The organism is Tenericutes bacterium MZ-XQ (assembly GCA_002838205.1).
Taxonomy (GTDB): Bacteria; Bacillota_I; Bacilli_A; order Acholeplasmatales; family Acholeplasmataceae; genus Mariniplasma.
In genome coordinates this window covers 115,343-173,013 of record CP017950.1, presented here as the reverse complement: position 1 = coordinate 173,013, position 57,671 = coordinate 115,343, and the positions used below count along the sequence as shown (strand labels likewise).

General features: G+C 32.6%; 52 protein-coding genes (1 of these 52 cut by a window edge). 24 read left to right on the top strand and 28 right to left on the bottom strand.

The window, feature by feature from the left end; genetic code table 11:
* From BK011_00800 to BK011_00780, 5 genes are all read right to left on the bottom strand, one after another.
* On the bottom strand, positions 1-635 hold the start of the coding sequence (locus BK011_00800) for a hypothetical protein (GenBank protein AUD64296.1). 1,693 nt of this gene lie to the left of the window's left edge; the window shows 635 of its 2,328 coding nt (coding positions 1-635); its start codon is at positions 633-635; its stop codon lies off the left edge, out of view.
* Positions 632-2,998 (bottom strand): hypothetical protein, encoded by a 2,367-nt coding sequence (locus BK011_00795; GenBank protein AUD64295.1) that lies wholly within the window; start codon positions 2,996-2,998, stop codon positions 632-634. The genes BK011_00800 and BK011_00795 overlap by 4 nt, the downstream gene beginning before the upstream one ends.
* A gap of 5 nt (positions 2,999-3,003) precedes the next feature.
* Positions 3,004-5,334, bottom strand: coding sequence for a hypothetical protein (locus BK011_00790; protein AUD66105.1), 2,331 nt, complete (start codon positions 5,332-5,334; stop codon positions 3,004-3,006).
* 2 nt (positions 5,335-5,336) lie between these two features.
* Positions 5,337-6,929, bottom strand: coding sequence for a glucohydrolase (locus BK011_00785; protein AUD64294.1), 1,593 nt, complete (start codon positions 6,927-6,929; stop codon positions 5,337-5,339).
* A gap of 95 nt (positions 6,930-7,024) precedes the next feature.
* Positions 7,025-7,579: a septum formation protein Maf gene (locus BK011_00780; protein AUD64293.1), complete on the bottom strand. Its 555-nt coding sequence runs from the start codon at positions 7,577-7,579 to the stop codon at positions 7,025-7,027.
* A gap of 153 nt (positions 7,580-7,732) precedes the next feature.
* On the opposite strand from BK011_00780, the gene BK011_00775 reads away from it, so the two are divergent.
* The 14 genes from BK011_00775 to BK011_00710 all read left to right on the top strand — a co-directional run bounded on the left by BK011_00775 (position 7,733) and on the right by BK011_00710 (position 22,884).
* Positions 7,733-9,022, top strand: a complete 1,290-nt coding sequence (locus BK011_00775) for a tRNA lysidine(34) synthetase TilS (protein AUD64292.1) — start codon at positions 7,733-7,735, stop codon at positions 9,020-9,022.
* On the top strand, positions 9,015-9,566 hold the full coding sequence (locus BK011_00770; GenBank protein AUD64291.1) for a hypoxanthine phosphoribosyltransferase: 552 nt from the start codon (positions 9,015-9,017) through the stop codon (positions 9,564-9,566). The genes BK011_00775 and BK011_00770 overlap by 8 nt, the downstream gene beginning before the upstream one ends.
* Before the next feature lie 12 nt (positions 9,567-9,578).
* Positions 9,579-11,495 carry a cell division protein FtsH gene (locus BK011_00765; GenBank protein AUD64290.1) on the top strand — a complete coding sequence of 639 codons (1,917 nt, stop codon included), beginning with the start codon at positions 9,579-9,581 and terminating at the stop codon, positions 11,493-11,495.
* On the top strand, positions 11,485-11,730 hold the full coding sequence (locus tag BK011_00760) for an RNA-binding protein (protein AUD64289.1): 246 nt from the start codon (positions 11,485-11,487) through the stop codon (positions 11,728-11,730). Before BK011_00765 ends, BK011_00760 begins: the two co-directional genes overlap by 11 nt.
* 55 nt (positions 11,731-11,785) lie before the next feature.
* The gene (locus tag BK011_00755; GenBank protein AUD64288.1) at positions 11,786-13,270 is read left to right on the top strand and encodes a lysine--tRNA ligase; all 1,485 of its coding nucleotides are present in this window, start codon (positions 11,786-11,788) and stop codon (positions 13,268-13,270) included.
* 244 nt (positions 13,271-13,514) lie between these two features.
* On the top strand, positions 13,515-13,922 hold the full coding sequence (locus BK011_00750; GenBank protein AUD64287.1) for a methylaspartate mutase subunit S: 408 nt from the start codon (positions 13,515-13,517) through the stop codon (positions 13,920-13,922).
* On the top strand, positions 13,922-15,304 hold the full coding sequence (locus tag BK011_00745; GenBank protein AUD64286.1) for a MutL protein: 1,383 nt from the start codon (positions 13,922-13,924) through the stop codon (positions 15,302-15,304). Before BK011_00750 ends, BK011_00745 begins: the two co-directional genes overlap by 1 nt.
* A 9-nt stretch (positions 15,305-15,313) precedes the next feature.
* A complete protein-coding gene (locus BK011_00740) occupies positions 15,314-16,768 on the top strand; it encodes a methylaspartate mutase subunit E (GenBank protein AUD64285.1) in 1,455 nt (484 codons plus the stop codon).
* The gene (locus BK011_00735; GenBank protein AUD64284.1) at positions 16,765-18,009 is read left to right on the top strand and encodes a methylaspartate ammonia-lyase; all 1,245 of its coding nucleotides are present in this window, start codon (positions 16,765-16,767) and stop codon (positions 18,007-18,009) included. The genes BK011_00740 and BK011_00735 overlap by 4 nt, the downstream gene beginning before the upstream one ends.
* A 3-nt stretch (positions 18,010-18,012) precedes the next feature.
* Positions 18,013-18,273 carry a citrate lyase acyl carrier protein gene (locus tag BK011_00730; GenBank protein ID AUD66103.1) on the top strand — a complete coding sequence of 87 codons (261 nt, stop codon included), beginning with the start codon at positions 18,013-18,015 and terminating at the stop codon, positions 18,271-18,273.
* Between the two features lies 1 nt (position 18,274).
* A complete protein-coding gene (locus BK011_00725) occupies positions 18,275-19,102 on the top strand; it encodes a hypothetical protein (protein AUD64283.1) in 828 nt (275 codons plus the stop codon).
* A gap of 8 nt (positions 19,103-19,110) precedes the next feature.
* Positions 19,111-20,628, top strand: coding sequence for a citrate lyase subunit alpha (locus tag BK011_00720; GenBank protein ID AUD66104.1), 1,518 nt, complete (start codon positions 19,111-19,113; stop codon positions 20,626-20,628).
* Entirely contained in the window at positions 20,625-21,623 is a 999-nt protein-coding gene (locus BK011_00715; protein ID AUD64282.1) for a hypothetical protein, read from the top strand. Before BK011_00720 ends, BK011_00715 begins: the two co-directional genes overlap by 4 nt.
* On the top strand, positions 21,616-22,884 hold the full coding sequence (locus BK011_00710) for a holo-ACP synthase CitX (protein ID AUD64281.1): 1,269 nt from the start codon (positions 21,616-21,618) through the stop codon (positions 22,882-22,884). The genes BK011_00715 and BK011_00710 overlap by 8 nt, the downstream gene beginning before the upstream one ends.
* Positions 22,885-22,914: 30 nt before the next feature.
* On the opposite strand, the gene BK011_00705 is transcribed toward BK011_00710, so the two are convergent.
* Both BK011_00705 and BK011_00700 read right to left on the bottom strand, forming a co-directional pair.
* Complete coding sequence (locus tag BK011_00705; protein AUD64280.1) at positions 22,915-23,466, bottom strand: fumarate hydratase; 552 nt, start codon at positions 23,464-23,466, stop codon at positions 22,915-22,917.
* Positions 23,466-24,305: a fumarate hydratase gene (locus BK011_00700; protein ID AUD64279.1), complete on the bottom strand. Its 840-nt coding sequence runs from the start codon at positions 24,303-24,305 to the stop codon at positions 23,466-23,468. The genes BK011_00705 and BK011_00700 overlap by 1 nt, the downstream gene beginning before the upstream one ends.
* A gap of 141 nt (positions 24,306-24,446) precedes the next feature.
* Here BK011_00700 and BK011_00695 point away from each other — a divergent pair, with 141 nt between their 5' ends.
* The 5 genes from BK011_00695 to BK011_00675 are packed head-to-tail and all read left to right on the top strand — an operon-like array spanning position 24,447 to position 30,831.
* Positions 24,447-25,976, top strand: a complete 1,530-nt coding sequence (locus BK011_00695) for a histidine ammonia-lyase (GenBank protein ID AUD64278.1) — start codon at positions 24,447-24,449, stop codon at positions 25,974-25,976.
* Positions 25,960-27,972: a urocanate hydratase gene (locus BK011_00690; GenBank protein ID AUD66102.1), complete on the top strand. Its 2,013-nt coding sequence runs from the start codon at positions 25,960-25,962 to the stop codon at positions 27,970-27,972. Before BK011_00695 ends, BK011_00690 begins: the two co-directional genes overlap by 17 nt.
* Positions 27,973-27,974: 2 nt before the next feature.
* Positions 27,975-28,949, top strand: coding sequence for a glutamate formimidoyltransferase (locus BK011_00685; protein ID AUD64277.1), 975 nt, complete (start codon positions 27,975-27,977; stop codon positions 28,947-28,949).
* A complete protein-coding gene (locus tag BK011_00680; GenBank protein AUD64276.1) occupies positions 28,946-30,208 on the top strand; it encodes an imidazolonepropionase in 1,263 nt (420 codons plus the stop codon). Before BK011_00685 ends, BK011_00680 begins: the two co-directional genes overlap by 4 nt.
* The gene (locus BK011_00675; GenBank protein AUD64275.1) at positions 30,205-30,831 is read left to right on the top strand and encodes a formimidoyltetrahydrofolate cyclodeaminase; all 627 of its coding nucleotides are present in this window, start codon (positions 30,205-30,207) and stop codon (positions 30,829-30,831) included. The genes BK011_00680 and BK011_00675 overlap by 4 nt, the downstream gene beginning before the upstream one ends.
* A 60-nt stretch (positions 30,832-30,891) precedes the next feature.
* Here the strand turns inward: BK011_00675 and BK011_00670 are convergent, their stop codons facing one another.
* Positions 30,892-32,289 (bottom strand): hypothetical protein, encoded by a 1,398-nt coding sequence (locus BK011_00670; protein ID AUD64274.1) that lies wholly within the window; start codon positions 32,287-32,289, stop codon positions 30,892-30,894.
* Positions 32,290-32,417: 128 nt separating this feature from the next.
* On the opposite strand from BK011_00670, the gene BK011_00665 reads away from it, so the two are divergent.
* Positions 32,418-33,239: a hypothetical protein gene (locus BK011_00665; protein ID AUD64273.1), complete on the top strand. Its 822-nt coding sequence runs from the start codon at positions 32,418-32,420 to the stop codon at positions 33,237-33,239.
* A 44-nt stretch (positions 33,240-33,283) separates the two neighbouring features.
* On the opposite strand, the gene BK011_00660 is transcribed toward BK011_00665, so the two are convergent.
* From BK011_00660 to BK011_00625, 8 genes are read right to left on the bottom strand one after another with little or no spacing between them, the layout of a single operon-like run.
* Positions 33,284-34,027, bottom strand: a complete 744-nt coding sequence (locus BK011_00660) for a hypothetical protein (GenBank protein ID AUD64272.1) — start codon at positions 34,025-34,027, stop codon at positions 33,284-33,286.
* A complete protein-coding gene (locus tag BK011_00655) occupies positions 34,028-35,584 on the bottom strand; it encodes a D-lysine 5,6-aminomutase subunit alpha (protein AUD64271.1) in 1,557 nt (518 codons plus the stop codon).
* 1 nt (position 35,585) lies between these two features.
* Positions 35,586-36,551 (bottom strand): hypothetical protein, encoded by a 966-nt coding sequence (locus tag BK011_00650; GenBank protein ID AUD64270.1) that lies wholly within the window; start codon positions 36,549-36,551, stop codon positions 35,586-35,588.
* A complete protein-coding gene (locus BK011_00645; protein AUD64269.1) occupies positions 36,532-37,800 on the bottom strand; it encodes a lysine 2,3-aminomutase in 1,269 nt (422 codons plus the stop codon). The genes BK011_00650 and BK011_00645 overlap by 20 nt, the downstream gene beginning before the upstream one ends.
* Before the next feature lie 21 nt (positions 37,801-37,821).
* Positions 37,822-38,853 carry an L-erythro-3,5-diaminohexanoate dehydrogenase gene (locus BK011_00640; GenBank protein AUD64268.1) on the bottom strand — a complete coding sequence of 344 codons (1,032 nt, stop codon included), beginning with the start codon at positions 38,851-38,853 and terminating at the stop codon, positions 37,822-37,824.
* Entirely contained in the window at positions 38,840-39,682 is an 843-nt protein-coding gene (locus tag BK011_00635) for a 3-keto-5-aminohexanoate cleavage protein (GenBank protein AUD66101.1), read from the bottom strand. Before BK011_00635 ends, BK011_00640 begins: the two co-directional genes overlap by 14 nt.
* A gap of 4 nt (positions 39,683-39,686) precedes the next feature.
* Positions 39,687-40,067 carry a 3-aminobutyryl-CoA ammonia lyase gene (locus BK011_00630; protein AUD64267.1) on the bottom strand — a complete coding sequence of 127 codons (381 nt, stop codon included), beginning with the start codon at positions 40,065-40,067 and terminating at the stop codon, positions 39,687-39,689.
* Positions 40,068-40,078: 11 nt separating this feature from the next.
* Positions 40,079-40,489, bottom strand: coding sequence for a hypothetical protein (locus tag BK011_00625; GenBank protein ID AUD64266.1), 411 nt, complete (start codon positions 40,487-40,489; stop codon positions 40,079-40,081).
* A gap of 436 nt (positions 40,490-40,925) precedes the next feature.
* Between BK011_00625 and BK011_00620 the strand changes: the two genes are divergently transcribed.
* Positions 40,926-41,546, top strand: coding sequence for a hypothetical protein (locus tag BK011_00620; protein ID AUD64265.1), 621 nt, complete (start codon positions 40,926-40,928; stop codon positions 41,544-41,546).
* Between the two features lie 103 nt (positions 41,547-41,649).
* On the opposite strand, the gene BK011_00615 is transcribed toward BK011_00620, so the two are convergent.
* From BK011_00615 to BK011_00570, 10 genes are all read right to left on the bottom strand, one after another.
* On the bottom strand, positions 41,650-42,393 hold the full coding sequence (locus BK011_00615) for a hypothetical protein (GenBank protein AUD64264.1): 744 nt from the start codon (positions 42,391-42,393) through the stop codon (positions 41,650-41,652).
* Complete coding sequence (locus BK011_00610) at positions 42,390-44,732, bottom strand: hypothetical protein (GenBank protein AUD64263.1); 2,343 nt, start codon at positions 44,730-44,732, stop codon at positions 42,390-42,392. The genes BK011_00615 and BK011_00610 overlap by 4 nt, the downstream gene beginning before the upstream one ends.
* Positions 44,722-46,008: a hypothetical protein gene (locus BK011_00605; protein ID AUD64262.1), complete on the bottom strand. Its 1,287-nt coding sequence runs from the start codon at positions 46,006-46,008 to the stop codon at positions 44,722-44,724. Before BK011_00605 ends, BK011_00610 begins: the two co-directional genes overlap by 11 nt.
* Positions 46,001-46,579: a hypothetical protein gene (locus BK011_00600; GenBank protein ID AUD64261.1), complete on the bottom strand. Its 579-nt coding sequence runs from the start codon at positions 46,577-46,579 to the stop codon at positions 46,001-46,003. The genes BK011_00605 and BK011_00600 overlap by 8 nt, the downstream gene beginning before the upstream one ends.
* 125 nt (positions 46,580-46,704) lie before the next feature.
* Positions 46,705-47,358: a hypothetical protein gene (locus tag BK011_00595; protein AUD64260.1), complete on the bottom strand. Its 654-nt coding sequence runs from the start codon at positions 47,356-47,358 to the stop codon at positions 46,705-46,707.
* A gap of 146 nt (positions 47,359-47,504) precedes the next feature.
* Positions 47,505-48,416: a hypothetical protein gene (locus BK011_00590; GenBank protein AUD64259.1), complete on the bottom strand. Its 912-nt coding sequence runs from the start codon at positions 48,414-48,416 to the stop codon at positions 47,505-47,507.
* Positions 48,417-48,437: 21 nt separating this feature from the next.
* A complete protein-coding gene (locus tag BK011_00585; GenBank protein AUD66100.1) occupies positions 48,438-49,334 on the bottom strand; it encodes a glycosyl hydrolase in 897 nt (298 codons plus the stop codon).
* Positions 49,335-49,424: 90 nt separating this feature from the next.
* Positions 49,425-50,111: a DUF4956 domain-containing protein gene (locus BK011_00580; GenBank protein ID AUD64258.1), complete on the bottom strand. Its 687-nt coding sequence runs from the start codon at positions 50,109-50,111 to the stop codon at positions 49,425-49,427.
* Positions 50,086-50,829 carry a hypothetical protein gene (locus tag BK011_00575; protein ID AUD64257.1) on the bottom strand — a complete coding sequence of 248 codons (744 nt, stop codon included), beginning with the start codon at positions 50,827-50,829 and terminating at the stop codon, positions 50,086-50,088. The genes BK011_00580 and BK011_00575 overlap by 26 nt, the downstream gene beginning before the upstream one ends.
* Positions 50,830-50,963: 134 nt before the next feature.
* Positions 50,964-52,505, bottom strand: coding sequence for a hypothetical protein (locus tag BK011_00570; GenBank protein AUD64256.1), 1,542 nt, complete (start codon positions 52,503-52,505; stop codon positions 50,964-50,966).
* A 203-nt stretch (positions 52,506-52,708) separates the two neighbouring features.
* Here BK011_00570 and BK011_00565 point away from each other — a divergent pair, with 203 nt between their 5' ends.
* Positions 52,709-52,996: a hypothetical protein gene (locus BK011_00565; protein AUD64255.1), complete on the top strand. Its 288-nt coding sequence runs from the start codon at positions 52,709-52,711 to the stop codon at positions 52,994-52,996.
* 33 nt (positions 52,997-53,029) lie between these two features.
* Here BK011_00565 and BK011_00560 read toward each other — a convergent pair whose 3' ends face one another.
* On the bottom strand, positions 53,030-54,556 hold the full coding sequence (locus tag BK011_00560; GenBank protein ID AUD64254.1) for a hypothetical protein: 1,527 nt from the start codon (positions 54,554-54,556) through the stop codon (positions 53,030-53,032).
* A gap of 144 nt (positions 54,557-54,700) precedes the next feature.
* Here BK011_00560 and BK011_00555 point away from each other — a divergent pair, with 144 nt between their 5' ends.
* On the top strand, positions 54,701-55,207 hold the full coding sequence (locus BK011_00555) for a protease (GenBank protein AUD64253.1): 507 nt from the start codon (positions 54,701-54,703) through the stop codon (positions 55,205-55,207).
* A 124-nt stretch (positions 55,208-55,331) separates the two neighbouring features.
* On the top strand, positions 55,332-56,075 hold the full coding sequence (locus BK011_00550; GenBank protein ID AUD64252.1) for a hypothetical protein: 744 nt from the start codon (positions 55,332-55,334) through the stop codon (positions 56,073-56,075).
* On the opposite strand, the gene BK011_00545 is transcribed toward BK011_00550, so the two are convergent.
* Entirely contained in the window at positions 56,067-57,641 is a 1,575-nt protein-coding gene (locus BK011_00545) for an ABC transporter permease (protein ID AUD64251.1), read from the bottom strand. The genes BK011_00550 and BK011_00545 overlap by 9 nt on opposite strands.
* Positions 57,642-57,671: the final 30 nt, after the last annotated feature.

The following is a 57,671-nucleotide window of genomic DNA, read 5'->3' as shown; positions in this document are numbered from 1 at the left end:
TGATATTTCCACTCTTTTCTTACCAAATCTTTTAACATCGGATGTTCAGTCATATAAGTACCATTTAGTTTATTATAACTTGCCATCATACTTGCTGGATTTTCTTTTAAAACGCGTTGAAAACCTTTATAATAAATTTCATTTAATGCTCGATCATCAACAATACTATCGATAGTAAATCTATTTTTTTCTTGATTATTGCAGATAAAATGTTTAACTGATGTTCCTACATTCATATCTTCAACGCCACGTACGTATGCTGCACCAAGTTCTCCTGATACTAGTGGGTCTTCTGAAAAGTACTCGAAATTTCTACCACATAATGGTGTGCGTTTGATGTTTATACCGGGTCCCAATACCATTTGAACACCAAAATGAAGTGCTTCTTTAGCAATATTTTCTCCAAGTTTTTTTAATAAATTCCTATCAAAAGAGCATGCGGTTAAACTAGCAGTTGGATAGCATGTGGTTTTAACACTACCTTTTGCACCAATCGTATCATTCATGTCCACTTGAAGTCTAATACCATGTGGCCCATCAGTCATAAGTAAACTATCAAGTTCACCTAAAGGTTTTGTATGCCATACATCTAATCCATCTAATAATTTAATTTTTTCATCAAATGATAAATTCATTTCACAGTCACCTCTGTTTCCATGATTTGATTTCTAACTTTTATTTTAATTTTTCCTTGCCCTTTGCTCTTAGATTTTATCCAAAATGCTAACTGTCCAGATATCAATGTTTGCATGCTTGGACCAATAAGTTCTATTGCTCCACTCACGTGAATTTCAACTGGATCAAATGCATACTCTTTGATTTGTTTGAAATTGTCATGTGCTACAAGTTCATATCTTAATGTGTCATATGTTTCTTCAATAGCCATATAATTTCTTGAACTAGATAATGTTATGTTAAACGACTCGTCATGGGTTTTAATCACTTCTTTAACTTTAACATCTTCTTTGTATCCTTCAAACTTGTATGATACGTTCTTATTTCCCCATCCACTTGTGTACTTATAAAATAATTGTACACCATCATCAAAGCTCATGCGATATTTTTTTAAAAGTAACCCCATTTGAACTTTATATTTTAAAGGTAATTTAGGCCCGTTTTGTGTGACATACTTAATAATTTTTTTGACTTTATTCGCATCTTTTATCGCCATGTTTTCTTGTTCAGAGATTAAATCTCCTATAAAATCATTAATAATCATTGGTGGATGTTTTAAATGAGGATAGATATCATGACTTGGATAATAAGTGCCTACATATTGATCATTCTTATAAAGCTTAAGATAATCTAGATTTGTAAATACATAAACCTCATCCAGGTATCCTCCAGGATATTCTCCAATCTTCATCGATGAAGAAATCTCTAATACAAACGGATGGTCTTTTTGTGATAAATAGCTATATGATGCCATTTTAGGCATTCTATGGATATCTGTTACACCATGATAACATATACCATCGATGCTTCCAAATGCTGGATGTGTTTGATAGTCACTCATCACCCATCCAATTGCACCTGATATACCATTATTTTCTTCTCTTGCATCATTAATGACTTTTAAATGTCTTTTAGCTTGTGCTAGTCTGATCATTTCAGAGTCAAAAGGTTTTGTTGGAAACATGTGTCCATTATGTTCAGTGATTAGGTAAGGCGCATCACTTTTGGTAATTGATTTTTTATCTTGAATTGATTTGACTTCGTTATATTTAGTAAAGTCATTAAACGTATAGACATCTTCTAATAACTCACTATGTTCAAAATTTCTTATACCCCCAGTTTGTCTATATGGATCTAATGATTTTGCAATCTCATTGGTTTGTACATAAAAGTCATGATCATCTTGTGACTCATTGATTCTTACTCCCCACATACATATAGATGGATGGTTTCTATCTCTAAGAATCATTTCTTTAAGTGAGTTATACGTTATTCTTTTAAACTCATCATCCCCAATGAACTGCCATCCTGGAATTTCTTCTAAGACAAGAAGTCCAATTTCATCAGCACGATCTAAAAAATGCTTTGAACATGGGTAATGTGATGATCTTACGATATCAACACCTAGTTTTCTCTTTAAGATATCAGCGTCATCCTTTTGTGCACCTTTTGGCATTGCATATCCTTGATACGGGTAAGATTGATGCCTATTTAATCCCATAAGTTTACGTTTCTCTCCATTGATATAAAATCCGTCAGGATTAAAAACCAAACTTCTAAATCCAAACTTATGCTTATATACATCATATACATGATCATTTATTTTATATGTTAAAACAACCTCATATAAATAAGGATTATCTATGTGCCAAAGTTTCTTTTGATCCAATTCTATTTCAATCATTGACGATTCATGCTTGATGTGAAATGTTTCTGATTTGACTTTCTTTTTTTCAACATCATATATATCAACAAATATCTCACCTTCCTGATGAGAAGTTGTTACTTCTATGGTTAGTTGATTGTTTAATAATGGTTGTTCTGCATACATAAATGCATCTTTGATATGATATTGATCAATAAGATCTAAATAGACTTCTCGGTATATCCCAACATATCCTAAATAATCAACAACACCACCAAATGGTGGTACATGAGCTCTCTCAATCCCTGATACAATGACCATAACATCTTGAATGTCCTTACTCATATCTACATAAGGTGTTATATCTAAACGATATGGGGTATACCCACTCATATGATGCCCAACTTTTTTTTGATTAATATATATATCACTTTCGATGGCTACACCATCAAATTGCAAGATATATTGATCGTGATTTTTTAAGTGATCTGATTTCAAAGGATAGTAATATGTAAACTTTTGCTCAATATTTTCAATTTTAAAGTAATTATTATAAAGATCAATCGGTTGATGTGGGATATCAACTTCTTGATAAGTTTTTATATCGATTTGTTTTAAATCACTTGCATCAAATGGTTTAACATACCAAGAAAAATTAATTGGAAGTTTTTGTCTCATAAATATCAACTACTTTCTTTAATGATATATATTTGGGATCCAAAGTCTCCCATGATTCTTGTTTGATCATTATAATATGTGCCCATAAACTGTTGTTTAAGCTTATATCCATGCATCAGTGCTTGTCCAGATAAAACAACATCTTCTGTTGCATTATCCAATTGTTTAAATCTTGAGATTAATCTAAACAATGCTTTATTCGGATTAAGCTTAATCGGAAGCGCGTGGGAGATTAGATGTCCAAATTTATCTAAAGTCATTTTTTGATTCATTGACTTTAATGCATACATTTCATTATCTTTTAAATTTTTGATTCTAACTTGTTCTAGATTAGGATTTGGAAGTGCAAGTATTTGATAATTTCCTAAAATATGAACATTATCTTTACTCACTTGATACATCATCTGATAGGGTGAATCTTCATTAAATCTATAAAATTTTCCATACTGCAAAATTTTTCGATATGACTTATAAAGGTTGATATGTTCTTTAATTGTTTTTATTTCAAAGGCGCTTAAATACTTAAAATCTAATTCATATCCTAAAACTCCAAACATTGCTACATTAAATCTAGTGTGTAGTGGTGTTTTTCTAAGTGTTTGTTCGTGTGGGGATAATGACACATGATTGCTTAACGTAGATAATGGATAAAAATAACTCATACCTTTTTGAATACTTAGTCTCGAAATTGGATCTGTGTTATCCGATGTCCATATTTGTGGCCCAAACGATAGCATGCCTAAATCAAACCTGTTTCCCCCGCTTGCGCATGTTTCAATTAGGATATGTGGATACTTTTTTCTTAACTGTCCCAAAATGTTATACAAACCCAACATATATGTATGGTAAAACATACCTTGTTGAGGTACGTAAGCTGAAAACATATCTGTCATATATCTATTCATATCCCATTTAATATAATCAAGTTTGGTTTCATCGATGATCTTACTCATCTCATTCATGATATAAGCTCTAACTTCAGGATTGCATAAATCTAGCAATAACTGATTTCTACCTAATGATGGATTCCTACCTTCTATCTTAACAGCATATTCTGGACGCTTATCATATAATTTGGATACTGGATTTATCATTTCTGGTTCAAACCAGAGTCCAAACTTAAGTCCCAAATTTCTTATTTTGCTCGCTAATCCAACCAATCCATGCTTTAGTTTTTTAAGATTAACATCGTAATCTCCTAATCCAGATTGATCATTATTTCTAGTGGAAAACCATCCATCATCTAAAACAAATAACTCTATCCCTAAATCTTTCGCTTTCTTGGCTAGAGTTAATAATTTTCTTTCGTTAAAATCAAAATAAAATCCTTCCCAGCTATTAATAACAATAGGTCTTTCTACGTTTTTGAATTGCCTGGGAATCATATGATGATTGATAAAATGATGCATGTGATGGCTTAATTGATTAAATCCTTTATCAGAAAAAGTAAGTACAGTTGTTGGTGTTTCAAAGGTTTCATTTTGATGCAAGTCCCACTCAAAACACGAAGGGTTAATGCCTTGCATAACTCTTAGTATACCGTGACTTGACTGATCGATTGCTGTATAATGATTCCCACTATAGATTAAATTAAATCCATAACACATGCCATAGTCCTCATGCGTCCCTTTTTTAAGTAAAATGACTCCTGGATTATGCTTGTAACTGCTTATACCTGTCATGGAACTGTTAATATAAGTGCCATAACTTACAGGTGTTATGTGTTTTTGACCTTCTTTAATTGCTCCGCCATCAAGGGTTAACATCTCATAATCATTACCATAAAGATCAAACATCATACTCATGATTTTTCTTATGGATATACTGTGTTTTTCTTCATTTCGCAAAATAGTTCTTCTTGTAATAACATTTGACTCAAAAAATGTTGTATACACTAAATCTAAATAAATATTGAACTTAGTATCTTTAAGAGTAACTATGATGGTCTTGGTTTGACTCTCATCATCATATCCAGTTGGAAGTTCTTTTGATGCATAAATACCTTCAATGATTTCATGCTTATGATATACAAAATCTGAGACAAATGTTGAATCCGGCATTTTAATCTCTAAAGGTGCAAGTTTAAAATCCCCTTTCCCAAACGAAGAATATTCAAGGGGCGTCAAATCAAGGGGTATATCTTTGTTCTCACTATTGTCATAATCAATAACGCCTCTTGCTTTAGCGGTAAGTTTTGTATGTAGTTGATTAAGATCGCTATCTAAAATTTTAGCACCAAAATGAAGGTGCTCCAAATGATTGGTTGACAAAATTTTGAAAACATAGGATAAATCTTTTGTTTCTAAGATAAAAAAGGGTTCTTTATACCTAATCATCATCAAATCTCCTTAATATACATTCTAGCTTCATACGGTGATAATATATGATTATAATCTTTTTTGTTGATGTTGGAGATGAGTAACTCACCACCAACTTCTATTTTTATTTTTTTAGATTTTTTTGAAAAATTACACATAACATAAACTTCATGTTCATCATCGAATCTTCTAAAAATGTATACAGACTTGCCTTCGTATAAAGACTCAAATGTTCCATATCTTAGTACATGATGTTTTTTTCTAAGTTGAATGAGTTTTCTATAATAATTCAAAATAGAATATGCTGTAGTTTCTTGATCTAAAACATTAATTTTATCACAATTAGGATTCATTTTTAACCATGGTGTCCCAGTTGTAAACCCACATTTATTACTCCATTGCATGGGTGTTCTAGCGTTGTCTCTAGATGTCTTTAACATCATGTTAAATCGCATTTTTCTAGGGATTCCAATTTTTTTAGCAATTTCATAAATACGATGTGTTTCAACATCCTTAAATTCACTCATGTCATTAAATGGACAGTTTGTCATTCCGATTTCTTGTCCTTGATAAATGTATGGAGTCCCTTTTAAACCAAAAAGTAGAGTCCCTAACATTTTTGAACTTTCATCGTGGAACTCTTTGTCATTTCCAAATCTTGATACACTTCTTGGTTGATCATGATTTTCGAAATAATTAGCATTCCAATAAACTTCATTTTGCCATTTGGTAAGAGTTCTCACGAGCTTAATTGGTTTAAATTTTCTCTTAAACCATTTATTATTGATTTGATCAACTTCCATATGTGCAAAACTAAACACCATATCCAACTCTTCTCTTACTGGCATAATTAAATCATTGGCTTGTTTAGGTGTAACCATAACTGTTTCACCAACAGTAAACGTTTCATAATGGTTTAATATATCTTTTCTAAGTTTTTTAAGGATAACATGCATACCATCTTGTTGATGGTAATGTTCTTTTCCTATAAGCACAAGTCTTTTCTTCCCATTTTTTAAACTCGACTTAAAAATAATGTTTATCACATCACATCTAAATCCATAAATCCCTTTATCTAGCCAAAACTTCATAACATCTTTAATTTCGTCCATAACATCAGGATTTTTCCAGTTTAAATCGGGCTGTTTTTTGCTAAACAAATGAAGATAATAACTATCGTCTACTTTAGTCCAAGCTTTTCCACCAAAAAAACTCGTCCAATTATTGGGCTTATCTTTCCAAATATAATAATCCCTATACTTTGGATCTTTTGCTTTGCTTTTAATAAACCATTCATGCTCATCTGATGTATGATTGATTACTAAATCCATGATAATCTTGATACCACGTAATCCCGCTTCAATGATGAGTTTATGCATATCCATCATTGTGCCATATTCAGGATTAATGTTTTTATAATCGCTGATGTCATATCCATTATCATCATTTGGTGATTGATAAACAGGCGATAACCACAAAACATCAACGCCTAGAGACTTGATATAATCTAGCTTTGAAATAATACCTTGTATATCACCAATACCATCCCCATTGCTATCTTTAAAACTTCTTGGGTAAATTTGATAAACGACAACATCTTGGTTGAGTGCCATGAAATCACCTCTTAATGTAAGGTTTTGTTAATCTTATTATAAGCCTATTTCCCAAAAATAAAAAGCCTTTATACATGATTGTACAAAAGCTTCATTTATATTTCGAACTTTTTTAACTTATTTAAAACTTCTTTTAAGGGCAAACCCATAATTGTAAAGAAATCACCTTCGTACTTCTCAACTAATGCTCCACCATCTCCTTGGATACCGTATGCACCAGCCTTATCCATTGGTTCTCCTGTTTTTATATATGCTTCGATTTCAAGTTTACTCAGTGGTCTCATACAAACCTTGGTTTGACTAAAAAATGTTTCTACATGATTCCCTTTAATCATCGACACTCCAGTATAGACATCATGGCATTGATTGGATAACATCGATAGTATTCTCATCGCATCATTTTCATCTTGTGGCTTGCCTAATATTTCTCCATTGTAAACAACGATTGTGTCTGCACCTAAAACAACATCACTTGAATACTTTTTAGCAACATGTTTAGCTTTTAACTCAGCTAAATACATTGCAATTTCTTTCGGTTCTAACTTTTCATCATAGATTTCTTCAATATCACTAGAAACAACTTTAAATGTTAATCCAGCATCTTTTAATAGTTTTGATCGTCTTGGAGAACTACTTGCTAAAATAATCATAGAAATTTAATACATTTTTAATATGTATTTTCTCCTTTCGTAGCGTCTTTTTAAAACTCAAAACTTATTATATCATATCTTTAGTTTCTTATCACCTGAAAATGTCCAATCAAACAAACCATGATATAATGTAATTATATTGGAGGTGCCATCATGACTGATATAATTGATTTATTACAAATCGAGTTGAAAATCCAAAAAAAATCCAAGTTAATCATATCTGTAAGCGGTGGTGCAGATTCAATGATGTTACTATCGATATTCAAAGATAGTCCATACATGATTGAAGTTGTCCACTTTAACCATATGAAAAGACAACAATCAAAAATTGAAGCTGATTTGGTAAGATCCTACTGTGAAACTCATGATATTCCTTTCCATTACTATTTAGTCGAAGTTGATGAGGGGAATTTTCATCATCAAGCACATATGCTTAGATTACATTATTTAAAGGATGTTGCTAAAGTTGCTAAAGCAAGATATATACTAACAGCTCATCATCTTGATGATCTTCTTGAAAACATATTGATAAAGTTAACCAGAGGATCAAATTTATTGGGTTATGCAGGTATGCAATTATCACATACAAAAAAAGGTATTACTTATGTAAAACCTTTGTTGTATATTTCTAAAAATGAGATTTTAGATTATGTTTCAAAACATAATATCCCTTACTTAAATGATGAGTCAAATGAAGAAAATTATTATTTAAGAAATAGATATAGACACGCAATTATTCCAATCATGAAACAAGAAAATTTAAACTTATTATCGCAAGCAAAGAACTATCATCACCAAGTAACAAAAGCTTTTCAATTTATTAGAAATACCACACTCGGTTTATTAGACAAAAAAGACGAGATTGAGGTTTCTAAGTTTAAAAACTATGACCCTGCAATACAAGAAGATATGATTGCTTACTTACTTGAAAACAAGCAAATTAACACCTCTTATGAGATCATTATATCCATTAAAAAAATGATTTTAAATGAGAAACCAAATCAAGTCATTGATTTATCTCATCAATACCAGTTTGTAAAAGCATATGATAAATCATATGTAAAACTAAAAAAAATTGAGAAAAATGTGAAATTTGAAGTGAAACTAGGGGAAACAAAACTAACAAATAACGTAATTTTCACATTTTTAGATAATTCAAACACTCCTACTGAAGATTTAGAAAAATTATGTTATAATAAATTAGCGTTTCCGTTATGGATTAGACATCGTCAAAACGGTGATAAACTAGCCTATAGTTTTGGACATAAAAAGTTAAAGGATTTACTCATTGATAAAAAAATACCCATGGATAAACGCCATCAATTATGGGTATTAACAGATAATGAAGATAACATACTTTGGGTTCAAGATTTATATATGAACCAAACGCTAGGAAATGAAAAAATTGTTTACTTAAAACTAAAGGAGACTAAGCATGCATAATGACATTTCAGAAATTTTAGTATCTGAACAAGAAATCGATAAAATTTGTACCAACTTAGGTCAAACTTTAACACATGACTATAAAGATAAAAATCCAATTTTGATTGGACTTTTAAAAGGGTGTGTTCCTTTTATGTCTGATCTATCTAAAAAAATAGAATTAAAAGTTGATATGGCTTACATGTCAGTAAGTAGTTATCATGGTGGTATTAGTTCATCTGGTGACGTAAAAATTAAAATGGATTTAGATATCTCCGTAAAAGATCGTCATGTACTTATCGTTGAAGATATCGTAGATACAGGAAACACAATTGTGACTATTGTAGAATTATTAAAACATAGAGGTGCGCTTTCAGTTGAAATCGTAACCCTATTAGATAAACCAGAAGGTAGAGTGAAACCTTACGTGCCTAAGTATGTGGGTAAAACGATTCCAAAATTATTCGTTGTAGGCTATGGATTAGACTACAATGAGTATTATAGAAATCTACCTTTTGTTGGTGTATTAAAACCAGAAGTTTATACATCTGAAGAAAGCGAGTAAAGGGGTGGCTATATGAACCAAAATCCAAAAAGACCTACAAGAAAACCAGATATGAGAAAAAAACCAGATTATATCATTATGATATTTACATTAATTATTGTGATTGGTATTTTCTTATTTTTAAGAGATGCTTTTACCGGCCAAGTTAATGATTTAACAGCGAGTGAAATTGAAGCTGCAGCAAATGCAGGACATATCGAATCCATAGAGTATGAACTCATCGGTGGAGATAATTACGACTTGGTAATCGTTCGAGGTATCATTTACGAACAATATGTGACAAGCTATGACAACATTCTTATGTTCGAACGCGTCATGCGTATCGATCAAGCTCAAGGTATATTAGAAATCGTTGAAGCCTATGGTGGAGACACACAAATCGTTGAGAAATCAGGTATCACCTTCTGGAGTATACTGATTAACTTAGCTCCACTGATCTTATTTGTAGTCGTATTATTTATCATTTTTAGAAATGCAAACAATCAAAACAATAGAGCATTTGATTTTGCTAAAAATAGAGCTAAATTAAATCGTGAAAAAACAGTCACATTTAAAGATGTCGCTGGTGTTGAAGAAGAAAAAGAAGAGATGGAAGAACTTATTGACTTCCTTAAAACTCCTAAAAAATATGTGGATATGGGTGCTAGAATACCTAAAGGTGTACTTCTTGTCGGTGCCCCAGGCACAGGTAAAACACTACTTGCTAAAGCAGTAGCTGGGGAAGCAAATGTTCCTTTCTTCTCAATTTCTGGTTCTGACTTTGTTGAAATGTTTGTTGGTGTTGGTGCATCTCGTGTACGTGACTTATTCAAAGTTGCAAAAGAAAACTCACCATGTATCATCTTTATCGACGAAATCGATGCAGTTGGTCGTCAACGTGGCGCTGGACTTGGTGGTGGACATGACGAAAGAGAGCAAACACTTAACCAATTATTAGTCGAAATGGATGGATTTACTGGAAACATGGGTATCATTATCATGGCAGCAACCAACCGTCCAGATGTATTAGACCCAGCACTTCTTCGTCCAGGTCGTTTCGATCGTCAAATCACGATCTCACTTCCTGACATGAGAGGACGCGCAGCAATTTTAAAAGTACATGCTAGAAATAAAAAAATGGATCCAAAGATTAATTTAGATGAATTTGCAAATCGTATTCCAGGATTCTCTGGAGCAGATATTGAAAACTTACTGAATGAGGCAGCGCTACTTGCAGCACGCGACAATAGAACTTTAATATCTGAACAAGATTTAGATGAAGCGATTGACCGTGTGATGATGGGACCTGCTAAAAAGAGCAGAAAATACTCTGTATCCGAAAAGAAAACAGTTGCTTATCATGAAGCTGGACATGCAATTATTGGGTTAAAGCTTGAAGATGCCAATGTTGTTCAAAAAGTGACCATTATTCCTAGAGGTCAAGCTGGTGGGTATAATTTAATGACACCAGCTGAAGAAAAATTCTTAGAAACCAAGAAATCGTTGCTTGCAAAAATAACAAGTTATCTCGGTGGTAGAGTTGCTGAAGAAATCGTATTTGATACAGTAACCACTGGTGCTTATAACGACTTCCAAATCGCAACAAAAATCGCTAGAGCGATGGTTACAGAATATGGTATGAGTGACTTAGGTCCAGTACAATATGAAACTGGTAGTGGTAATGTCTTCTTAGGTAGAGATTACTTTAAGGAAAAAAACTTCTCTGATCAAGTCGCACACGAAATTGATTCAGAGGTAAGACATATCATCACATCATGCTTTAACAAAGCTACAGAAATTATCACTGAAAACCGTGAATTATTAGATAAAATTGCCCATTATTTGATTGAAGTTGAAACATTGACTAAAGCTGATATTGAAGAAATAGTGAGTACAGGCGAACTTTCATGGTGGAAAGAAAAAAACGGTAACTCAGAAAATGCGTCTTGATAAGTATTTAAAAGTTGCTAGACTCATTAAACGCAGAACTGTAGCTAAAGAAGCTGCAACTAAAGATAAAGTAGAAATAAACGATAAAATCGCAAAACCTTCTTCTACAGTTAAAGAAAATGACATCATAACACTTCACTTAGGATTAAAAATAATCAAAGTTAAAATAACAAGTTTAACACCTAAAAAGGATGAATTGATGTATGAACTTTTAAGTGAAGAAAAAAGGCCATAATATTTAATTATGGCTTTTTCTATGATATAATATCAAGGATTAGGAGGATTAGAATATGTATCCAGATGATATCAATGAACAACAACTTGTGCGTAGACAAAAAGCACAAGAATTAAAAGACATGGGGGTTGAGCCCTTTGGTCAAAAATATATAAGAACACATGATGCAAAAACGATTCATGACACATATGAACCATTTGATCATGATCAACTAGAAGAAAAACATATAGAAGTATCTATAGCAGGTCGTATTATCCTTAAAAGAGGTCAAGGCAAAGCAGGATTTATGCACCTTAAAGACCGTGATGGACAAATCCAAGTCTACGTACGACAAGATCAAATTGGTGAAGAAAGCTACAAGCTTTTTAAACAAGCTGATTTAGGAGACATTGTTGGTATCAAAGGTGTTCTTTTTAGAACAAAAACCAATGAACTCACTGTTAAAGCTTCAGAATACACACACTTAACAAAAGCTTTACGCCCACTTCCTGATAAATTCCATGGTCTTCAAGACAAAGAGGAATCAAGACGTAGACGTTATGTGGATTTAATCGTTAATGAAGATGCAAGAAAAGTTGCAATGACTCGTCCAAAAATTATTAGAGCGATTCAAAACTATTTTGATTCAAGAGGGTTTATCGAAGTTGAAACTCCAGTGCTTCAGTCCATTTTAGGTGGTGCTGCTGCACGTCCATTTGTGACTCACCATAATGCATTAGATATGGATTTCTATTTAAGAATTGCAACAGAACTTCCGCTTAAACGCTTAATCGTTGGTGGTCTTGAAGCAGTTTATGAAATCGGTAGATTATTTAGAAATGAAGGTATGGATGCTAAGCATAATCCAGAATTCACAACGATTGAAGCATATCTTGCTTATGCAGATATGGAAGATATGATGGACTTAGTTGAAGGTTGTCTATCAACAGTAACTAAAGAAATTTTAGGATCATATGATATTTCTTATCAAGATGAAATCATTCATATGCAAGCACCTTGGAAACGTTGGCATATGGTTGATGCAGTTAAAGAAATTTCTGGTGTTGACTTCTGGCAACAAATGACTTTAGATGAAGCAAAAGCAGTTGCAAAAGAGCATGGCATCCACGTTGAAAAGCATTTTAGTTATGGTCATATTGTTGAAGCTTTCTTTGAACATTACGTAGAAGACAAGATCATTCAACCAACAATTGTTTATGGTCATCCAATTGAAATTTCTCCACTCGCGAAAAAGAATGCTGAAGATCCAAGATTTACTGATCGTTTTGAATTATTCATCATGAGAAGTGAATATGCAAATGCATTTAGTGAACTCAATGATCCAATCGATCAAAAAGAAAGATTTGAAAACCAATTAAAAGAAAAAGATTTAGGAAATGATGAAGCGACAGAAATGGATATTGATTTTGTTGAAGCATTAGAATATGGTATGCCTCCTACTGGTGGTATCGGTATTGGTATCGATCGATTCATTATGTTATTAACAAACACACCAAACATCAGAGATGTCATCTTATTCCCACATTTAAAACACAGATAATTTACTTAAAAATGACTTTTTTAAAGTCATTTTTTTTATAATGAAAACAAATGAAAGACTACAGTTTTTCTTACATTCTTGATATTTCTTTTCATATTTATTAAATTGACATATTTTTATGAAAAAAATATGAAAAAAGGCTTTTTACTGTTGTTTTTTCGTATAAAATGTTTTAGAATACAAGTGTATGTAAGCGTTTTTATATATTATAAAAATTTTCTATAAATCCATACCGGAGGAAGTAATGAAAACTATCGTAATCGGAGTTATCGGAGCTGATGTTCACGCTGTAGGCAATAAGATCATTGAGTACACACTTACAAAAGAGGGTTTTAATGTTGTAAATGTAGGTGTATTGTCATCTCAAGAAGATTTTATAAACGCAGCTATAGAGACATCGGCTTCTTTAATTTTAGTATCGTCTTTATATGGTCATGGCGAACTAGATTGTCGTGGCATGAGAGAAAAATGTGAAGAAGCTGGGTTAGATCATATTTTGCTTTATGTTGGCGGGAATATTGTCGTTGGAAAACAAGATTTTGATGAGGTTGAAAGCAGATTCAAAAACATGGGTTTCAATAGAGTCTATCCACCTGGTGTAAAAATTGATGACGTACTAGATACAATCAAATTAGACTTAGGGGGCATTTGATGAAAACATATTTGCTTGTCGATTTTGGTTCTACCTTTACCAAGCTAACAGCTGTTGATTTAGATAAGGAAGAAATCATCGCGACTGCAAAAGCAATTACTACTGTTGAAAAGGATATCATTATTGGATATCAAAAAGCTTTAGAAAGACTTCATGCAAAAATCGGTTATGAAATTAAGTTTGATAAAATCACAGCATGTTCTTCTGCTGCTGGTGGACTTAAGATGGTTGCTATAGGTCTTGTTGAAGAGTTAACTACTGAAGCAGCAAGAAGAGTATGTCTTGGTGCTGGCGCAAAAGTTGAACTCATTTTATCACACAACATTAACCTTCACGAAGTTGAAGAAATTAAGAATAAAAATATCGATATTATCCTACTTGCTGGCGGAGCAAATGGTGGCAATAAAGAATGTGTCATTCACAATGCTAAGCAACTAGCTAAATCAGACATTAAGGCACCTATTGTTTTTGCTGGAAACAAAGATGCTACTGATGAGATTGAAGAAATTCTTAAAAAAGCAAATAAAGAGTTTTATATTTGTGAAAATGTCATGCCTAGACTTAATGTCTTAAACATCAATAGTGCAAAGGACACAATCAAAGATATATTCGTTAAAAATATTATTGAAGCTAAAGGTATAAAAAAAGTCGAAAAACTCGTTGGTGAAGTTGTACTTCCTACACCAAATGCTGTTTTAATGGCTGCAGAGTTATTATCAACCGGTTTCGGAGATGAACCTGGTTTAGGTGATTTGATGCTTGCAGATGTTGGGGGAGCTACGACTGATATTTACTCAATGAGTTCTGGTTTACCTACACAAATGAATGCAATTTTATCTGGTTTAGAAGAGCCCTATGCTAAACGTACGGTTGAAGGTGATTTAGGCATGAGATACTCATCACTAGGTATCCTTCAATCTTTTACTGCGTCTGAAATAAGCCATTGGAAATCTCGAAATGTGGACATTGAGGCTGAAGCTCATAAACGTCATGATGATATTGAATTTATATCGTCTACCGATGAAGATTATATTGCAGATGATATTTTTGCAGGTAAATGCATCGATGTAGCGACATCAAGACATGTTGGTACCTTAAAAGGTGTTTATACACCGATGGGTGTTATGTACTACCAAGTTGGAAAAGATTTAACTCAAACAAACTATTTTATTGGGACCGGTGGCGTAGTAATTAGCAGTAAAGATCCGGTCGCAATCTTAAAAAATGGCGTAAAAATGGCTAGCAAACCGATGGAGCTACGTCCACAGAATCCAGAATATTTACTTGATAAAACCTATATCTTATCTGCTATGGGTTTATTATCTATGGACCATCCAGAAATTGCACTTAGAATTATGAAAAAATACATGGTTAAACTATAGGAGCCTATCATGCAAGTTAGAAATAAAAAATGGTCACTTGAAAAATTTTTGGAAGTTAGAAAAGAAGTGTTATCATCATGGCCAACTGGTCAAGATCCTATGCTTGATTTAGAACAAGCGGTAAAAACACTAAAGGCTGTTCCTGATCATAAAAATTTTGCGTTAAAATTATTAAAGGCTGAAAAAGAACAAAGAACGTATGTTCAACCAAGAGCTGGAGTTGCAACAGTTGAGGGTATGATTGAACTATTAAGTCATCTTGAAAAAGCTGGAGCTGATTTTTTGCCAGCAACCATAGACTCTTATACAAGACATAACAGACATCAAGAAGCTGAGGAAGGTATAGAAATCAGCAAACGTGAAGGTCGTTCACTTCTTAATGGTTTCCCTGCTGTAAATCATGGTGTTTCAGGTTGTAAAAAACTATTAGATCATCTGCATGTACCTCTACAAGCAAGACATGGAACACCAGATGCAAGATTATTATCTGAAATTATACATGCTGCTGGATGGACTTCAAATGAAGGTGGAGGAATATCTTATAATATTCCATATGCCAAGAATATCTCATTATCTGACTCCATCTACTACTGGCAATATTGTGATCGTTTAGTTGGTTATTACGAGGAACAAGGCATCCACATTAATAGAGAACCCTTCGGTCCATTAACTGGTACTTTAGTACCTCCTTCTATCGCGATTACTATTGGTATTATTGAAAGTATTTTAGCTGCAACTCAAGGTGTTAAACACATCACAGTGGGTTATGGTCAGTGTGGCAATGTGACACAAGATGTCGCGGCTATGCAAATGCTAAAAGAGTTAACTGAGTATTACTTGTTTACTTTTGGACATAAAAATATGCATGTAACAACTGTCTTTCATCAATGGATGGGCGGATTTCCACAAGATGAATCTGAAGCTTTTGGTTTAATTTCAATGGCATCAACAGTTGCTGCTTTATCAAAAGCAACCAAGATGATCACCAAAACTCCTGTTGAATCCATTGGCGTTCCAACCAAAGAAATGAACGCTGCTGGTATCAAAGCTTCAAAAGTTGTCGTTAACCTTTTAAAAGATCAATCTTATCCTGATTCAGAAAAACTGAAAGTCGAAAAAGAAATGATTCGTAAAGAAGTGACTTGCCTGATGGATAAAGTTATTGATTTAGGTATGGGTGATGTTGCAGTTGGTGTTATTAAAGCTTTTGAATATGGTATTATCGATGTACCGTTTGCACCAAGTAAGCAAACACATGGTGAAATTTTACCTGCAAGAGATAATGAGGGTTGTATAAGAATATTAGAGTTTGGACATTTAGGTATGTCTGAAGAAATCAAAAGGTTCCACAAAGAAAAATTACTAGAAAGGGCTACTCAGGAACAAAGAGCATTAGATTTCCAAATGACTGTTGATGATGTATACGCAGTTGGCATGGGACATCTAATTGGAAGATTAAAATGAAGATAAAAGAGGTTATATTTACAAAATCTTATACAGGATTTTATTTTGACGATCAAAAAGCCATCAAAAAGGATGCCATCCATGATGGTTTCTTATATGTTGGAGAACCTTTAACAGATGGTTTTGAGAAAATAAGAGTTCCTGGTGAGGCTATATCCATTCAACTTATCTTGGATGATGGATCAGTTGCAATCGGTGATTGTGCAGCCGTACAGTATAGTGGTGCTGGAGGCAGAGATCCATTGTTTTTAGCTGACACTTATATTCCTTTTATGGAAAAGCATATAAAACCATTTTTGCTTGACCAAGAAATCACAACTTTTAAAGATATGGCAAATGCTTTTGATCTACTAAAAATTGAAGGCAAAAGATTGCATACTGCAATTCGATATGGTGTTTCACAAGCCTTACTTTCTGCAGTATCTTTAAAAGAAAAAATAACGATGGCAGAAGTGATTAGAAATGAATATAATCCAAATTTAAAAACTTTAGCCTCAATTCCAATATTTGCACAAACAGGTGATGACAGATATACTAACGTTGACAAAATGATTCTAAAAGAAGTTGATTCACTTCCTCATGCGTTAATCAATAACGTCAAAGAGAAACTAGGCTATCATGGTGAAAAACTGATTGCTTATATTGAATGGTTGAAAAACAGAATCATCACCCAAAGAATCAAAGACGATTATAGCCCAATTCTTCATATTGATGTTTATGGAACCATTGGTATAGCGTTTAATGATGACCTTGATCAGATCGTATCATATTGTAGAGATCTTGAAGAAGCTGCTTCTCCTTTTAAACTACGTTTAGAAGGTCCATTTGATCAAGGCAATCGTGAAGATACTATGTTGATGCTAAAAAAATTAAGAGAACTTTTAGAAGAGCAAAATATCAATATCGAAATCGTTGCTGATGAGTGGTGTAATAATTTAGATGATATTAAATATTTTGCTGATCATAAAGCTGGTCATGTATTGCAAATCAAAACACCTGATTTAGGTGGTCTACATCATATCGCTGAAGCTATTCTTTATTGTAAAGAAAAAGGCATAGGTGCATATTGTGGTGGTACATGTAATGAAACGAATTTATCTGCAATTGCTACAACCCATGTAGCGATTGGTGCTGGTGCTGATGTGTGTTTAGCAAAACCAGGTATGGACGTCGATGGTGGCTATATGATTGTAAAAAATGAAATGGAAAGAGTACTTTCACTTTCAAAAATCAAAAGATAGGTGATCAATCTGAAAAATTCTGCTACAGCTGGAACATACGAATCTAATGATTGTATAGTAACAGTTAAAAAAAGCGAAGGTATTACTATTGAAATTGATAGTGTTGTTAAAGAGCAATTTGGAAAACAAATTGAAAAAGTTGCTTTAGAAACATTATCTTCTTTAAACATATCCAACATCCATGTTTATATTAAAGATAAAGGCGCACTAGATTATACAATCATCGCTAGAATCAAAACAGCGATTAAAAGGTTAGGTGTTTGAAATGAGAAAAAGTTTATTATTTATCCCAGCGAATCATCCAGGCATGCTACAAAATGTTGATATTTTTGATGCTGACGGTATCATTTTCGATTTAGAAGATGGTGTGGCACTCACAGAAAAAGATGCAGCAATGGACTTACTTGCTTCTTTTTTCAAACATTTTCATTTAAAAAATATTGAAAAAATTGTAAGAATTAATGAGATCAACGATCTAGATCTCATCATGTGCGAGCAAATCGATACAGTTTGTTTACCTAAAGCAGACACTGATGTATTAAAATTGCTTGATAAAAAACTTTCTACTTTAGAAAAAAAATATAGGCTCACTCACAAAATTCAAGTAATTGCTTTAATTGAAACACCTGAATCCATCTTAAATGCTCTATCTATTGCAAAACAACCAAGAGTAAATGGATTACTATTGGGTGCTGAAGATTTGTCTACATATCTAGGTGTTCGTAGAACACTTGAGGGAAAAGAAATCGAATTTGCTAGAAACATGGTTATCTACGCTGCAAAATCCATGGGTATTGATGCCATTGACACACCCTTTACTGATACAAATGATATTGATGGACTAAACAAGGATATTGAATATGCAAAACAACTCGGTATGAACGCAAAAGCATGTATACATCCGAACCAAATTGAATCTGTCAATCATCTTTTTAGACCATCTCAAGAGGATATATTATTCGCACAAAAAATTTTACTCGCAAAAGAACAAGCTGATCGAGAAGGACTTGGAGCTTTTTCAGTCGACGGAAAAATGGTTGATAAACCAATCATCGATAGAGCCCTTCAAATCATTAAAGCGTCAAAGGAATGATAACGTTGATTAAAAACGGTGTTCAAAGAATGATTCCAAATGGATATAAACCTTTTGTATCTGACGATCATTTTAAACAAGAAGTCTACCAAAAAATCGAAAAGGTATACGCAAAAAAAGAAGCTCAAATGTTAGCTTCTATTTCTGCTATATTTGACATCATACCGATCAAAGATGGTATGACTTTATCATTCCACCATCATTATAGAAATGGTGATTTGTTAGTAAATATGGTTGCTGAAGAAATTAAAAAACGTGGATTAAAAAATATGACATTTGCACCAAGTTCTATTTTCCCAGTGCATAAGCCTTTAAGTGATCTTATTAAAAACAAACACATCACATCCATATATACAAACTATATCAGTGGAGATGTGGCTGATACAATAAGTTATGGACACATGAAAGATTTACTAATTATGGATACCCATGGTGGTAGAGCAAGAGCAATAGAAACGGGAGATATTAACATTGATGTTTGCTTTATTGCTGCAAGTGCAGCAGATAAACATGGTAATGCAAATGGCATTGATGGGCCAAATCCTTGCGGTCCACTGGGATATATATATCCAGATTTATATTATGCAAAACATAAAGTCATTGTTACTGATACTATTTTAGATAAACTTTCATCGAATGATATTGACCATTCGTTTGTAGACTATATCATAAAAGTCAGTCAAATTGGTTTATCAACTGGAATTGAATCAGGGACAACCCAAATGACCAAAGACCCTATCCAATTAAAAATAGCGAAAGACACAGTAAATCTTGTTAAAGAGTTAGGACTGATTAAAGATGGCTTAAGCTTCCAAACAGGAGCTGGTTCAACATCAATCGCAGTATCTCATTTTTTAAAAGGCGAAATGGTCAAACAAAATATAAAAGGTTCGTTCGCAAGTGGTGGAATAACTAAAAGTCTTACTTCTATGTTTGAAGATCAGTTATTCGATGACCTTTATGATGTACAATCATTTGATTTAGAAGCGGTAGAGTCATATAAGAAAAACAAGCACCATCATCTCATGGATGCTTCACAATATGCAAATCCATTTTATAAAGATAACATCGCAAGCAAACTAGATATTGTCATCTTAGGTGCAACCGAAGTTGATTTAAATTTCAATGTGAATGTCACTACTTCTTCTACCCACAAACTCATGGGTGGTAGTGGAGGTCACAGTGATACTGCTTATGAATCAAAGCTAACAATCATAACGACAAACCTTGTTAAATCGAGAATACCTTTTATCAAAGACCATGTAGAAACAATTTCTACACCTGGAACTAGTGTTGATATAGTCGTCACTGAAAGAGGTATAGCAGTCAACCCAAGAAGAAAAGACTTGCTGGAAAAATTAAAAGATAGTTTGCTAAACATCACGCCTATTGAATCGCTTTATCAAAAAGCTCTCGATATAACATATAAACCTGAACCCATTAAACATAAAGAACGAATTATTGGGCTCATTCGATATAGAGATGGATCAATCATTGATTCTATATATGAGGTAGACCACAAATGATGGATTATATGATTAGGGATATACTTTTAGACTCAGAAATTGGTGAAGTCAAAGAGCTCCTTGAAAAAAACAATTTAATCTATGAATCCTCAGTCACTAAAACAATTGGGTTATACGATAAAAACAAATTGATTGCTACTGGTTCTATCGACCATAACGTGATTAAAATGATTGCAGTTGATCCAAATTATCAATCGCAAAACATCAGCTCTAAAATATTATCACACTTACTCTTTTATTTAGAAGCACACGACATCAATCATTACTTCTTATTTACTAAACCAGAAAACAAAGACATCTTTTCGAACTATAATTTTAATAAAATTATGGAAACAAAAGACATTATTCTTTTCGAGAATAATAAAGATGGCATCCATAAAGCGTTAACTGAATTGAGTCAATCTCTTCCTGCTAAAAAAGGATCAAGGGGTTGTATTGTTATGAACTTAAATCCAATGACTTTAGGACATCTATACTTAATTGAAGAGACATCAAAAATACATGACGATATCATTATATTTTTAGTTGAAACAGATGCTTCTTTATTGAGTTATGAGACAAGATTATCAATACTAAAAAAAGCAATTAAACATTTAAGTCACGTTTATATCTTGCCTTCTACAAACTATATGATTTCAAGAGCAACTTTTCCTACATATTTTTTGAAAGAAAAACAAAAAATGGATGTATACACAGAACTTGATGTTTCTATTTTTAAAACTTACTTTATGCCCATCTTTCAAATCGATAAACGTCATGTGGGTGAAGAACCTATAGATGAGCTAACAAGATTCTACAACTTAAAAATGAAAGAAATGCTAAAAGATCAATTAATTGTCATTCCAAGAAAAACTTATGAGAACAATGTGATAAGTGCTTCTTATGTTAGAAAACTTGCAACCGAAAAAAAATATGATATGATTAAATCAATAGTTCCAAAAGCTACCTATAAATTTTTGATATCAAAAAAAGGAAGAGAATTATTCAATGAATGATCATATTTTAAAAGCTCGAGAAGAACGATTTGAACATATCAAAAGCATCTCAAAAAATTATAAAACCCTTATTCTTATAAAGTCAAACACACCAGGGCAAAATAAAGAAAGATACTCAAGTTTTTTTCTTTTGAATATATTTCACGGGTTGATAGAAAATCAATTTAAAGTCATCTATAAAACATTTAAAAAGGGCTTTGATGGGCCCTATTATGTTTATGCAATACAAGCAGACCAATTGGAAGAAATAAAAGATACTCTGATTGATATAGAAACAAGTCACCCTTTAGGTAGGCTCATAGATTTAGATTTATATCAAGATCAAAAACTTGTTTCAAGAGAAGATTTTAATTTACCTTTACGAACCTGCATGTTGTGTGAAAAACCAGCAATTGCTTGTATGCGAGAGCAAACACATACCTTGGAAGAACTGTTGTTACATATAGATATCTCAATTGTAGAATTTTTAAAAAAAGAAATATCTCATTTTATTAAACAAGCAATGTTAAACGAACTTAACTTAGATCCTAAGTTCGGACTTGTAACACCAACATCTTCAGGATCACATCCAGATATGAACTACAAACTTATGTATCAATCCATTGATATTTTGATGCCTTATTTTCTTGAAATATTTGAGCTAGGTATGATCTTTGATGATGACCCAAACTTATTTGATAAAGCAAATCACATAGGTAGGCAAGCAGAAAAGGAAATGTATCTTTTTACAAATGATGTCAACACATATAAAGGATTAATATATATATTGGGTTTTGTGCTTCTATCCATTGGACATATCATTAAAAACAGTAAGCCCTCGTCTGATATCTATCAAAGAATAAAGGAACTATCCTTCCATGTTTTAGATGACTTTAAGTCAAACATAATGACAGCGGGTATCAATGCTTTTAAAACCTATCAAATCAAAGGCATTAGAGGTGAAGTTTTTAATGGACTTCCAACTGTTAAGAAAGCTTTTAACTATTTTAAATATATCGACATACTAGATCCAAAGAACTATCATCACATATTATTGTTTTTCATGATTCACAGTGAAGATACCGTGCTGCTCAATCGCTCAGGTTCGCTTGAAAACTATCAACATTTTAAAGCTATGTCGTCCCAAGTTAACCCTTATATCGATAAAGACATTAAAGACTTCACAAATTATTGTATCAAACATAACATAAGTTTCGGTGGTTCTGCAGATTTATTCATTGTCTTTCAGTTTATACATCAATTTAGCTTATTTTATACATAAAGGCTTGGAATCTCCAAGCCTTTATTCGTGCTATAATTCTATAGTTTTGTATTTGTTCACTTCATCTTTAACAAGATTTCCACCATATATATCATAGGTAACAATCACTGGAAAATCTTTTACCTCTAGCTTGTGAATCGCTTCTGGTCCTAACTCAGGGTAAGCAATAACTTCACTTTTAAGCACTTTTTTTGATAACAATGCTCCAGCACCACCGACAGCTTGAAGATATACACCCTTTTGCTCAATCATTTCTTCTATGAACGCATCACTTCTATCTCCTTTACCTATCATAACTTTTAATCCTTTTTCCATCAGTGGTTTGGCAAAAGGATCCATACGATAACTAGACGTTGGTCCACATGACCCTATAGGTTGTCCAATTTTTGCTGGCGTTGGTCCTACATAATAAATAACTTGTCCAACAAAATCAAAAGGTAATGGTTCATTCTTTTCTAAAGCTTCGACCATTTTTTTATGTGCTTGGTCTCTACCTGTATAAATCGTACCTGAGATATATACAATATCTCCTGCTTTCATCCGTTTAATCGTCTCTTCATAAATAGGCGTTTTTACGTGCATCATATCACCCCCGTTTTATGTCTTGAAGCGTGACATTGTAGATTGATAGCTACTGGCAATGATGCAATATGACATGGATGAACATTAATTTTAACTGCAAGTGCAGTCGTTGTTCCTCCAAATCCCATAGGACCTACACCAAGTTGATTAATCTCATCTAAAATTTCAGATTCAAGTTTTCTGAGCATTGGATCTGGATTAACATCCTCGACATCTCTTAAAATAGCTTCTTTTGCTATCAAAGCTGATTTTTCCAAGTTCCCACCAATACCAATGCCCACAATCAGTGGTGGACAAGGTTTTCCACCAGCATAAAAAATCGTATGCAGTACAAGTTTTTTTATACCTTCTATACCTTCTGCAGGTGTAAGCATCTTTACCAAACTCATGTTTTCACTACCTCCGCCTTTTGGAGCTAAAGTGATTTTGATTTGATTTCCTGGAACAAGTTTGATATGTATGATAGCTGGTGTATTATCATTTGTATTGATGCGGTCTAATGGATGTCTTACAATAGACTTTCTAAAGAAGCCTTCATCATAAGCTTCTCTTACACCTTGATTAATCGCTTCATATAAGTCACCTTTTAAATGCACATCATAACCAAGTTCAACAAAACAAACTACTAAACCTGTATCTTGACACATAGGTGCTTTTTCCAATCTGGCAATTTCGTCATTTTCCACAATTTGTTCTAAAACGTTTTGACCAATTTTTGATTTTTCTGATTTAATTTTCTCCCTGAGTAAATCAATAAAAGAAGTGCCCAGATCACAATTGGCATCAAGTGCTAATCTTTTTACTTCTTCTGTTATCATTTTCGACTCTATTATTCGCATATTCTCACCTACTTCTATTATACATGAGATTTTAATTAAATAAAGGTAAATATACTCTTGATAAGTGACTATATCTTTGCTTAAAAATATGATACAATAAATATATATAAGCGCTTACATTTTTTGAAAGGAAAATGACAAATCATGATAATATTAGACGGTCAAAATTTAACAATAGATGATCTTGTTTTTATTGCTAGACATCACGAGAAGGTATCAATTTCAAAGGAAAGTATTAAAGACATTCACAAGGCTTCTGCTTTAGTCGAGGAGCTTTTAAAAAGAGAAAAACCAATTTATGGCATTAACACAGGTTTTGGTCACTTGGCAGATGTTAAGATTGAAGACGATAAGCTTGAAGAGCTACAAGTCAATCTCTTAAAAAGTCACGCATGTTCTATGGGGGATCCTTTATCTATTGAAGTCGTTAGAGCTATGATAGCTCTAAGAATCAATGCACTCATCAAAGGATATAGTGGAACACGATTAGAAACCATAGAGCTTATGGTTCGATTTTTAAACGAAAACATCATACCAGTAATCTTTGAACAGGGTAGTTTAGGTGCAAGTGGAGATTTAGCTCTTCTTGCACATATGGGTTTACCGCTTTTAGGACTTGGTGAGGTATATTATAAAAATGAGCGTATGCCTGCAAGTATCGCGCTTGAAAAAGCACATATAAAGCCACTTGATAAATTACATCCAAAAGAAGGATTGAGTTTAATTAACGGAACACAAGCGATGACAGCTATTGGAGCTTTAGTTTTATATGATGCTTTTAAACTACTCAAATTTGTTAATGTATCATTGGCACTCACCATGGAAGCATTAGAATCTATTATAGATGCATTTGATCCAAAAATTCAAAATGTTAGAAAACATCTTGGACAAATGGAGGTTGCATATGATGTAAAAGAAATACTTAAAGATAGTAAAAATATAACTCATCAATGTACAAAACGCGTTCAAGATGCTTACTCTATCAGATGTGCTCCTCAAGTTCATGGAGCTTCTCTTGATGTTTTCTACCATGTGAAGAACATCATTGATATTGAAATGAATTCTGTGACTGATAATCCCATTTTGTTTATTGACGAAAAACAAGCGATTAGTGCGGGTAACTTTCACGGGCAACCTTTAGCTTTAGCTTTCGACTATTTGGGTATGGCAATCTCAGAACTTGCAAACATCAGTGAGCGTCGTATTGAAAGACTTGTTAATCCAAAATTAAATGATGGATTACCTCCTTTTTTATCATCACATTCTGGAGTTAATTCAGGGTTTATGATAGTTCAATATGCTGCAGCATCTATTGTTAGTGAAAATAAAGTGTATGCACATCCAGCATCAGTTGATTCCATACCTTCCTCTGCAAACCAGGAAGATCATGTATCCATGGGTGCTACTTCAGCAAGAAAAGCAAAAACCATATTAGATAATACTAGAAAAGTCATTGCTTTAGAGATGTTTACTGCTTCCCAAGCATTACATTTCAGAGGAAAAGAGCATTTAGGTCAAAAAACCAAAATCGCTTTTGACTTTATTTCAAATCAAATCCCATTCATTAGGACAGATGAAGTGATGTATCCACACATTCATAAAGCAGAACATATGTTAAATGATGATACTTTATATAACTTACTTTTTAAAGGAGATGATGAGCTTGCGTGAAATAACACTTGAACATATCTTTGATACTCTGCCAGAATATCCAACATTTGAAGAAGGTATTAGAAGAGCACCAAAAAGAGAAATGTCATTAAGCAATAAAGAGATAAAATTGGCACTTAAAAATGCGCTAAGATATATTCCCAAAAAATGGCATGATACGATAGCACCTGAATTTTTAGAAGAATTATTAACACATGGAAGAATTTATGGGTACCGCTTCCGTCCTAAAGGAAATATCAAAGGACTTCCAGTTGATCATTACCCAGGAAAAACACTTGAAGGTAAAGCATTTCAAGTCATGATTGATAACAATCTTGATTTTGATGTTGCCCTTTATCCTTATGAACTTGTTACATATGGAGAAACTGGTCAAGTTTGTCAAAACTGGATGCAATATCACCTTATCAAAAAATACTTAGAAATTTTGGAAGATGATCAAACACTTTCAATTCTCTCTGGTCACCCTTTAGGGTTATATAAGTCTAATAAAGAAGCTCCTAGAATCGTTTTAACCAATGGTCTTATGGTTGGTATTTATGATAACATGGACGATTTTAATCGAGCACAAGCCTTAGGTGTTGCTAATTATGGTCAGATGACTGCGGGTGGATTCATGTATATTGGCCCCCAAGGTATTGTCCATGGCACCTATTCTACTTTACTAAATGCAGGTAGACTTAAACTTGGATTATCTTCACAAGAGAACCTTAAAGGTAAGTTATTCGTGTCATCTGGATTAGGTGGAATGAGTGGTGCACAAGGCAAGGCCATCAAAATCGCTGGTGGTGTCGGCATTATTGCAGAAGTTGATCTATCTAGAATTAAAACGCGTCATGACCAATCTTGGGTATCAAACATTGTTCGAAGCCCTAAAGAAGCATTTGAAATCGCTAAGGATCATCAAGAAAAAGGGTTATCTATTGCGATTGCCTATCACGGAAATATAGTCGATCTATTGGAATATGCTTATAAACATCATATTCACATCGATTTATTGAGCGATCAAACGAGCTGCCACGCTGTCTATGATGGCGGTTATTGTCCTGTTGATATGTCATTTGAACAAAGAACTGATTTGCTCAAGACAGATAAACACTTATTTAAACAAAAAGTTGATCAAACACTCCATAGACACTATCACGCAATAGAAAATTTAGTTCAGCAAGGTACATATTTCTTTGATTATGGTAATAGTTTTTTGAAAGCACTCTATGATTCTGGAATTAAAAACATATGTAAAAACAAAGAAAATGATTTAGATGGTTTTATATATCCATCGTATGTAGAAGATCTCATGGGACCACTACTTTTCGATTATGGTTATGGTCCATTTAGATGGGTATGTTTATCTGGAAAAGAAAAAGATTTAGACCTAACTGATCAAGTCGCAATGTCATGCATTGATCCAAGACGAAGATTTCAAGATAATGATAATTACTTATGGATTAAAAACGCAAAGCAAAACAATCTTGTTGTAGGGACAAAAGCCAGAATTCTTTATCAAGATGCCTATGGAAGATTAAATATAGCATTAAAATTTAATGAACTCGTTCGAGATAAAAAAACAGGCCCAATCATGCTTGGTAGAGATCACCATGATACCGGTGGTACTGATAGTCCTTTTAGAGAGACAGCAAACATAAAAGATGGATCAAACATCATGGCGGATATGGCAACACATGTTGCTTTAGGTAATGCCCTTAGAGGTATGAGTTTAGTTGCTCTTCATAACGGCGGGGGCGTCGGTATCGGCAAATCCATTAATGGTGGATATGGTATGGTGCTTGATGGTTCTTACCGTGTTGATGAAATTTTAAAAAGGGCAATGCTTTATGATGTTATGGCTGGTGTATCAAGACGGGCTTGGGCTACTAATGAACATGCTTTAGAAACAACAAAAACATTTAATGAAACAAGTAATCATTCCACAGTTACTATACCTTATGTAGCTGATGAAGCATTGTTAAACAAAACACTAAAAGAGAAAGGGATCTGATCATGAAAAAAATTGTCCAATGTGTACCCAATATCTCTGAAGGTAGAGATTTAGAAAAAATAAATCAAATCATTGAACCGCTAAAAGATAAAAAAGGATTTAAGCTTGTAAGTTATGAACCTGATCAAGACTATCATCGAACAGTCATTACACTTATTGGAAATCCTGATGATATGATTGATCCACTTGTTGATTTTTTTAAGCAAGCAAAAAAACATATTGATATGAACAAGCACCAAGGGGAGCACCCAAGAATGGGTGCTGTTGATGTTGTGCCATTTATCCCTATTTCTGGAATAAAAATTGATGAGTGCGTCGATTATGCAAAGATACTTGCTAAAAAAGTCAATGAAACATTAGACATACCAATATTCTTATATGCACAAGCAGCATCACATCCTGATAGAGAGAGTTTGCCTAACATCAGAAAAGGTGAATTTGAAGGCATGAAAGAAAAAATCAAAGATCCTAAATGGATTCCTGATTATGGAAATCCAAAGATACATGATACATTTGGTGTCACCGCTATAGGCGCAAGACTTCCATTGATCGCTTATAATATTGATCTTGATACAAATGATCTTGAAATCGCAAAGACACTTGCAAAAACCATCAGAAAATCGAGTGGTGGATTTCAATATATACAAGCAGGTCCTGCATATTTGGAAGAAAGACATCATACCCAAGTAACCATGAATATATTAGATTATAAAAAGAATCCAATCTATAGAATGTATGAAATGATTCATATGGAAGCATTAAGATATGGAGTAAAAGTCGTTTCCTCTGAGATTGTTGGATTAGTGCCTAAAGACGCGATATATCGTTCATTATGTTATTACCTAGATATGGAAAATATTGCATATGATTCAAAGATGAGTCTAGATGAAATGACTCAGTATGCCATTCAATATTTAGGCTTTAGAGATTTCAATTCATCAAAGATTGTCGAGTTTCACATCGAGGGTTTATCATGAAAGCTGATTTAATTATTATTAACATTAATAAACTCTATAACCCAACAAAAACACCACCTATTAAAGGAAGTGACATGTCAGTTTTAGAAGTTGTTGATCAGCCGTTTATCGCAATAAAAAGTGGCAAAATTCTTGACTATGGAACACATGATTTCGAACATTTAAAAGATGATGATACTACAATTCTAAATGCTCAACAAAAGATATGTTTACCTGGCTTTATTGATTCACATACGCATTTAGTTCATGCAGGATCTAGAGAGCATGAATTTGAAAAACTTAGACAAGATGTCCCTTATCTTGATATATTAAAACAAGGTGGTGGTATTTTAGGTACTGTCGATAAAACAAGAAAAGCTTCATTTGATGATCTCTATCATCAAGCCTATCAATCATTAAATAGATTTTTAGAATATGGGGTTACTACTTTAGAAGCAAAAAGCGGATATGGATTGTCTTTAGAGCATGAAATCAAACAATTGAAAGTAGCTCATGCACTAAATGAACATCACCCAATAGATATCATATCAACTTACATGGGTGCACACGCAATCCCAAATGAATTTAAAAATAATAAAGAAGCGTACATCAAGCAGATCAAAGCCGATTTAGAAATGATTAAAACAGAAAACCTAGCTGAGTTTGTAGATGTATTTTGTGAAACGGGTGTCTTTAGTGTCTCTGAAACCAAAGATATATTAGAACATGCAAAATCATTAGGATTTAAAATAAAAGTTCATGCAGATGAAATCGATCCCCTTGGTGGCACTGGATTGGGAGTTGACTTGAAGGCAACTTCTGTTGATCATTTAATGGCAATTAAAGATGTAGACATTGAAAAACTAGCATCCTCAATGACTATTGGTAATATTTTGCCTGGTACATCTTTTTACTTAAATAAAAATTACGCCAATGCGCGAAAAATGATCGATCATGGCTGTGCGATTTCTATCTCTAGCGACTATAATCCCGGTAGCTGTCCGACAGAAAACTTTCAACTGATTATGCAGCTTGCTGCAAATCATCTAAAACTAAAACCTGAAGAAATCGTTAACGCAGTAACATTAAATGCAGCTTATCATTTAGGTATAGATCAAACAAAAGGTTCAATTCAAAAAGGAAAAAATGCAGATTTAATATTACTTGATATACCCAACTTATCCTACATGTTATATCACTTTGGCATCAATCATATCAGTGATGTTATCGTCAAAGGAAAGCATGTCATTAAGTCTAATACAGAAAGGAAGACCATATGAAACTCATCGATTTAAAAACTATTGATTTTATTAATGAAATTGATTCTCAGAAACCAGCTCCTGGTGGAGGATCTGTTTCAGCTTTATTATCCACTTTAGGTGTATCACTCGCGAGAATGGTAGGTCACCTAAGTGTTGGAAAGAAAAAGTTCTTAAAGCTTGATCAAGACATACAAAATGAGTTCAATGAACACTTAAATCACCTTCTAGTCATTAAAGAAGAACTCATTCAGTTAATCGATAAAGATACTGAAGCATTTAATCTAATTATGACTGCTTACCAACAACCAAAAGATGATCCTCATCGTAATCAAGCCATCCAGGATGCAACACTAGAGGCAATTAAGGTTCCATATCGAGTTGCGCAAATATCTTTTAAGGCTTTAGAAAGATTATCTTTCATCTTAGCATATGGTAATAAGCAAACGATTTCTGATTTAGGTGTTTCAGCTCTATCTTTGTCTAGTGGTATCGAAGGTGCGCTCATGAATGTTTTAATTAACATTCCTGGTTTGTCTAGTGAAAATCAAAAAAACTTATACCAGCAAGAAGCTAAAAAAATTTTGAAAGAAACTCATGAACTCAAACAAACGCTTTTAAATCTTATATATGAGCATCTATAAAAAAGTCTAAAAAAAGAGCTAGTTCTTTCATAGTGAACTAGCTCTAACATAGGCTTTTTTTTATAATGTTTCTTGAACAAGTATTTGATCATGTGTTAAATTGTTAATCCATTTACCTGATTTTGTTCTTCGATATCCAAGTAAGAACTTAGTGATCTCTTCAAAGTTTACAAAAATAATGATTATATATAATGGTAATTGTGTGAACCTTGATAAAACAAATGCTAAAGGTACACCAAGTCCCCATAATGATAAGATTTCAATAAATAATGCAAATTTAGTATCTCCACCTGATCTTAAAATACCAACAATCATGATTGCATTTAAAAATTTAATTGGTGCATAAAATGCATATACTCTTAAAATCATCACTACAGTGTCTGTTACTGCGTCACTTAAATTACCAAATAAAGGAACAATGGTAGGTGCTAAAATAAATAAAACACTACCTAGTACAATACCTAATGTTATGCCTAGTTTCATAAATCTAACTTCCCATTCTTTTGCTGTTATGAGATCGCCATCACCTAGTCTATTTCCTAACATAACTGCGGATGCATTTGCAATTGCAATGGTAGCAACCCAGAAGATTGAGTTGATTTGGTTTGATAAATAAATGCTTCCAACCGCTTTATCTCCAATAAAGCCATATGCAACAAGATACATGGTCATACCAAGACCCCAAAAACCTTCATTTAGTAAGACAGGAACTGCGGTTTTAAATATCTTAGCTAAAAATGCTTTAGTCACTCTTCTTAAAGCAGAGAAATGTATTTTCAATGCAGGTTCTTTACTTACAAATAAATATCCCACAGATAATAATGCAATCACACTAGATGATATGAGTGTTGCTAGACCAGCACCTCTAACACCGAGCTCAGGAAATCCCATACGACCTCCAATAAATCCATAATTTAAGAAGGTGTTTAATAAAACTCCCATGATTTGAAAAATAGATGGCCATAATACCTTTTGGACATTTCTTGCAAGCATGCTTATTGAAAAACTAACGGTCATTGTGATGAAACTAAAACCCATGATCGTCAAATATGAAATTCCCAAATCAATAACATTTTGATTAGGCGCTTCATTTAAGTTAAATAATCTGATTAATTGTTCTGGTATTGTTAATGCTAAACCTAGAAAAATCATCGCAAACCCTAAACCTGTCATTAACATAATCAAAAATACTTTTGATATATGATCATATTCTTTTGATCCATGATACTGTGCAATAAAAATACCAAAACCAGAAAATAGTCCGAATTGGATGATATTGAGTAAAAATAAAAATTGACTACCAATACCAACAGCACTTAACGCATTATCTCCAAGCTCCGTTACCATAAAAGTATCTATGATGCCCAATAGTGATCCTAAGAGTTGTGAGAAAAATATTGGAATTGCAATTTTTATTAATATATTGTAAAAATGTTTGTTTTTATCTTTTGTTGTCATAATTATTCTCCGTTATTCAAAATCCAACTTATTATAGCATGTATTTTACAAGTAAACAATGAAAATTACATACTTCTTTTTTATACTTTTCATGTTAAACTAAAACTATAATTACTTGAGGTGAGCGTATGAATCAACTTTTTAAAGTAAAAGCGTTTATTAAGAATGACCAAGGCGGAAATAAAGCCGGGGTATATCTATTTGCGGATGACTTAACTGATCAAGAAATGTTGGAAATCGCAAAAAATCTAGGCTATAGTGAAACTGCATTTGTTATGAAAGGCAAGGTTGCTGATTTTAAAGTAAGATTTTTTACACCAACAAATGAGGTAGATTTGTGCGGACATGCGACTATTTCTACATTCCATGTATTACGAAAACTTGATATCATAGGAGATAGTATATATACACAAGAAACCAAAGCAGGTATACTCAAAGTAAATGTTATTTTGGGTCAAGTATACATGCAACAGTTGCCACCTCAATATATTGAAGAGGTTAGTCAAGATATCATATCAAAGACATTTAATCATATTGAGTTTCACGAATCTTTGAAACCTTATGTTGTTTCAACCGGTATAAAAGAAATATTTGTCCCTGTTAAAAATAATCAAATATTGAATCAGCTTAATCCAAATATTCAAGAGATGATTAAAACTTCTCATGCATATGGGGCTATAGGGATGCATGTGTTTGCTCTAGATGACGAAGTCGATGCATCTGGAAGAAATTTCGCACCGGTTGTAGGTATCATTGAAGAAAGTGCAACCGGAACTTCAAATGGTGCTCTTGCATGTTATCTTCACAAATTTTATAAGAAAAAACACTTTTATACACTTAAACAAGGTTATTCTATGCATCAACCTTCTGAACTTAAGGTATATGTTGATTACAAAAGTTCAAAAATCACAGATGTTTGGGTAGGCGGAATCTCAAAGATTATCGAATAATAACAATGAAAAAGATCATATCAAATTGATATGATCTCATTTTTTTATTTTGTTTTAATCCCTTTATTTTTAAGCATCGTTACAGCAAAACTAGCAACATCAAATGCATATTTTTTTTGCCCAAAGCCTGCATCATATCCAAGCTCTTTAGCTAAAGCATGATTGATTCTTGGTCCTCCAATAATCACAATAAAATCATCTCTTTTATGTTCAGCTTCTAGAAGTTCTATAAAGCTTGTTAAGTTCTGAATATGAATGTCTTTTTGTGTTACTGTTTGACTGATTAAGATGACATCAGCCTGATGCTTAATTGCTTCTTCTAATAGTGTTTCATTATCAACTTGTCCACCTAAATTGATTGCTTTTACACCTTTATATCTCTCTAAACCGTAATTACCATTATAGCCTTTCATATTCATGATCGCATCAATTCCAACTGTATGAGCGTCAGTCCCTGTTGATGCTCCTATAAAAACTATATCTTCTTTAAAATGATTCTTTATGAAAGTTTCTACTTCTTCTTTAGTCATTGATTCATTTTCGACTTCCACAACTTTAACTTCATCTAAGTCAACCTGATGTTTCACAGTCCCATATAAAACATAAAAGCTGAATCCGTCACTTAAAGCTTCACTATGAACGACACTTGGATCTAAAATACCCATTTCTAAAGCAAGTTTTTTTGCAGCTTCGTCTCCTAGAGTACTATGGTTGATAGGCAGTGTAAAGCTCATTTGAATCTTCCCATCGTTAAGTGTATCTCCATAAGGTCTAATTAAATGCTTCATTTACTTATCCCCCTTTAAATGTAATAACAACATATCTAATAGTGGATTTTGGTAATCTCTATGTTTTTGAAAAACACCATCTAAACCTTTGCCTTGATTTTCTAAACGCTTTATCCCTGCAAAAGTCCCTTTTTCTAAAGTCATAAATAAACCTTCATCTTTAATTTCTTTTAGCAAATCGTGTGCTTCCGATAATACACTTTCTGCTCTGTTATTTATGATGCCATCTGGCCTATAACTAATTTCATCGCCAAAGTTTTTAAATGCTTTAGCAATGTAAGCTGCGTTATCTAAAGCTAGCGCACGATCACTCATAAAAGGCGTATGAACAGCTTCAGTAAGCATTCCAAGTAAATGGATATTTTGCTTGGTTGTTACAGCAGTGATGTTGAATAAAGCATTTTGGACCATACCCATAAAAATATTACCCGTCATATGTTTAGTTGGCGGCATATATTTCAGTGGTGCATTTGGAAATAGTGCTCTTGATAACTCAGCTTGAGCAACTTCATAAAGAAAACTATTTTCTACTTCAGGTGATATTTCATATGCATGACCTAATCCCATCAAAGATGCATCCATGTATGCAACTTCTGCGAATTTTTCATTGATCATTTGTGATGCAATAACAGTGTGTGCATGATCAAATGCATCAGATGTTGTTAAATAATTATCTTCACCTGTGTTAATAGTAATTTTAGCAAATGCACTCAACACTCTTGAAAAATATTGATCTATAAAAGTTCTTTTCATATTGATATCTCTAAAAATGATGCCATATAATGAATCATTTAGCATCATATCTAGTCTTTCGAGTGCACCCATTGCAGCAATTTCAGGCATACATAATCCTGAAGCATAATTCACTAATTTAATGTATCTACCTTCTTCTTTAGATACATCATCTAAAGCTTTTCGCATGAGTTTAAAATTCTCTTGAGTCGCATATGTACCACCAAATCCGACAGTTGTTGGACCATAAGGTACATAATCAAGTAAAGACTGACCAGTGCTTCTAATGACAGCAATAATATCAGCACCTTTTTTCGCTGCAGATACTGCTTGTTTTATATCTTCATAGATATTACCGGTTGCAACTATAACATATTTTTCAGGTGTTTCTTTATTTTTAGAGATTGCTTTTTCTCTGATTTGGGTCATTTCTTGAATTTTAAGCATAGATTCATCGAAAAATGGCGTGAGCAGATTCATATATGGACTTTTAGGCATATGTGTATATCTATTAAGATTTATTTTATCATCGCTAATCTTTCTAGCTAAATCATTTGGATTCAGACTATATTCATGCATAGCATAAGATATATAATGACAAACACCTTTTGATAAGTCAGCCTTTGATTTGATGTGATCAACGATAACATTCACATATGGTACATCAAACTCGTTTATACCATCAATGCCTAATAGTCTTAGTACAGATCTTTCTACCGATACAGTTGTATGCTTATAAATATATGACATAACATCATCAACGATGTGTTTAGCATAGTCTTTAGATAGTTGAATTATATTTTGATCTAGAATTAGTTTTGACATACTATGACCCCATTTCTTTAACGTTATAGATTTCTATATCTATATGCTTTTTAATTTCTTGATAAAACCTTTTTTTATCATAATGATATCCAGAAGGACTAAAAGGATTAATAGTGACTGCGATGATAGGAACTTGTTTTAACACACATAGTCTTATGTTTAGCTGTTTTAAATAGTCATAATGTTTGATATCTAACATGAGTTTTGTAGGATCTTCAATGATTAATTTAAAATTCTTTATGCGGTTTTTTACAATGAACTCAATCATTTTTGTAGTTAAAGCGCCCTTTATTTCAAGCACCAGAATATCTTTTTGATAAGGTATGATTTCATCAAAGTTTTTTTCCTTGAATAGTTTTTTATCTTTTTCTGTAATTATACACATATGATAAGGTTTATCTATATGTGATTTTTCAATTGGCAAATCAAAAGACAAGACAACTTGTTTTGTCTTTTCTATGGTCTCATTCATATCTTTTGATAATGCTGCACCAGTTGCTATAATGATCGCATCCATTTGATCAATACTCGCAAAGGTCTTTCTATTGAATGCTCCATCTATAAAAATTTGATTAGCATATTTTTTTAATTTCCCGATTAAAATATCTAGGTCTTTGTTTGTTGTTGGACCAGCAAGAATAACATATCCTTTTGATAAAATTCTAATGATACAAACAGTGCCTAATGCAGTATTAAGATGAGTTTCTTCTAATAACTCATAATCAAAATCAACTTGTTTTAAGACATCTTTTGCTGTAGCAATCACCATGCCTTGACTCACTAACACTTTAGGCTTAGGTAAATATGTAATTTGATCAAATGATTCCCCATCTAATCCTATACTTGTCAGTCCAATTTGTTTTTGTTGAATATCTTCAAGTATATAGTTAAGTGTCGTCGTTTTACCAGTATTTTTAGCTAAACCAACAATACCAATGACATTGTAATTATTTACTTTTTTGATCATGATTGATACGTTCATTTTTCTTTAGATGTGTTGGTTCAAGTGATAGTCTTTGACCCGCCAACAAACTTGCAACACCTTCTAATTCAACGTCTTTACAACGAGGGTTAGGTTCATAATACGCTGGCTCGCTATATGTAGTAATAACACCTTCAAAGTTCCTTAAAACGATTTTTTGTGGAGATTGTGAAATAACGTAATTTGGCATGACTGGGATTTTTCCTCCACCACCAGGTGCATCAACTACAAATGTAGGAACTGCGATACCTGATACATGTCCTCTAAGACCTTCAATAATTTCAATGCCTTTAGATACACTCGTTCTAAAGTGCTCAATACCCACTGATAAATCACATTGATAAATGTAATAAGGTCTTACTCTAATCGCAACCAAACCTTTGACTAAATCTCTCATGGTTTGAACACAATCATTGACTCCTCTAAGTAAAACACTTTGATTGCCTACAGGAATACCAGCATTGACGAGTTTATCAATAGCTTTTTTACTTTCCATTGTGATTTCAGCTGCGTGATTAAAATGGGTGTTTAACCAAATTGGATGATATTTCTTAAGCATATCAACAAGTTCATCAGTGATTCTTTGAGGCATAACTACTGGCGTTCTTGTTCCAATTCTAATGACTTGAACATGATCGATTTCTCTTAGTTTTTTTATGATGTATTCTAGTCTTTCGTCACTGACGAGTAAAGCATCTCCACCACTTAATAATACATCATTAATTTCTTCGTGTCTGCTGATATAATCAATCGCAAGATCAATTCTACTTACATCCATGTGATCATCTTTCATTCCTGTAAATCTTCTTCTTGTACAATGTCTACAATACATAGAGCACATATCAGTAATCAAAAATAAAACTCGATCTGGATATCTATGTGTTAAACCTGGAACTGGAGAATACTTATCTTCTGCAAGTGGATCATATAAATCATTTTTTCCAACGAATAACTCATTTTCTAGAGGTATCGCTTGAAGACGAATTGGACAATTGACATCAAGTGGATCGATTAATGTTAGATAATATGGTGTGATTGCCATTCTTAATTTCTTTAATACACCATGAACACCATGTCTTTCTTCCTCTGTTAGTTTTATATATTTTTCAAGATCTTCTGCATTTGAAATTCTATGTTTGGTTTGCCACTGCCATGACTCCCAGTCAGATTGCTTTACATGTTTGAAGTATATATTTTTTCTCTCTAAATAAGCATTGTTTTCAACTGATTTCATCTCAGTCACCTCCCTATGATCTTATTGATAGCGTTCTAAAAATAAATCGTGTAAGACTTTACTTTCTCTCATTAAATTTAAAGTGATTTCTGCGTGATCTTTTGTATATCCGTTACCAATAATCATATTGACATCTTTACCTATACCTTCTGCACCGAGTGCAGCTTTGGTAAATGATGTTGCCATGCTAAAGAAATAGACAGTACCGTTATCTTTTGTTGATAATATAGAAGCCATTTCTGTATTTTGAATATTCACAACATTGATTGTCAAATCACATAATTGACCTTTAGTGATCTCACTCACTTTATGATATGTATCAATAGCATCTAATGCATCACCTATGATGATCTCATCAAAAATATTTAAGGTTTCCAAAAATTGTTTTTGTTCTTCTTTTCTAACAAGACCAATAACTTTACCGTTTGGTCCTACAACTTTTTTAGCTTGATATCCACATAAGATACCACTTTTTCCATTAGCACCTAAAATAAGTACTTGATCATCTTTTTTGGCTAATTTGATTGCTTGAGCAGGAGCGCCTGCTACATCTAAAGCAGCAAGTACAAGTTTTTCATTTAAATCAGCAGGTATTCTAGCATAAATACCAGAGTCAAATAGTATAGCTTGTCCTTTTATTTTTACTTGTTCATTAGTGAGATTAATTGAAATAATCTCTTCTATGAAAAGAGGAGTTAGCGATAATGATACGAGTGTTGCGATTTTTGTCCCTGGTGTTAATGTTTGATCGTGAAATTCTGGGCCAATCTCTTTAACTGCTCCAATCAGCATACCGCCACTCTTAGTTACTGGGTTTTGCATTTTACCTTGTTCTTTAACAATCCCCATAATCATAGCTTTCATCTTTTCTTCATCATAATCACAAGCTTTTTTAATTTGTGTAAATGATGCAGAATCAATATTCAATACATCGACTTCAATCAAACACTCATTTAAAAAAGGTTTTGGTGTTGGATCAATTTTAAAAGCTGCCTGAGGTAATACTCCTTTTGGTTCAATAACGCGGTGCGTTCCATACTTACAATAATTCATGTTTATTAAACTCCTTCATCTGTAATATTTTTCTAGCTTCAGCCGGTGAAGCGATAGGTCTATTGTATTTTTTTGCGATACTTACAACTTTTTTTACAAGGTCTTCATTGCCTTTAGCTAAAACACCTTTTTCTAAATAGATATTGTCTTCAAGCCCAACTCTAACATGTCCTCCATGCTTAATCGAAAGCTCAGCTAATGGAAACTCATATTTTCCAATACCAACTACACTATATGTAGCATGACTTGGAATTGACTCTCTTAAAAAATGAAAGTCTCTTTCTTCTCCAGTCATACCCCCATTAACACCTAAGACAAAACTAAAGTGCATGGGTTCATGAATGAACCCCTTTTTATGAAGTCTTAAAACTTGATCGATATGCCCTTTTTCAAAACACTCGAGCTCTGGGTATATGTTTCTTTCTTTCATAACTTTAGCAAAGTATTTAATATCATTTTCAGTATTTACAAATATATCATCTCCACCAAAGTTAAGTGTCCCACAATCAAGAGTTGCCATTTCAATCTTTAGATTTGTTGGTTGCAGTCTTTCATCTCTTGTCATGCCTACTGCACCCCCTGTTGATGGTTGAATAATAACATCTGGGCATTTTTCTCTAATGGCTTTAATGGTTGCTTCAAATCGTTTTTGATCTTGAGTTGGTGTGCCATCATTATTTCTTACATGAACATGGATGATAGATGCTCCTGCTTGATATGCTTTATATGCTTCTAACGCCATTTCTTCAGGTGTATATGGTACGTATGGGTTATGTTCTTTTGTGACTTCTGCACCAGATATTGCGCAGGTAATAATTAATTTTTCCATCATGTCATCTCTGCTTTTCTTTAGGAACAACACATGTTCCTGAAGCTTTAGTCGTCAATATTCTTTCTTTTAACACATCAGCAGCACTTGCGTTGATTTCTGGTCTAGCTGTAATCACTTTATAACAAGCAAACTCCATCTTTCTAGAGGTGTTTCCGATATGAGTGAGGGTTGCTTCTACTTCAATGAAATCGCCAGCATATAGTGGTGCCAGAAACTCAACACTATCATATGCTCTAAACAATCCTTCATCACCATCATTGATTATTAGTAATTCAGTAGCAACATCTCCAAATAGCGCTAATACTTTAGCACCATCAACCAATCCTCCGCCGTAATGCGCATCATGTGCGCTAAGTCTTAATCTGTGAACAACTTTTTTCATGATAACCTCCATTAACTTTCTTTTCTAGGCATAAGCATTGCCTCACCTGTGAGTATTAATTCTTCTTGTTCATTCAATATATCTGTTGTGAAAATCACTCTATTTTTTTCCAATATGATTTCCTTAACTGTAACTTTAACTGTTAAAAGTTGATCTGGATATGCTGGTTTTAAAAACTTTAAGGTTTGTGAACAATATATAGTACCTTCTCCTGGATATTCTAGCCCAAAGATTTTTGAGAACAAAGAGCCCAGTAGCATACCGTGAATAATAGGTTTTTTAAACATTGTCGTTTTTGTGTAATCTTCATCGAAATGTGCTTTGTTCATATCTTTTGTTAAGGTTCCAAATGCTAAAACATCTTCTTGTGTAATTGTTCGTTGATAGGTTTTCGTATCACCTATACTCATTTTTCTTATCATTATTATCCTCCTTGAGAAAAAATAAAAAGAGAACTGCATGCCACAGCTCTCCATTACAAAATGGCAGTAAGTAAAGTGTACCTTTACTTACCAAATCTAATGATTTGATCCTCATTAAATTTTCGGCAATTTATTCATTCACTTAAAATATTGAATGATCAAATTCTTATCACTTTTAAGTTACCAATAAACTGCGCCTCTGTATCTCCCATCACTATTATAAACTATTAATGAAAGCGCTGTCAATGACTAAATTGAAGATTTTCTAAAAAGAGATTTTTAATGTGCTTCATACACTTGTCTTTTTGATGATTTAATGTTCAACATCTAGTTTTTCTTATTTAAAACTTACTTTTTACAAGGGATAAAAAAAATTCACATTATCTTCGATTGACCTAAAGTCAGTATTGTTATATAATAGTATTGGTGATAAAACATGCGTATTACAAAAAAACCTGAAGTTCGAAAAAAAGAACTCATTGAAGCAGCAAAATTCTTATTTGAAAAAAATGGATACGAGCAAACAAAAATTATAGATATTACACGACACATCGATGTCGCAAAAGGTACTTTTTATCATTATTTTGAGTCAAAAAACGATATCCTAACCGAGATTGTTCGAGTCACTTTAGATGATATTTTAGATGTTGCACATCAACTTAACGAAAACCCTTCTCTATCTGGTCTTGAAAAAATCAGATTGTTGCTGCATTCTGATAAGATTACTGAGGATCTAACAAGACAAGCTGTCACGCACTTAGAAATGCCAGATAATCGTGCTTTACAAGAGAAAACTGCTGTTGAAACGATCAAAAGTTTAACACCTATCATTGTCTCATATCTAAATCAGGCATATCAAGAAGGTGAAGTGACTAAAATAGATGACGCAGAAGAAAAAGTTGAAATTATTTTATCAGCTGCTCATTTCTTAATTGATGCACATTTGTTTGAATTTACTGATTTAGAACTTACCAATAGACATTATGTGATTTGGTATACTTTTGAGTCAATGTTTGGCATCAAAGAAGGATATTTTTCAACATTTTACAAAAAATAATCAAAGCATACAATCAAAGCAAAAAATAAAAACACCTCATTACTATGATATTTAGTAAGAGGTATTTTTTTTACGTTATCATTTTCAGTCAAACAACAAGTTGTTAAAATCCTAAGTTTGCTAACCAAGACATCACATTTTTGCTAGTATCTGATTGTTCATAGCTTTGCTGAAGATTCAATTGATCAACAATACACCCATCCTTCATATATGCCACTCTGTCACAATATGAAGCTACTTTAGGGTCGTGTGTTACCAACACAATTGTTTTCCCCTCTTCTTTGATCTGCTTCAATATCTTCATCACATCATCTGTAGCTTTACTATTTAGTGCACCTGTTGGCTCATCACAAAATACAACTTCAGGATCATTAATTAATGCTCTTGCGATAGATACCCTTTGAAGTTGTCCACCAGATGCTTCATCAATAAGTCGATCCTTGATATCATATATGTCCAATTTCTTTAAAAGCTCTATAGCACGTTGTTGAACAAGTTCTTTTGAATTTTTCTTACTTAAATATCCTGGTAAACAAATATTATCGTAAATGGATAGATCTTTTAAAAGATATGGTTGTTGAAAAACAAAACCCATACTCTCCAGTCTGATTTTAGATAACTGTTCATTATTAAGCACATTCAGTGATTGTCCATTAAACATAATGTCACCAGAAGTTGCCTTTCCCATACTACTTAATATATGCAAAAGTGTTGTCTTCCCACTTCCAGAACTACCCATGATTCCAACAAACTCATTTTTGAAAACATGGAAATTCAATTGGTTGATCACGTGATTTGATACACCTTTGTTTTGAAAAACTTTATCTACATTAACTACTTTAATCATTTTTTTTGCTCCTTCTTTTTATTATTACGCTGATTGTTGTAATTTGCTAATAGTATATATAACGATATTACAACGACAGAAAGTAAAACAAATGGCACCAATACAAAATTAAATTCGAAATGATTTTTTAAAACAATTTGTGGTGCTCCAAAAATTCTTGTGATGACACTAACAACTTCACTACCGATTAGCAAATGAGCAATCAGTCCCACTAAAATACTTTTTAATAAAACGTAAATGATTCTTGTTTGATAAAAAACAGATATGTTCTTCCAAGAAAATCCAAGATATTGCATCAATACAATATCACCTTCTTCTTTTTGAAGCATCATATTCATCAGTAGTGTTGTCACTAAAACAGTGATCATTAACGCTATTCCTATTGAAAACCAAGACAATCTATTTAACTGATGGATTGTTGTTCCTAGTGTTTGAGACAAGTATTCATCAATACTTGTAACCTTAATATTTGCGTACTCTGTTTGATAAGTTGTTTTCACATCTTGATATCTTGAAGGTTCTTCTAAATTCATGCTAATGATATACCATAGTAACTCGCCTTCAAAAGACTGATCAATGATTTTAGCTGTTTTTCCACCATTTGTAATGTCTTGATAAATCCCAACAACTTTAAAACTTCTCATCTGATCATTTTGCTTAACTTCTAATGTTCCACCTAGTGTTTGGTCTAAGGCTTGAACTGCTAGTGTTGAAAGTACAATTTCATCATCATTTTCTGGACTTCTACCTTCGATATACTTGATTTTAAAATCATGTTTTTCACTCACTTCAACAAATATATCTTCGATCTCATCATCTAGATTATATGCCTTCATTAGAAAAGTTTTATAAACATTATAATCGTCAATCCGATCATCTTCATGAATTTCAAAAAGCAGTTCATCAACTCTGAAATCTTGATGATTAACCCTTAGATCAAATCTTAAGTCACTGTTTTCAATGCCCATATATTCGATAAAATCATCTGATTCAAATGTCTTTGCAACACTAAACGGTAACACCATCATGATTGTAGCTACAAAATAAATGAAATATAAAAGTCTATACGCTTTTTTCTCACTTTTAACCTTGTGAACACCCATATTGATTGGCACAGGTATTTTCCCGGATTTCAAGTTCTTATATTTCTTTTTTTTAAAACGACTGTTATGATTATTTCGTAATGAAAATGTATCAACTACTGAAATGTCTTCTAATCTTTTAAGGATTTTATTTGTAAAGATATATACAATGAAGATAATCGTCATAAATCCAAAAAACGGATATATACTTTCAACAAATGATAAACTGACTTCCCCTAAATATTGAGTGATGTTGTTTATAAAAAACTGATTGGAAATAAAAGAGCACCCAAACCCAACTGCAGCTGAAATGATTGAAAGCAATAAAAATTTGCTCACATATAATTTCTTAATTTGACCATCAGATAGCCCAATAGCTTTTAGTACACCTATTTCTCTTATGTCTTCTTCAATACTACTTAATAGTGTGAATTTCAAACTTAATAATGCAATCCCGGTTATCGCTAAACTCATAAATGCTAACATCATGATGACTATGCCTTCTGTAAGACCATTCATGAGTCTAAATAGCCTAATATCTACAGATGGCCCTGAATCTGGCAAATCAGTTTGTCTATAAGCTCTCCTGAAATCTCTGATTTGAGATTCGTTCTCAAATTGATAAGCTATTAAAAACTCCCTTTCATTGATCATCGATTTCAATGTTTCTATATCTTGATCATTAAGCAAAAATCTTTTGGAACTAATCAATGCTGAGTTCATTTGACTGTCTCTTATAAAACTAGATATGTAGTAAGTAAATGATTTCGAACCTACTTTTAGCTCAATTTCGTCCATTAAATCTAAATTGTACTTTGTTTTGTAATATATTGGAACACCAATCGATCCTTGCTCTATAGTTGCTAACTCATTATTTTCATTTAGCAAATAATCAAAATTCGAGTTTTGCTTGACAAAACTAATATCCATAACCCCATCTACTTCCGATAGTCCATTTTTTGAAATATAAATCTTATTTGGATCTATTGAGATCATTTCTTGAACTTGGAAATTTTCAATATACGGTATTGATTCATTAAAATCGATTAATGATTGTTCATCGATTTCTCCATAATGCATTTGAATATAATGTGGTGTTTGACTATGTTCAGTCAAGTCACTGATACCTTCTTTAAGTGTTATACCTAAGTAAATCGCTGATGATAATAGCATAGTACTTAATGTTAGAAATAGACACAACGCTAGATATATTGTTTTATGCCTAGCAAAGTCATTTTTAAATAATCTAATATACATAATTTAACTCCTTAGCATTCTCTAAATTTCTAATACATGTGTTTTTAAACATTCCAAAAGTGAAGATCATCATGAATAAACCTATAAGCATAAGTATTGATCCGATGCCTTGATTAAAGAAAATCGCAATATATTTTAGCACCTCTATATTTACAGGTTTCTCATTCAGTGGAACAAATACTTTTTCTGTAAGATATCCGGATGTGAAATATGCAATCATATAACCTGTTTGGGTTATAAATCCAATCATGCCCCAGACACTTCCTTGATGTTTCACATCTGTATGTTTTCTAATGAGCACTTCAGCACTTGTATTAATGAGTGGCAGTGAAAACAATATGATGAAACTTGATAACCCAATGATCCATAAAGATTTTGATAACCCAGTAAAAAAGAGTGCAATGCTCATCATGAACAAGCCTTGAAATAGCATTTTTAAAAACCCTTGAGATCGATTTTTGATAGATAGAATCAAACTACTTAGTAGAAGTCCAATAGCACTGATAGATTGGATGTATCCAAGTGTTTTCTCATTTGCTAGATTTAATAGTAAAGGTGTGATTAGAATTTGATAATATCCCGCAAAAAAAGTCACCCCAGTAAGTAAAAGTACTAGATAAAAGACTCCTGCATTCTTTTTGATTTCAAAGTACCCTTGAAAGACTTGTTGTTTACTTAATAATTTTGTGTATTTAACATGTGTATCTCTTTGATGTTTACGAATGAGAGAAACAGATGCAACTGTTAGAAAAAACGTTGATATATCTATAATCAAAACTAGATCTAGTTGCTGATTTGCCATAAGCATCCCACCAATAAAAGGTGCAATTAAAAACTTAGCTGCACTTGCTAACTGGATAATTCCTGATGCTTTGGCGTATTCTTCTTTTGAAAGCATCTCTGATACTAAAGACTTATAGGCCGGTTCTAAAAGTGCAGAAAACACAGAACTCAAAATCAAACATATAATAATATATGTCATATTTAGTAACCCTAACTTTAATAACACGAACATAGTAGAAAGCCCAAACATAGAACCACTATCTCCAATGATCATCATTAGTTTTCTATCAAAGCGATCTGCTAGAAGTCCTCCTAATGGATTCAACAAGACTATCGGTAAAAATGAAGCTATTGTAACCAAAGATACACTAATAACTGAACTAGTGAGTTGATAAGTATATATCGCTAGCGCAAAAGTAGTGATTCCAGAACCTACAGTCGATATAATTTGTGAAATTGAAATACACAAAAATTTCTTATATGATTTACTCATGTATACCTCCATTACAATGATCCAGCATGTGATTTTGAATCATGTTAAAATATATGCCTAACATTCTGAGTTGTTCCTGTTTATTTGACATATATATGTTTTGACGAAACAATCTATAAAACGATCCACATACCATTTTTAGTTTTATACTGTAAAAAGACAAACAACTCATAAATTTTAAGTTTTCAGTAAACATCACACGTTCCAAATATTTATATAATCTATGCGTATAAGTTTTTAGAGTTATTGACTGTATAATGTCATCTGACGTTTCGAATATCCAGTCGTTACTGCCTATAGACCTATATGTATACTCATATAAGCTCAATAAAATTTTAGAGTTGCTTTCTTTAAAGTTGACTTCCTGTGCTAATTGATCGATAAGTGAATCTATCTTCTGACTCACTAGACAATATGCAATCTGTTCTTTATTATCAAAATATTGATATATCGCACCCTTAGATATATGAGCTTTAGCTGCGATTATTGATACAGTGGTCATCTGATATCCGTACTTGTGAAACAGTCTATCTGCACACTGCAAAACATGTTCCTTTTTCTCATTATTCATCAATTTATATACCTTCTCGCTATTTGACTGACCGTCGGTCACTTATAATTTATCATAATACTGACCCAAAGTCAATGAAAATTTATAAAAAAAGAAATGCATATAGATGCATCCCTTTGATTTTTTTAGTTATATGTCTTTAATCCGTATTGCTCTGCATACCTTTTTAACTTTTTATCAGGACGATAAGCATATCCATCTTTCACCTCGAGTAGCAAGGGTAAATCGTAATATGAATCTGCATATGCCTTAGATTGTGTTAAATCTGCGTGAGGAAATTTTGATTTTATAGCTTCTATTTTTTTGTTTTTTATTATAATATCTACAGTTTCATAAGATAGCAGATTGCCATCTTTTTGTGAGACGGTTCCAATCACATCATCAAATCCTTCATTTAGAAAAGGCATAAGCATAATATCAAAACTACCACTTAATAGCACAGTGTGATATCCATCTTTTTGATCTTTACTGAGTTGTTCTTTTAAGTCTTGATTGATGTATGGTTGAAGTTTTATATATAAATCCTTTAGAAAAGTATTTCTTTCTTCTTCATTCAAACTATGAAGCAAATCAATTGTTAATGCCATTGCATTTTTTCTAAATGTTTCATGATTCCAACCGATTTTTAATTTGTACAAGACATACCAAGTCATGAGTTTTCTATATAATCTTTTAAATACTTTTTGATCTTTATTTTGCTCTTTCCATAACTTAAAGACAAAAGGTACAGTTTGAACATCTACATACGTTCCATCAAAATCATAAATCGCAAGTTTCATAATCTCTCTTTTCTATTCATTTTATATTTGTTTTTATTATACTACATTTTATTCATCAGGAAAGGTGGAACACTTCAACGATGAAATTAAAAAGTACTTCATATATAATAAAGTACTTTGAAAATCATCTAAAAAATATTCATTAATTATGTATTACATTCATGCTTAATCAGTTTCGGTTTTCTATCAATACCATAAAAGCCCCAATGCTTTTCTGGTTCTTGTGGATCATTTGAACCTTTCCACGTCTCGTCAAAAGCCTCGAAGAAAAAACACGTGATTTTGTTTTTTTCTGACCACTGATCAATCACTGAGTTAAATATTTTTTGATTATATTCATTTGCCACGTGCGGACGAATCTGATGATTACTGGATTGAGTTGGCCATCCGGTTTCTGTAATCACCACTTGTTTATTCGGATATAATTTTTTAATATACTCATATCCCTCAATGGTTTGATCAATTGATTCCGAAACATTTTTACCTTCCCAAACTGGATATAAATGAATACTGATAAAATCAATTTCTTCTGCAACTTCTCTTAACTCACGATTCCAATAGTGTACATTATCACAGTAAGTTACAGGAACATCTGTATGTTTTTTGAGTTCTTTTACAAAGTATAAAATACGACCAGCACTGACTAAGTTTTCATTCCACTCGGGTATGCTTTCATTTCCTGCAGATACAGCTAAAACAATATCCGAAAACATATTAGCATAACGTATAGTTTGTTCTAACTCAGTTTGGTTATTTAAAATGTTGTTGGCAATTTCTGAAACTGTATATGTACCACCCCAACTACAGTTGTGGTTGCTAATCTCACCTAATAAGTTCATGGTGAGCATAACCTTCAGATTCATTTGATTCTCTTTGATGACTTCTAATGTCTTTAATGTATACAAAGATGCATCATACATACGAATGTAATCAAAATCTTTTTCTAATATTTTTAAATCTTCATATATTTCTTCTTTACTAGGATATAGCTTTGCCATAGGGTTTTGCCCTTCTCTATATCCAGAATAACATATAGCTTTTCCATAAGTAATACTCATCGTGTAAGTCCCTCTTGTTATCTATTTTTTAAATTTGTATTTGCCGTCCTTATCCCAAAGACCCCAGTATGCACCGTATTCGCCTTCGTGATTGATCTTCCATATTTCATCAAATGATGAAAAATAAAATAGGTGGATGTTTTCTTGATTAGCCCACTCATAGGTGTTAATAAAATATCTCATGGCATTCTCATATGAAGGAACAGCTCCTCCATATTGTTCACCTTTTGTTGGCCAACCTGTTTCGCTAATCACAACAGGTTTTCCTTTTGCATGTTTAACAGCAAGTTCATACATTTTTTTCATGTATTCTACTGAAATATCAAGTGCGCAATGTTCCCAAAAAGGATAACAGTTCGCAAATATAACATCACATGCATCTACAATTTCTGGATAATTCACAAACATGTAATAAGCATCTACATATCCTACTGGAACATGTGGTACAGCAGCTTTTACTCTTTTGATATAATCTATAAGTTGTTCAACTTCTAAATCTTCTCTAAGCAAAACCTCATTACCAATCGCAATCAAATCTGCATGTCCATTTTTAGCGATTTCTATGATGTTATTGATTTCAAGTTCATTGTTTTCTTCATCGCTATCGATCCAAGCACCCACGAGTGTTTTTAGATTTTTTTCATGAGCGATTCTTGGAACTTCTTCATTTCCATTTGTTGCTGAGAAAGTTCTAACCCAATGTGTATAAGGTCTAATAATTTCTAAGCGATCAGCTATTTGCTCGTGAGAAATGATGGATTTCACACTTGGATCTTGCCCTTCCAAATAAGGACTGAAACTTATCCCTGAAATTTTTTGATCCAATATACTTTTCATTTTTTTCTCTAATTCAAAGACATCTTCACTGATTGTTGATTGTTTATGAAGTAGATATCTATTTACATTAAGATAACGCATTTGATTCTTTGGTTTAGACATAAAAAAACACCCCTTTAAAATTATGATAGCATATATTAAATTTAAGATAAACTCTTATAATCATAAAAATTACAGATCGCTAACAACTGAGACATAGTCGCTTGTTAAAGTGATGGATAAATTGCCATTTCTAACACGCAACTCATCTAAAAAAGCTTTTTGATTGATATCAGGTTTTGACTTAATCAGATATGTTAGTTCAAACATTGTACCAAAATCAGTAGTTTTAACTTTTTGGAGTTTATAACTCATGACATACTTTTTAAATACATCATCAAATGCATTGGCATAATTCAAGTTCTCTGGAATGATGATTTTTAATTTAGAGTGACTAGTCGAATCTTTATCTAGTCTCAAAAAATGTAGTCCAAATAATAATACACTTATAAATATAGTGATAATAATAGCGATACCTATAAGCCCCATTGCTGATGCTAAAGCAATTCCTACTGTACTTAAAATATATGTAATATCTCTTGAATCTGCGATAGCAGTTCTAAATCTTACTAAAGTAAATACACCAGCTAAACTAAACGCTCTTGCTAAATTATCAGATATCAGTAACACAATAACAGATATCACAACAGGCATTAAAAACAATGTCATACTAAATGATTGATCATACACTGTTTTCCTATGTGTTAGAACATAGACTAAACTAATAAGACCCCCTAAAATTGTTGATGTCGTTAAAACCAAAAGGATGCCTGTTAATGTCAAAGGTTGTATGTCAATAGTGATAAAGGATGTAATCATCGGTTGTTCCTCCTAATAAATATTTTTGGTATGCTTTTCCATATTTCGAAAAGCTTTGACTATATAGCTGATATTCAGACAATTTTCTCGCTAACCAAAACGGAAAATTATCTTCACTTTTAACTTCCATCAGCCAGTAGTCTTGATTAGATAATACACGTTCTCCTTTGATATCATCTAAAGATATATTTTGATTTCTAAATAAGATATCTTGATCAAATGTAACTCTTAATTGGTCGTCAGGAGACATAAGCGCTATACGATCATATTTGATAAATGCTCCGGGTTTTGCTTGATGAACATCTATAAAATATCTGATTTCATTTAATATCTGTTGATCAATATATGTTGATACATTAGGCATTTGCTTATGTTCGAGGAAATCTCTAGCCTGTTGATATGTTAAAGTGACTCTTCTTTTATTGATTTTCCCGCGATGTTTTTTCTTAATTTCTAAGAAAACTAAATCATCATTTTCAAGTGGTGCTTGATAACTTCTAAGTCTTAGCTTTTCTTTATAGACTGGTTTTTGAATTGAGTTTCTAATGATCGAAAAATCTGGTGTATCAAAATAAATGTTATAAATTGTGTAATAAGCTCCCTCATTTGAGTAAGGATCCTCAACAAGGTATGTTTTTAAGAAGGTATATAGTTCATCTTTTTGTTTTTTCGTTAATAAATATTTTCGCTCATATCTATTAAAAATTGAATTTTGCATGATTAATTTTACCTCCTCTATACCATTATATATGATAATCTCTATTATGGAAACCAATTTCTTTTGCCGATTTTAAGAAAAAAAGGGTGTTAGATTAAATCTAACACCCTATAGCTATTTATTTTAAGTATCTTTTATAAGAAAACTAAACTAATAAATACACCAACAATACCACTGATCGCAAGTACTGCAAGTGCTTTTGTAGGCATTTTGCCATTATCACTCATGGCTTTACCAAACATACCAAACACAAGTGGATGGATTAAAAACGGCATCGCAAAAATGAAATTAATTAATCCTGGTGAACTAATCGCAGTATTCACCGAATCAAACATACCACCTTGAACTGCAGCAAACAATCCAAAATGAGATATAGCACTACTATTTGCCATGGCAGCACTTTCTAAATCCATGCCTGCAAAATGAAGTAACGTAAACCCTCCGAATACAGCAACCAATTGCCAGCCAATAGAAAACAATATTAAACCTTTAATTTCTTGTCTTTCTTCACCTTTTGCATGTCTCAGTGTTTTAATAGCAAAATATGTAAATAAAATACCAAGTGCAACAACAAGTAATCCTGGAATCACTAATAGGCTTCCTCTTGAAACACTGATCGCTAAAATTGTAAACACAAATAAATGTCCAAAAAATGGAATGTTGATCATGATTGGAGCTCTTTCTTTCGCAACTTCTCCAATATCTCCTGCTGTACATGCACCAGTTAACCCACTATGAGATAAACTTCCAGCCATCCCAGGCGCAAGTATATCTACATGATTCGATTTTCCTAAGAAAACAAGTAAACTAATACCAACAAACATCCAGAATAATTGACCAAAGAACCCATAAGCCATCACTTGTAACATACCATCTAATGTAAATGCTTCAAGTAATCTAGTCCCACCAACGATGAAAACACCAGCTAATACGATTGGAATACCCCCAAACAGTAAAGCTCTCATCGTAGGACCTGGACGCCAATCGCTATAGAACATACCAGCACCACTTGATATAAGCATTGCAAAAAATATTTGTGGCAATGCAATTAGAGGTTCAACAGCACCTGCGATGACTTTACCTAAAACCAACACAAGTAAGATCACAATAATTTCAACTAAACCTCTAAATATATATACACGTTTGTTATCAATCTTTGCTTTACTATCAATAAGTATGATAGAAACAGCAATACCGAAAAATGCAAGTAATGGTGAAAATTCATCAAGCACACTTCCAGAAGGAAAGATAATGTTAAATAAAGAGACGATACCAATCAAAATAAAGAACGCTCTAGTTAAAAAGATTAACTGGGTTCCCTTAGTACCTAGTATTACCTCTTCTTCATTTAAAACAACATCATCTTCTTTTGGTGTTTTAGGTTTCCAAAATGTATTTCTGAGTTTTTGTCCACCTGTAAAAAAAGTTGCAATTAAAGCAATGATTGTGGTGCCTCCCGTTAGACCAACAATCGGAAATTCTGCCAAACCTGGTTGTGCAAGACCACTGACCTCTAATACCATTCCTAAAGTTAAACCGAATACTACAATAATCAGAATTGGTGAATATTTAGAGCCTGCCACTACACTTCGCGCAATTAATACGACAACTAACAACATTGCTAGTGTGAGTAATAAATGCGTGAATATCTCATACAATTCCATATTTTCCTCCATATGTTTTTATTTATATATAAAAGGGTGTCGCATACGGCATCCTTTTTATATCCATATATTTATTTTGTTGATGAAATATTTTTTACTTCAAACCTTATATTTTTAGTATAACATTTTTATTTCAATTTCAATTCAGATACGAAAAAAAATATAAACCTTATGAACCATGTTGTAATAATTTTAAATAATTAAGGAGAAACCAAATGCGAAAAAATGAAAGACTTATATTTTATGCAGTTGCATATATGACTGTTTTTAATTATGCCCTTATTTTAACCCTCATCGCTTTTAACAGAGACACGTTTACTGACTATACAGGTCTTGTTTTAAGATTTGGTATCGGTGCGCTAATATCTATATTTTTTTCCATTTTAATCATCAGAAATCACAGATATTTAAAAAAAGAGTTCACATCAACATTGATCAAACTCTCTATTGCACATATACCCGCACTGATAGGGCTTGCTCTAAGTTTTATAATGTTCCTATAATAAAATCCCACCTCTTAGGAGATGGGATTTTTTCTATTCAAATATACCTTCATAATAATCATCGGTATTCATTGCAGATAACAACCAATCTGCACGATCTTTCAAATAGTTTTCAATATATGAGATCTGTTTTTCAAATGAGTTTGCTTCAACGATTTCTATTGGATTCGGCCACACATATTGATCAAATATCTGCCATTTTGCAAAATTATCGTTCGCTTGTTCATCTATAGATGCCGATAGTATAGGAATCATTTTATATAATTTAGGTAGTTGATCTAAATAGTATTGGTGGAACCTGATTCTATATTGCTCTCTAATTTCAGGAATATCCATCATGAGTTTGAATAATCTATTTTTATATGCTTTCATGCCATAGAAATTTTCTGGACCATAATCAATATAATCTGCATTTCCGATTGCGAAATCAAAATCCCAAAGTGGACCAGGTTGTAACAAACCTCCTGCTTCTTTCATGTAAAATACACTGGAATAACCGACATCGACATTTTTTACAAGTTCTTGAATAATAAAATAATCAATAAATGCATCGATATCGATTAATGCTTCATAACCACTTTTATTAAGTAATGCTTCATCAACTTCTTTTAAGTAATTAAACATAAAATCTGTATGGACTGAAGTGAACCCTTGTTCATCTACATCGGGATCTTTAATCTCATAAGGAATTCCATTTACAACAATCCAGTCATAACCTGGTTCAATGGATTGATCAAAAAAACGCATATCAAGTTCAAGTAAATATCCTGTATCAGCAACTCCAGCAATGCTTTCTATGTCAAGCTTATTTTTATGAACTTCAACTTGTTCTGTCAATACATATAACCCCATATAGGTTGTATTGATATAAAGTTCCACAAATCTTGTTTCTAAGGTATAAGGCAGGACATCAGATAAACTAGATAGTTTATGAACGATTGTATTTCTCATTAAAGATTTATCTGCATACTCTGCAAGTAAAACATAATTTTTAGCCTCTGGCATGCCAAAAATTGATGTGTTTTCATTAAATCTTAGCCTGAATGGTTTCTTTGGATAGCTAAACCAAGTAGAATTACCTCTACCTCTAATTTGAGCTGCTATCGTGTCTAGTTCGATTTCTTCAACGCCATTACGATTTCTTTTTGCAACCACAGAGGCTTGCATATAGGTTTCTCTTGTAACATTTTCTACTGACTCAGGAAGTGATAGATGTAGTTCATAGTTGTTTTCTCCTGAATCGTCTGCTAACAATCTAACATCAATAGATCCTTCATATATCTGATCGTTTTTCTTGATCTGATAAACCAATTTAGTATCTTGATCATAAAACGGTGATACATAATTATATGCGCCTTCAAAAGATTGACCATTGAGCTCATAAGTCACTTCAACATTCGTATAACTAGGTAGATCAAAATCATTATTAACAGTCTTTGGAACTGAAGCATCTATTTCTTCAGAAATGTTTTGAAATAAGGATGGATAGTCAATTTGTTCACAACTCATAATCATCATTAAAAAACTTAAGATGATGACATATAATAATATTTTTCTCATTTCATACTCCTTTAGCAAGTTATTTGCTAGCCATATATCCATTATACATTTTCTCTATGCTTTATGAAACAAACTTGTTGTATAAGATTTTACATGTGCTGCTTAGAGGCATATAATAAAGGTGAACAAAAAGGAGATGTTTATATGAAAAAAATAGCAATATTGGTTGCAGATTACTTTGAAGATAACGAGTTATTCTATCCCTATTTTAGGTTACAAGAAGCTGGATTTGATGTGGATTTGGTTGGTGCAAAAGCAAATGAAACTTACAAAAGTAAACACAACGCACCAGCAGTAAGTAATGTGGCGTCAAAAGATGTCTCATCAAAAGACTATGTAGCTGTGATCATTCCTGGTGGTTACTCTCCAGATCACATGAGAAGATCAAAAGAAACAGTAGACTTTGTGAAAGCAATGAGTCATGAAAAAAAATTAATTGCTGCAATATGTCACGGACCATGGATGATGGCTTCTGCTTGCGATTTAAAAGGCAGGACATTAACAGGTTATTATTCAATCAAAGATGATCTTGTTCATGCAGGTGCAACTTATGTAGATCAAGAAGTGGCTGTAGATGATAACTATATTACATCAAGAACACCTAAAGATCTACCTGCTTTTTTAAAGGCAATCTTAAACTATTTGGCATAATTCTATCTGTAAGACACAAAAAAAGACTTTAATCTTAGTCTTTTTTTCGTTATGCTCAGTTCAAATGGTTTTATCTGGTTTTTTAGATATGTTATACTAGGCATACATTTGGGAAGGCGGTATTATGAAGAAAACTTTAAAACAAGTTTATGAAACACTCACTTATAATCTTAGAACATTACTCTATTTTGAAATTTCATATCATGTCTTAGGTTTACTCATTATTTTCCCGCTTGCCCGCCTTTTATTTAATTTTTCGATACAGCTATCGGGATTTTCGTATATCACAAATCAATACATTTTATCCCATTTATTGAACCCATTAACAATATCTTTTTTATTATTAATGATTACTTTGCTTTCAATTTATATTGTTATAGAACTCATTTTTTTATCCATATTATACGATTATGGCTATCATGAAAAGTTTTTGAATTTAAAAGAATTATTAATTTTGGGGTTAAAAAGAGTTTATCACGTCTTAAAGAGATATCATGTGTTCGTCATCTTTCCTGCATTTTTATTATTTATGACTGTTCAATTAATTCATTTGGCCGGTATATACTCAACAATCTCGTTTCCACTTCAAATAGTTGAGCAGTTTAATCAATATCCTTTATTAAAACTTGCTGTGTTTACTATCATAGGCTTTTTAGTCATATTGTTTTTTGAAACTAGCTTTAGTCTAAACTTATATACAATCGATCAGTTGTCATTTAAACAAGCATACAAGCAAAGTAGACAGATGATAAACTCTCATAGATTAAAAATGTTTGGAGAATTTATATCGCTTAATATATTTTTAAATATTTGGATAGGCTACAATAAGTTAGACAGAATTAGAATAGACATATTAAAATCAAACTAACAAGAAAGCGAGTGGTTTTAAATGTCTAAAGGAACAAGGTATACCCAAAATCATTGCTGATTCTTCAATTTCAGGACTGATTTGCATCATAGAGTTTAGCGAACTTCGTGAGGCAAATGGAATATATTTTATCGTACCCGCTATAATAACTAATAAGAATGTATCATATATACCTAATGCAGACCCAAAGGTGAAAAACGCAATCCCCATCGCCAGTGCAGGTAATAAGTATGGTAGAAACGCCATATTATTAACATATAAAGCGAACTTGTTTCTTCGGTTACGACTTACAGAGTAACCAATGAGCAACCCAAACGTTCCAGCAAATAATGCTGCAAATGATGAAACTATAATTGATCCCTTAAAGCCATTCCATATTGTATTGTTATATAAAATACCCATTTGGCCATATAAACCGACTTCTTCCATACTATTATGAACCCACCATTTTGATGTGAGTGAATCCCAATCACCATGAAGGATGAAACTATAGTCACCTGGATTAGGTAAGAATGTTTCAAGTGCGAATGCGATGATTGGATAAATAGATGTAAAGAATGTTATAAACACTAATACAGCAGGAATAACATATTTTAAAACTTTACCTACATTTACTAAACTAATTTGACCTGACTTACCAGTAACTGTGGTATAGCTTTTTCTACTTTTTGTATTTCTATGATTGATAATTAGGATTAAAACTCCAAATAACATCATTAATACACCTAGAATACTATTTTGACCAGCTCTTCTAACACCTAGAGAGACATATCTAGTCGCTAGCGTTTCTAGTTGTAGATAATGAGGTACTGGGTAACTACCCATTGAACTCGCAAATACTAATAATACTGTTGAAAGAATTGCTGGATAAACCATCGGTAATGTGATCTTAAAAAACATTTTAGGTTTAGGCGTATCCATAATGATTGCAGCTTCTTCCAAGTTAGAATCCATATTTCTAAAGATACTACCAATGAGTATATATGCAAATGGTGCATAATGGATTGCTAATATCAAGATTGATGGAAATAGGCCAACAACCCACCAATTTGGCATATCAATACCGAAGAACGCAGCGAAAACACCGTCAGAACCACCAGTTACAGCATTACTTTTAAAAAGATTTTGCCAAATAACTGCTAGTGTCCATTGTGGCATAATATAAGGGAAAATAAAAATTGCACTTAAGTATTTTTTCGCAGCAATATTTGTTCGAGTTATCAAGTAAGCAAATATCCCACCAAACAAAATTGCTCCGAAACTTGCAAAAATCGCAAGAAGTATACTGTTTTTCATTGGATCATATAAATTTGCTCGAGAAATATCTCCTGCAAATAAATCAACCCAGTTAACAAATGTATACCCACTACTTCTACCAGTTACAAACTGTGAATAACTTCCTGGTTTAATCAGGAAGGTATCATTTAAAAGCGTGAGCATAGGGACAATTGTTACTAATGTTAATAAGACACCAAATATCACTAAAATAATATGTTCAGGTTTTTGAAGAAAAGTTTTAATTTTGTTTTTGAGAATTTTATTTTTTTGTGCTCTTATTTCATTCATACAATTGCCTCCATGCTATGCTTTAAATAT

Bases quoted from the DNA above. Each gene is read 5' to 3' on its own strand.
- BK011_00795 (AUD64295.1), bottom strand. From the start codon at position 2,998: ATGAGACAAAAACTTCCAATTAATTTTTCTTGGTATGTTAAACCATTT.
- BK011_00790 (AUD66105.1), bottom strand. From the start codon at position 5,334: ATGATTAGGTATAAAGAACCCTTTTTTATCTTAGAAACAAAAGATTTA.
- BK011_00785 (AUD64294.1), bottom strand. From the start codon at position 6,929: ATGGCACTCAACCAAGATGTTGTCGTTTATCAAATTTACCCAAGAAGT.
- BK011_00780 (AUD64293.1), bottom strand. From the start codon at position 7,579: ATGATTATTTTAGCAAGTAGTTCTCCAAGACGATCAAAACTATTAAAA.
- BK011_00775 (AUD64292.1), top strand. From the start codon at position 7,733: ATGACTGATATAATTGATTTATTACAAATCGAGTTGAAAATCCAAAAA.
- BK011_00770 (AUD64291.1), top strand. From the start codon at position 9,015: ATGCATAATGACATTTCAGAAATTTTAGTATCTGAACAAGAAATCGAT.
- BK011_00765 (AUD64290.1), top strand. From the start codon at position 9,579: ATGAACCAAAATCCAAAAAGACCTACAAGAAAACCAGATATGAGAAAA.
- BK011_00760 (AUD64289.1), top strand. From the start codon at position 11,485: ATGCGTCTTGATAAGTATTTAAAAGTTGCTAGACTCATTAAACGCAGA.
- BK011_00755 (AUD64288.1), top strand. From the start codon at position 11,786: ATGTATCCAGATGATATCAATGAACAACAACTTGTGCGTAGACAAAAA.
- BK011_00750 (AUD64287.1), top strand. From the start codon at position 13,515: ATGAAAACTATCGTAATCGGAGTTATCGGAGCTGATGTTCACGCTGTA.
- BK011_00745 (AUD64286.1), top strand. From the start codon at position 13,922: ATGAAAACATATTTGCTTGTCGATTTTGGTTCTACCTTTACCAAGCTA.
- BK011_00740 (AUD64285.1), top strand. From the start codon at position 15,314: ATGCAAGTTAGAAATAAAAAATGGTCACTTGAAAAATTTTTGGAAGTT.
- BK011_00735 (AUD64284.1), top strand. From the start codon at position 16,765: ATGAAGATAAAAGAGGTTATATTTACAAAATCTTATACAGGATTTTAT.
- BK011_00725 (AUD64283.1), top strand. From the start codon at position 18,275: ATGAGAAAAAGTTTATTATTTATCCCAGCGAATCATCCAGGCATGCTA.
- BK011_00715 (AUD64282.1), top strand. From the start codon at position 20,625: ATGATGGATTATATGATTAGGGATATACTTTTAGACTCAGAAATTGGT.
- BK011_00710 (AUD64281.1), top strand. From the start codon at position 21,616: ATGAATGATCATATTTTAAAAGCTCGAGAAGAACGATTTGAACATATC.
- BK011_00705 (AUD64280.1), bottom strand. From the start codon at position 23,466: ATGCACGTAAAAACGCCTATTTATGAAGAGACGATTAAACGGATGAAA.
- BK011_00700 (AUD64279.1), bottom strand. From the start codon at position 24,305: ATGCGAATAATAGAGTCGAAAATGATAACAGAAGAAGTAAAAAGATTA.
- BK011_00690 (AUD66102.1), top strand. From the start codon at position 25,960: ATGATGAGCTTGCGTGAAATAACACTTGAACATATCTTTGATACTCTG.
- BK011_00685 (AUD64277.1), top strand. From the start codon at position 27,975: ATGAAAAAAATTGTCCAATGTGTACCCAATATCTCTGAAGGTAGAGAT.
- BK011_00680 (AUD64276.1), top strand. From the start codon at position 28,946: ATGAAAGCTGATTTAATTATTATTAACATTAATAAACTCTATAACCCA.
- BK011_00675 (AUD64275.1), top strand. From the start codon at position 30,205: ATGAAACTCATCGATTTAAAAACTATTGATTTTATTAATGAAATTGAT.
- BK011_00670 (AUD64274.1), bottom strand. From the start codon at position 32,289: ATGACAACAAAAGATAAAAACAAACATTTTTACAATATATTAATAAAA.
- BK011_00665 (AUD64273.1), top strand. From the start codon at position 32,418: ATGAATCAACTTTTTAAAGTAAAAGCGTTTATTAAGAATGACCAAGGC.
- BK011_00660 (AUD64272.1), bottom strand. From the start codon at position 34,027: ATGAAGCATTTAATTAGACCTTATGGAGATACACTTAACGATGGGAAG.
- BK011_00655 (AUD64271.1), bottom strand. From the start codon at position 35,584: ATGTCAAAACTAATTCTAGATCAAAATATAATTCAACTATCTAAAGAC.
- BK011_00650 (AUD64270.1), bottom strand. From the start codon at position 36,551: ATGATCAAAAAAGTAAATAATTACAATGTCATTGGTATTGTTGGTTTA.
- BK011_00645 (AUD64269.1), bottom strand. From the start codon at position 37,800: ATGAAATCAGTTGAAAACAATGCTTATTTAGAGAGAAAAAATATATAC.
- BK011_00640 (AUD64268.1), bottom strand. From the start codon at position 38,853: ATGAATTATTGTAAGTATGGAACGCACCGCGTTATTGAACCAAAAGGA.
- BK011_00635 (AUD66101.1), bottom strand. From the start codon at position 39,682: ATGGAAAAATTAATTATTACCTGCGCAATATCTGGTGCAGAAGTCACA.
- BK011_00630 (AUD64267.1), bottom strand. From the start codon at position 40,067: ATGAAAAAAGTTGTTCACAGATTAAGACTTAGCGCACATGATGCGCAT.
- BK011_00625 (AUD64266.1), bottom strand. From the start codon at position 40,489: ATGATAAGAAAAATGAGTATAGGTGATACGAAAACCTATCAACGAACA.
- BK011_00620 (AUD64265.1), top strand. From the start codon at position 40,926: ATGCGTATTACAAAAAAACCTGAAGTTCGAAAAAAAGAACTCATTGAA.
- BK011_00615 (AUD64264.1), bottom strand. From the start codon at position 42,393: ATGATTAAAGTAGTTAATGTAGATAAAGTTTTTCAAAACAAAGGTGTA.
- BK011_00610 (AUD64263.1), bottom strand. From the start codon at position 44,732: ATGTATATTAGATTATTTAAAAATGACTTTGCTAGGCATAAAACAATA.
- BK011_00605 (AUD64262.1), bottom strand. From the start codon at position 46,008: ATGAGTAAATCATATAAGAAATTTTTGTGTATTTCAATTTCACAAATT.
- BK011_00600 (AUD64261.1), bottom strand. From the start codon at position 46,579: ATGAATAATGAGAAAAAGGAACATGTTTTGCAGTGTGCAGATAGACTG.
- BK011_00595 (AUD64260.1), bottom strand. From the start codon at position 47,358: ATGAAACTTGCGATTTATGATTTTGATGGAACGTATGTAGATGTTCAA.
- BK011_00590 (AUD64259.1), bottom strand. From the start codon at position 48,416: ATGAGTATTACTTATGGAAAAGCTATATGTTATTCTGGATATAGAGAA.
- BK011_00585 (AUD66100.1), bottom strand. From the start codon at position 49,334: ATGCGTTATCTTAATGTAAATAGATATCTACTTCATAAACAATCAACA.
- BK011_00580 (AUD64258.1), bottom strand. From the start codon at position 50,111: ATGATTACATCCTTTATCACTATTGACATACAACCTTTGACATTAACA.
- BK011_00575 (AUD64257.1), bottom strand. From the start codon at position 50,829: ATGCAAAATTCAATTTTTAATAGATATGAGCGAAAATATTTATTAACG.
- BK011_00570 (AUD64256.1), bottom strand. From the start codon at position 52,505: ATGGAGGAAAATATGGAATTGTATGAGATATTCACGCATTTATTACTC.
- BK011_00565 (AUD64255.1), top strand. From the start codon at position 52,709: ATGCGAAAAAATGAAAGACTTATATTTTATGCAGTTGCATATATGACT.
- BK011_00560 (AUD64254.1), bottom strand. From the start codon at position 54,556: ATGAGAAAAATATTATTATATGTCATCATCTTAAGTTTTTTAATGATG.
- BK011_00555 (AUD64253.1), top strand. From the start codon at position 54,701: ATGAAAAAAATAGCAATATTGGTTGCAGATTACTTTGAAGATAACGAG.
- BK011_00550 (AUD64252.1), top strand. From the start codon at position 55,332: ATGAAGAAAACTTTAAAACAAGTTTATGAAACACTCACTTATAATCTT.
- BK011_00545 (AUD64251.1), bottom strand. From the start codon at position 57,641: ATGAATGAAATAAGAGCACAAAAAAATAAAATTCTCAAAAACAAAATT.